The organism is Postechiella marina (assembly GCF_039538365.1).
Taxonomy (GTDB): Bacteria; Bacteroidota; Bacteroidia; order Flavobacteriales; family Flavobacteriaceae; genus Postechiella; species Postechiella marina.
This window is the reverse complement of the sequence record NZ_BAABCA010000008.1, coordinates 14,169-55,101: the sequence shown is the minus strand read 5'-3', so window position 1 is coordinate 55,101 and position 40,933 is coordinate 14,169. Positions and strand designations below refer to the sequence as shown.

Genomic DNA, 40,933 nt, shown 5'->3' with positions numbered 1-40,933 from the left:
ACTGGTTTGTATGCTTTCTTATCTATTACCATTTTAGCGATTGAAAAAACAATTTTCGCTAAAATAGTAATTAACCAAGTTTAGGTCGCTGGTTTGTATGCTTTCTTATCTATTACCATTTTAGCGATTGAAAAAACAATTTTCGCTAAAATAGTAATTAACCAAGTTTAGGTCGCTGGTTTGTATGCTTTCTTATCTATTACCATTTTAGCGATAATTTCTCTTAAAATTTCAGAGGTACCTCCACCTATTGGCCCTAGCCTACTATCGCGTAAAAGCCTTGCCATTGGATAATCTTCCATGTAACCATAACCGCCTAAAAATTGTAAACATTCGTAAATAACCTCATCTGCCATTTTTGTAGATTTTAGCTTAGATATGGTTGCTTCTTTTACAACATACTCTTTATTATTTAGCCTATTTGCAACAGTATAATTGTATTGTTTGCAAATTTCCATGTCTGCATATAAATCAACAAATTTATGCCTTAATGCTTGATATTTGTTTAACTGATTGCCAAATGCGGTTCTTTCGGACATATAGTTCAATGCATAGTTTAAAGCAAATTCTGCTCTTGCATGGGCATTAATACCCATTACTAAACGCTCTAATGCAAAATGCTGCATAATATACGCAAAGCCTTGGTTTTCTTCTCCTAAAATATTTGTTATTGGAATTTTAACATTGTCGAATGCTATCTCTGCAGTATCTGATGCTCTCCAGCCTAATTTATTTAATTTTGTTGCTGTAATTCCTGCTGTATCTCTATCTACTACAAAAATACTCATACCTTTATTACCTAATTCTGGTTTTGTTTTAGCTGCTACAACTAGGTAATCGCTATAAACACCGTTTGTAATAAATGTTTTAGAACCATTAAGCAAATAATGGTCTTCTTTTTTAACAGCTGTGGTAAGCATTCCTGCAACATCGCTACCTCCAGAAGGCTCTGAGATACACAAACAACCTATTTTTTCGCCAGCTATACTTGGTACTAAATAATTTTGTTTTATAGTTTCGTCTCCTTCTGCGTTAAGATGCGTCATAGCTAAATATACGTGCGCCCAAATTGCAGCTGCAAAACCTCCCGAATTTATTTTTTGCAATTCTTCTTGTAAAATAACGGTGTAGAAGAGGTCTAAATTTAAACCTCCGTAGGCTTCTGGATAATTGATACCCAAAAAACCCATGTCTCCAAACTTTTTCCAGATAAATTTATCTATTGTTCCTGTTTCCTCCCACTTATCTATGTGAGGCACCACTTCTTTTTGTAAAAAATCTGCTAAGCTTTCTCTAAAGAGATTATGTTCTTCTGTGAAGTACATATTATTCATACCGTTAGTTTTTATTCTAATGACAAATATAATTTAATTATATCGAATTTATTTAACGGAAAGTCTTTAACTTTTATTAATTCATCTAAAGATTTAAACCCTTCTCTTAGCTGCCTATATTCTACTATATAATATGCCACATCATAATCTATATATTTCACAGTTACTAACTCGTCTACAGAGGCTGTATTTAATTTTACTTTATTTATTTTACGTGGTGTTTTTACTGTAAAATCTTTTAAAATATATTCTATTGTTTCTGGTGTTAAGCCATAAATGTCTTGCAATTGCACATCTGCTATAAAACCACCTTTGTGTTTTTCTCTATAATTTATAATCCTTTTTGAAAAAGTTTCACCAATACCATATACTTTTTGAAGTTGTTTGGCTGTTGCTTTATTTAAATCTTGTTTTTGCGAAAATGTTTTAGGCTTATTCCTGTAATTTGAAACAGGCTTAACAGGTTTTGGATGCGTAACCCATTCTGGGAATTTAAAAAAAGGGCTTATTTTTTTTAATAATGAATCTGATATTTGAGTAACTTCTTGAAATTGCTTTGAAGAATTAATCCATTTGTCTTGTTTTCTAAAAGCGTGAAGTCTATCTATTTCTTTATTACTCATACCTAAAGATTCGCCTTTAAAATCTGTAATATAATTTGGATTAAAAGGATATATTTTAGGTTCGTTATTTTTAAGTTTTACTAACCTTAACGAATCTATTTCTTTAGTATATTTTTCAAGTTCTGCTTTATTTACAATTATTGATTCTGAAGAGAAATCGATAAAAAAGTATACACCTTGTAAAATAATTATAATAAGTACTAATAAAAAAATCCCATTTCGCTGTTCTTTAGAAAACGTGAAATGGGATTTCATAATATAAGTGTTTAAATTTTATTTACTTTTTTGAACTCCAATGGCTTTTAAGTATTTTGATAACTCTTCTTTTACCTTTGGAAATAGAATGAAACACCCTATTATGTTTGGCACTGCCATGGCGAATATCATTGCGTCTGAAAAATCTGTTACAGCTCCTAAACTTACTGCAGACCCAATTACGATGAATATACAAAATAAAATTTTATATGAATAGTCTGAAGCTTTAGATCGTCCAAATAAAAACATCCAAGATTGAAGTCCGTAATAAGACCAAGATAACATTGTTGACAATGCAAATAAAACCACTGCTAATGTTAAAACATAAGGAAACCACGGTAAAACAGATGCAAAAGCTTTAGATGTTGCTAAAACACCATCTGGTGCTTTTACTCCATACTCCATAATGCTTCCGTCTCCGTTTGTAATTATAATAACTAAGGCTGTCATGGTACAAACTACAACTGTATCTATAAACGGTTCTAGTAATGCCACTAACCCTTCTGATGCTGGATAATTAGTTTTTACTGCAGAGTGTGCTATAGCTGCAGAACCTACACCTGCCTCGTTAGAGAAAGCTGCTCTTTGAAAACCAATAATTAAAACACCTAAAACACCCCCAGTTATACCTTTAGCATTAAAAGCTCCATCAAATATTTGCCCAAAAGCATCGCCTATTAAACTAAAGTGAGATACTAAAATAACAATGGCTGCTAAAAAATAAATACCTACCATAAAAGGCACAACCTTTTCTGTTATGCTTCCTATTCTTTTAATGCCTCCAATAATTACAACTCCTACTGTTATAGCCATTACTATTCCAAATACAACACCTGCTGCTGTAGAGTTTGCTCCTATCATGGTATTAAATTGTTGTGCTGCTTGGTTAGCTTGAAACATATTACCACCTCCAAAAGAACCACCTATACACATTACTGCAAAAATTACTGCTAGTACTTTGCCTAAAGTACCTTTACCAACATCTGCAAGTCCCTTTTTTAAATAATACATTGGACCTCCAAATACAGTACCATCTTCGCCAATATCTCTATATTTTACACCTAAAGTACACTCTACAAACTTAGAAGACATACCTAGCAATCCTGCTAAAATCATCCAAAATGTAGCTCCTGGTCCTCCTAACGAAATAGCAATTGCTACACCTGCAATATTACCTAAACCAACAGTGCCTGATAAGGCTGCTGTTAAAGCTTGAAAATGAGACACCTCACCCTCTTGCCCTTCTACAGCAATAGTATCTACTATATCGCCATCTACTACATTTACCATAGATTTAGGCTCTACTTCATGATGATCTACATCGTCATACTTACCTCTAACAATATTTATAGATACTGGAAATCTTCTAACATTTACTAATTTAAATAATATACTAAATGTTAAACCTGCTAACAACAGCATAATTATAACTATTGGCATGCCTAAATTTTCAGAAAATTTTATGGGATAAAAAACAAAAGAGCCCCAAGCATCGGATATGGGTTTAAAAGCATCATTAAATTTTTCATCCATTCCTTTTTCTACCACTTCTTGTGCAAAAGTTAAAAATGGAACTATTAATGCAAGTGCTGAGAGAAGATATTTCTTCATATAAATCATAAAATTTTTTTGTGTTTATTGAAAGATTCTTATTAGAATATGGCAAGATGCTAAAAAAAAATGGTTTTTTAAAGAGAAAGCTGTTAAAATAGCAAGACAGTTAGTGTATATCGTACTCAGAATTTAGAGCTTCTATTTGCTCTGGTCTTCCTAAAACAATAATTTTAGAATTTGTAGCAAGTTCTAATTCTGCTTCTGGATTTACAATATATTCGCCTTTTTCGTCTTTATAACCAATAACGGTACATCCTGTTTTTTTACGTAAATCTAAATCTTTAATTGTTTTAATAGCGTTGTTGCTATGCAACTTCTCTACAGCGACCTCTTCTATATTAATATTAGATTTACCAACTATAGAAAGATTATCGATAAACTCCATTAAACCAGGTACCACTACTAAAGATGCCATGTGGTCGCCTCCAATATTATCTGGAAGTATAACATTATTAGCTCCTGCAAATTTTAATTTATCGTAAGACGATTCGTGAGATGCTCTACTTATTATATTTATATCTTTATTTAATTGTCTTGTAGATAGCACCACAAATAAATTATCGGCATCACTTGGTAAAGCCGAAATAAAACTTGACGCTCTTTCTATACCTGCTTGTATTAAAATAGCATCTTCGTTTGCATTACCAATTACGTATGGTACATGATCTAATTGCAAACGCTCTTCCATCTCTTTGTCTTTTTCTATAACAACAAACAGTTTATTATGGGCTGATAATTTTTTTACCGTTTGCTTACCATTTCGCCCGTAACCACAAACAACAACATGATTATTAAAACTATCAATTTTTTTTTGCATCCTTTTATGTTTTAATTCTTCAATATGATCTTTACTTAAAATATACTCTGTAATAACAGATAGCGCATAACCTACAATTACAACGCTAGCTAAAATTAAAAAAATAGTAAATATTTTTGATTGATCATCTAACGGAACAACCTCTCCAAAACCTACGGTTGTCATGGTAATAACCGTCATATATAGCGCATCTATCCACGAATATCCAGAAATCATCATATATCCAGATACGCCTATTAGCAAAATTATTACTAACAGTAAAATAGCTGTGTATATTTTCGTTCTAAAAAATTTTACAACTGGATTCATATTTACACGTATTAAAGCTTCATGTTAAAACACTCCTGTTTAGCTAATTATTTAAAAGCCTATTATTTTATAAATCGAATACAGACGAGCGTTTTGTATAAATTAAATCTTTAATTCGCATCCAAAAAGCTAAAAACAAATAAAGCGCAAAACCAAAACCAACCGTTACAAAAGTTACATACATAAAAGATGTTCTTACAACTTTTGCTCGTATTCCAAACCTATCGGCAATACGCTGACAAACGTAGTAACCGTGCTTCTGGAAATAAAGTAATGGTTTGTAAAAAATGTTCATGCTGCAATTTACTGCTAAGTTTTTTTGTTTAAAAATTTATTTATTTAAAAGTTTGCTTCCTATAGCGCACTGTAAGCATTTGTTTTTAGAACAATATTCGTTTTTTAACTGAATTAAACCTTGCGAATCTAAAGCAGAAAACGAGACTTTTTTTAAAGAGTTAAACTTATTAACAATATTATTTTTTTCTGATTTTAATTCACTTATTAATTTGATAATGCTATCATCTATCTGCTTACCTTGATACTTGGCATAACTAAACTTTAAAGGGATAATGGTATTAATTAACAGAAGATCTATAAACGGTTTAGCGACTATCTTTTTACGCGATTTAGACACTTTATTAAATGTATAATGGGTTTCCCAAAAAGCAGAAGTAGATACTGCAAACAAATTATAAAAATCTGACAGCGTATTGGTATCTATAACTTTTGAAAATATATTTTGCTCACTACAATACAACCGGGCTAATTGAGACAACCTAATAGTGGGGAAATTTGGAGGTCGCAACCTAAAAAACTGAATTGGAGACACGCCTTCTTTTTGCAATTTAAACTTTTGCTGCAAAAACGTATATTCTTTAAGCAACTCTTTAACATAAGCCTCTTCTACTTCTTTATCTAACAAATTAGATTGACCAAAAAACAAAGCCTCCAACTGCATTTGTTTGCTTTGCAGTTTTCTAACTACAGAAAAATTTGCAGATTTAGCAATACTTAAAAAAGCATCGCCATTAACTCTAGAACCAAAACTTTTGGCTAACATTTTAAATAATACAGCTTCCCAATCGTTTTTAGATTCTAATAATAAGGCATTAATATCGAAAGCCTTTCGTTCTAATCGTTCAAAATACAAACGTTCAAGCCAGTTTTTAATCGTAAAATCGTCAATATTAATAAAATCGCTTTCACAATTAACCCAAGTTCCTGGTTTAGAAAACAAATTATGATAATTAGCGAGAGCTTTTTTTTCTACAAAATATTTTAACTCTAATGTTGGTATTACTACGTTATCTTTTCTAAAAACATCTGTGTCGTGCTCCCAAACTACGTGTAAAATAACGTTATCGTAAGCCGCATCATTTTCGTGATTATGCACATACCAATCAGATGAATTAATATGAATCTCAACATTTCCTGCCCAAAGCTGATCGCCTATTTTTAATTTTGAATTAAAAAAATCTGGTCCAGAGTTTAAATTGTGTTGCCCTACTGACAGAATAGAGATAGACTCTTGGTTTGATGTTTTTATATTAAGAATATCAAACTTTTTATATTGCCACAAATAGTGTAAAAAATCTTCTTGCATGCTTCTAAAATATGAAAAGCTTCAAGATATAGCAACTTAGACCATTTGTTTTGTTACGAAGAACATTTAATATTTTAACTTAAGCGTTCTTATTATATTTTTGTTTTAAACACTACATAACTATAAACTAAATTATTATGAAAAAATTAGCATTATTATTTTTCGCTTTATTACTTACAATCTCTGTTAGTGCTCAACAAAAAAAGAATTTTGCTGGCGCTACTGCTGCTGCTGGATTAACTAAGCAAGAAACAGTTGAAGCAACAGCTATTAACAAAGAAAAAACAACCCAAATAAAAGCTATTAGAAAACAACAATTAGCTAAAGACGTAGAAAAAGAAAAGATAAAAGAAGTAAAAAAAGCTGCTTCAAATAAGATTAAAAAAATAGTAGGAAAAGAAAAATTTAAAGCTATGAATGCTTATTGGAAGAAAAAATAAACAACAATACATTTAAATTACATTTTAAAGAGAACTTAATTATAAGTTCTCTTTTTTTTATATACTAAAATAAGTTTTAAGTTTATAACTTTAAATAAAATTTAGTTATGCAAGAACTCACACTTACTACACCTGCCCTTTTATTCTCTGCTATATCTCTAATTATGCTAGCCTATACCAACCGGTTTTTAGCCTACGCTGCTGTAGTAAGAAATTTGCACGACAAGTATTCTAAAAACAAAAAAACAGTTTTAATTAAACAAATAAAAAATATTAAACAACGCCTTTACCTTACACGTACCATGCAAATATTTGGTATTTCTAGCTTATTACTTTGCGTTTTAACTATGTTTTTAATTTATATTAAACAGCATACAATTGCTACATGGACTTTTGGTTTGGCGTTACTCCTTTTAATTATATCGCTTTCACTTTTAATTGTAGAAATTCAGATATCTGTAAAAGCATTAGAACATCATATTAGCGATATAGAAGGTAACGAGTAGCTCCATTTTTTATTTACATCCTAGGCATGGGTTTAAATATACATAACAAATGTTTTAATTTTAGCTTAAGACCTATTCACTTCAATTAAATTTTATAAATTTAAACGTGTAAAAATTAAAGCACAAACATTACAATCAACCAACTAAACCACTACCAATGACATTTTTAAAAGCCTTTTTTGTCTTTTCTATTTTAACGTTTTCTATTTCAAATCAAGCGCAACAGGACATTAAACCTACAGAAGTAAAACAAATAATGAAACGTGTTGCCGATTGGCAAATAGAACATTTTAAAGATACTTACAGTAACAGAAAAAAACCGCATCACCCTTTAGATTGGACCAACGGTGCTCTTTATGTTGGCATGGCAAAATGGGCAAAAATGTCTGATAACAATACATATTACAACTGGCTTAAAAAAATTGGCGAAGACAACCAATGGAAATTATACCGCAGACCATACCATGCAGACGACCATACTGTAGGGCAACTATATTTTGAACTGTATAAAAAATATGGTGATAAAAACATGATTAAGCCTACTCAAAAAGCTTTCGATTATATTATTTATCACCCTTCTCAATCTAAATTAAACTGGAAAACGCCTTATCATCAAGATAGATGGAATTGGTGCGATGCCCTTTTTATGGCTCCTCCTGTTTTAGCTAATCTTTATAAAACCACTGGCGATAAAAAGTATTTAAATTTTTTAATGCAAGAATATAAGACTACTACAAATTTTTTATTTGATAAAAAAGAGAACTTATACTATAGAGACGAAAGCTATATGGGCAAATTAGATAATGGCACCAAAATATTTTGGTCTAGAGGAAACGGATGGGTATTTGCTGGACTTACTAATATTATGAATGCGCTTAACCCCAATACAAAAGAATACAAATACTTTTTAAAAATTTATAAAAAAATGGCTAAAAAGCTTATTGAAATACAAACAAAAGAAGGCCATTGGGCTATGAGTTTGTTAGGTCAAGAATTTTACCCTACACCAGAAACTAGCGGATCGTCTTTTTACACCTATGGTTTAGCCTGGGGAATAAACAATAATATTCTTGACAAAAAAACTTATGGCAATGCGGTTAAAAAAGGATGGAACGCCTTGACAGGTTATGTAACAAAAGATGGTATGTTAGGTTATGTGCAACCTATTGGTGCAGCTCCCGGAAAAGCATGGCCAGATAAAACAGAGGTTTATGGTACTGGAGCTTTTTTAAGCGCTGGTTCTGAGGTTTACAAACTATACAAAGGAAAGTAACATGAATACCTCCAAAATTATATTATTACTTATGTCTCTTAGTTTTTTTGCTTTTAAAACTCTAAAAACTAACCCTGCTGTACTATTTTTAAATGCACTTAATAACGAACAAAAAAGTAAAGCCTTACTCGACTTTAACGACCCTTTAAAAGATAAATGGCATTATTTACCACACAGTATGTTTGTTAGAGAGGGTATTTCTATAAAAGAACTACAACATGAGCAAAAACAACTCTTATTTAATTTATTACAAACATCGTTAAGTAAATCTGGTTACAATAAAACACGTAAAATAATAGATTTAGAAAATGTTTTAGCTAAAATTTCTGGAGACCCAGTTTATAGAGATTCCGAAAAATATTATGCTACTTTTTACGGTAATCCTGCTACAGATAAAATTTGGAGTTGGTCTTTTGAAGGCCACCATATATCTTTAAACTTTACAATATCTGGTAAAAAAACATCTTTTTCTCCTCGTTTTTTTGGTTCTAATCCTGCTACAATAACCACCGGAAAAAGAAAAGGAGAACGTACACTTTACAAAGAAGACGACCTTGCATTAAAACTTATAAACACCTTTTCTAAAGATCAAAAACAACAAGCTTCTCTTAAAAACAGAACTTTTAAAGATATTTACACCAAAAACAAATCAAAAGTTAAAGCTTTAAAAACTACCGGTATTTCTTTTAAAGACTTAAATAAAGAGCAACAAAAAGAATTACTGCAATTAATTACTGTACATATAGCATATATGCCTGAAGAAAAAGCAGCAAATAAATTAAACAAAATAAAAGAAGAAGGTTTAGATGCAATTCATTTTTCTTGGTCTGGCGCCTACCAAGTTAATAAACCCCATTATTATAGAATTCAAGGAAAATCTTTTGTAGCAGAATTCGATAACCTACAAAATAATGCCAAACATATACATGTAGTTTGGCGAGATTTTAATGGCGACTTTGGCAGAGATTTAATAAGAGAACATTACGAAAAAGTACCGCATTAAAATATGACTTTCAATAAATTAACAACTATTATACTGTTGCTTAACACCTTTAATATATATGCACAAAACAGAGGTGAAATTGTAGACAAAAATTCTAAAATAGAGCGCATAAAAACCGGGTTTGCTTTTACAGAAGGTCCTGCAGTTGCTAAAGATGGACGTGTCTATTTTACAGACCAACCCAATGACAAAATTTACATTTGGGACGAAAACAAAGGTGTTTCTCTATATTTAGAAGGCACAGGCAGATCTAACGGAATGTATTTTAATGCCAAAAATCAACTGGTTACTTGTGCAGACGAGAAAAACCAACTAGGCTATTTTAACAAGAATAAACAGCTAGTCGTTTTGCATCAAAACTATAATGGCAAACACTTAAATGCTCCAAACGATTTATGGATTACTCCAAAAGGAGGCATTTATTTTACAGATCCATATTATCACAGAAAGTGGTGGACAAAAAACCATAAAGAAATCCAAGACACTCGTGGTGTTTACTTTTTAAATACTAACGGAAAAATTTTTAGGGTTATAAACGATTTTAAAACTCCAAACGGAATAATAGGAACACCAAATGGAAAAACACTTTATGTTGCCGATATTCAAGATAAAAAAATATGGAAATACGATATACAAAAAGATGGAACTTTAACAAACAAAACATTTTTTGCTCCACATGGTAGTGATGGTATGACTATTGATAATAAAGGTAATGTATATTTAACATCTGAAAAAGTTTGGGTTTACAATAAAAAAGGACTATTAATTAAAGAAATTAAATGCCCTGAAAAACCTGCTAACATTTGTTTTGGTGGTAAAAAAAGAAAGACCCTTTTTATAACAGCACGAAAATCTATTTATACTCTAAAAATGAAAGTTAAAGGTGTAGATTAAATATACATTTAATTTTATATTTGAATTATGCGAAAACTCATCCTACTAATAACCTTTATTCCTATATTTTGTAGTGCTCAAGCCAATAAATTTATCAGGCAAGGCCTAAGAGCGTCTACTCCCCAAGAAAAAATAGCCTTATTTAACCAAGCTATTTTAATAGACTCAAAAAATCTTGACGCTCATTTTTATCGTGGTCTTGAAAAATTTAATCTAGAAGATTACAACGCAGCCATACTAGACTTTACTAAAGTTATTTTCTATAAACCCGATGCCGATTCTTACTACAATAGAGCAAATGCTAAATTTAATTTGGAAGATTATAAAGGTGCTTTGGACGATTACACCAAAGCCACAGAAATAGACCCAGAACTTATTGATGCTTACTACAATTTAGGACGCACAAAATTTTATTTAGAAGACTATCAAGGCGCTATAACAGACCTAACTAGAGTGCTTAAATTTTTTCCTAGTGATGCTAGCGCCTATACTTTAAGAGCGCAATGTTATATGGCACTTAAAAATTACAAAGAGGCCTTTAAAAATTTTAGATACAGCATTTTAATTAACAAAAACGACAATGCCTATTATAAAAGAGGAATTGCTTTATTAGATGTAAAATATTTTAAAGAGTCAAAGTCTGATTTTTTAAAAGTAATTAAGCTTAACAAAAATAATATTCCTGCTTATTTTTATTTAGCTGCTTCACATTTATTTTTAGGTGAATATGCACCAGCAATTTCAACATTTAATGTTTCTATTGCTAATGATTCTTTAGATTTTGATGCACATTTAGGCTTAGCTATATCCTATTTAAAATCTAACAATTTAGAACAAGCAAAAAAGCATTTTCTAAAAGCAAAAAATATTTTACTAATAACAAATTCTGTTAAAATTGAAGACTTTAAAAATTCTTACTGGTATCAAAATCATTATTTTTATTTTAATCAAGTTTGTTCAGAATTAATTAAGCTGTAATAATCGTAACATATTCTTTTTAAACTACCCACGATACTTCATAGGTAAATGCACTACTTTTTTGGTATCATAAAAATCTTCTTCGTAAAAATCTTTTAAATCGTAAATAGTTGTGGTTTTATAATCTTTAAGCTCTTCGGTTAAATCACCTCCTTTTAAATATATAATACCATTTTTTAATTCATGTTTTTGTTCTTTGGCTATTTTACCTTTAACCCAATGTACAAAGGTTGGCATAGCAGCAACCGCTCTACTAATTATAAAATCGTAAGTATCGTTAATAGCCTCTACCCTACTGTGGGTGGTTTTTACGTTAGTTAAACCTAGCCCAGTAACAACCTCATTTACAACCTTGAGTTTTTTTGCAATACTGTCTACCAAATGGAATGAACACTCTGGATACATAATAGCTAAAGGTATACCAGGAAAACCGCCACCTGTTCCAACATCCATTAATTTACTCCCATCTTTAAACTCAATAACCTTTGCTATTGCCAAAGAATGTACAACATGGCGCAAATAAAGCTCATCTATATCTTTACGCGACACCACATTTATTTTTAAATTCCAATCTTGGTAAAGTGCTTCTAGCTTTTCAAACTTATCAATTTGATCTTGGGTAAGGTTTGGAAAGTATTTTAATATTAGTTCCATAGGTTGTTAAATTTTCAACAAAAATATACTTTTTGCACACATATTTTTACAAAAAAACGTTATTACTTGAATTGGTTTATTCCTATCTTTGCCTCAGGTATGATCAATAATTTATTTTTTAATCATATTAAATTTAATAGCATGACTAAACAAACACTCTCATTTTCCAGAACCGATTCTGCAAAGTTTTTTAAAACACTAAATAAACGTGTTAATAATTACTTTAAAGAAAATAATATAAAGCGCACTGGAAACTGGAAATTATACTTCAAAGCAATTGTTATGTTTGCTTTATTAATTGTACCAGCAGTTTTAATTTTAACTATTAACTTACCTGGTTGGGCACAAGCTTTACTTATGGTTGTTGTTGGTATTGGTATGGCTGGTGTTGGCATGAATGTAATGCACGATGCAAACCATGGCTCTTTTTCCAGTAAAAAATGGGTAAACAAACTAATGGGAAGCAGCATTTATATTTTAGCTGGCAACGATTACAACTGGAAAGTACAACACAACGTTTTACACCACACGTATACTAATATTCAAGGACATGATGAGGATATTGATGCAGGAAGAATTATTCGTTTTTCTAAGCATACCAAATGGATGCGTATTCATAAATATCAAAAATATTATGCCTTCTTTTTATACGGTTTATTAACTGCAAACTGGGCAATTACTACAGATTTTAAGCAAACTTACGTTTACCTTAAAAGAAAATTAGCATACGGTAAATTACCGCACCCAGCAACACAATGGACTAAGTTAATTATTGGTAAAATAGTTTACTATTCTGTTTGGGTGGTTTTACCTCTTGCTTTAGGTTTTGCTTGGTGGCAAGTTTTAATAGGCTTTTTAATTATGCACTATACAGCGGGTATTATTTTAAGTGTTATTTTTCAGTTAGCCCATGTTATGCCTAATACAGAAATGCCTTTACCAGATGCTAAAGGAAACATGAAAAATACTTGGGCTATCCATCAACTATTTACAACCTCTAACTTTTCGCCTAAAAGTTGGTTAGCCGAGTTTTATACTGGTGGATTAAACAGACAAGTAGAGCACCATTTATTTGCAAATATTAGTCACGTACACTACAGTAAAATAGCAAAAATAGTTAAAGAAACAGCAAAAGAGTTTAGCCTACCATATAACGAATATAATACGTTTTGGGGAGCTGTTAGCGAGCACTACAACCAATTAAAGGTGCTAGGTAAAAAACCTAGTTTAGCCTAAATTTAAATTTACATTTATAAACAATTATATACAATGCAATTACTATCTGATAGAATTTTAAACATGGCAACGTCTGCAACGTTAGCAATGGCTGCTAAAGCTAGAGAGCTTAGAGGCGAAGGAAAAGATATTATTGGTTTAAGTCTTGGAGAACCAGACTTTAATACTCCCGATTTTATTAAAGATGCAGCGATACAAGCAGTAAACGACAATTACAACTCGTACTCTCCTGTTGATGGTTATGCCGATTTAAAAGAAGCTATTATTACCAAGTTTAAACGCGACAATAATTTAACGTATACACCTGCTCAAATAGTAGTATCTACTGGAGCTAAACAAGCACTTGCTAACATTGCTGGTGTTATGCTTAATAAAGGTGACGAGGTTATTTTACCATGTCCTTACTGGGTAAGTTATTCAGATATTGTAAAGTTAAATGACGGTACTCCTGTAGAAGTTAAAACATCTATTGATACCGATTTTAAAATGACGCCCGATCAACTTGAAGCAGCTATTACTCCAAACACAAAAATGATGTGGTTTAGCTCGCCTTGTAACCCAAGCGGATCTGTTTATACTAAAGAAGAGTTAAGAGGTTTAGCTGATGTATTAGCAAAACACCCTAATATTTATGTGGTTTCTGATGAAATTTACGAACACATAAACTACGGACAAGGTCATGCAAGTATTGCTGAGTTTGACGATATGTATGACAGAACTATTACTGTAAATGGTGTATCTAAAGCCTTTGCAATGACGGGATGGCGTATTGGTTTTATTGGTGGACCAGAAAAAATTGCTAGAGCTTGTAATAAATTACAAGGACAAATGACAAGTGGAGCCAACTGTATTGCACAACGTGCAGTAATTACAGCTTTAAACGCAGACCCTTCTTCTGTAAAATATATGATTGATGAATTTAAAATTCGTCGTGATTTAATTTTGGATTTATTAGGAGATATTGAAGGTTTTAAATCTAACACACCTGATGGCGCTTTTTACGTATTTCCAGATGTTACGCATTTCTTTGGAAAAACATTAAAAGGAAAAACAATAAATAATGCTACAGATTTTTCTTTATACTTATTAGAAGAGGCTCTTGTTGCAACCGTAACTGGTGAAGCTTTTGGAAACCCTAACTGTATTAGAATTTCTTATGCTGCATCTCAAGAACAAATTATTGAAGCTATTAAACGTATTAAAGAAGCTGTAAGCTAACACAATACTCTTTAAACATTATATTAAAAACCTGTCTTGTTTTTTACAAGACAGGTTTTTTTATATTTTAAAATTAACTTTGTAAAAAAACATATTTAACTTCGTCTAACAACACATAAAATAGACTAAAGCCCCCTTTTTTAAATGGACTTAAACACAATCTACATTAAAAATATGGTTTGCCCACGCTGTATAGAGGTGGTAAATAATATTAGTAACGAATTAAATATAGATATAAAAGATATTAAATTGGGTAAACTAGAAAGTTATTCTGAAATAAACGAAGATTTAAAATTAAAACTTGGCGTACTTTTAAAACAAAGAGGTTTTGAAATACTAGAAGACAACAATAAACAAATTGTAGAGCAAATTAAATCTTTAATTATAACACAAATCCATCATTCTAAAGCATCTTTATCTACAAATTTTTCAGAGTACATAGCTACAACACTTCACCATAAATATACTTCACTTAGCAGGCTTTTTTCGTCTTTAGAAGGCACAACTATAGAGCGCTATATCCTTAAACAAAAAGTAGAACATGTAAAAGAACTTCTGTTTTACAAAGAATATACATTGTCTGAAATAGCATATCAAATGAATTATAGCAGTGTAGCACATCTTTCTTCTCAGTTTAAAAAAGAAACAGGTATGTCTCCGTCACAATTCAAAAAAATAAAAGAGCCAAAACACAAACCTCTAGATTCGATTTAACACCTATTTTACAGCGCTTCAAAATTCTATAACTTATAGACCTAATTATGTAATAGAAAACACAAATTACAGTCATACTTTTGTAGTACAAATTAAAGTACATTATGAAAAACCAATATAAAATAGCTGGTATGACGTGCGCCTCTTGTGCCATGAGCATAGAGTCTTACATTAAAGAACAAGACGGTATTTATAATGTTGCTGTAAACTACCCAAATCAATCTATTGCACTAGATTATGATACTAGTAAAGTGTCTATTAAAACCATAGAAGAAAAAATTAAACAAATAGGATATACTCTTGTTATAGGCGAACATAAAACATCTCAAAATACATTTGAAAAACTAGAGAAAAAGAAGTTAGAGTTACTTAAAAAAAAGCTAATTATTGCTATTGTTTTTTCTACACCTATTTTTATTATGGCTATGTTTTTGCCAGAAAAAATAGCATACAAAAATTGGGTAATGCTGCTGCTAGCTCTACCTGTATTGTTTTATAGTGGTGCCGAGTTTTTTATTATAGCTTTAAAAAAGCTTAAACATTTTTCTACCAATATGGATACCCTTGTAGCGCTAAGTACAGGAATTGCCTTTTTATTTAGCCTATTTAACACTTTAAATCCGCAGTACTTTATTAATAAAGGTCTTGTACCTCATGTGTATTACGAATCGGCAGTTATAATAATAACTCTAATTCTGTTGGGTCGCTTTTTTGAAGAAAAGGCAAAGAGCAAAACCTCATCGGCAATAAAAAAATTAATAGGACTAAAGCCTAAAAAAGTAACCGCCATAAGAAACGGAGCAGAACAAATTATAGCCTTTGATGCTATTATGGAAAGTGAGCTTATTATATTAAAGCCAGGAGATAGAATACCTGTTGATGGCAAGGTAAAAAAAGGACATTCTTTTATTGATGAAAGCATGATTACTGGCGAACCTATGCCTGTAGAAAAAACTAAAGGCAGCAAGGTGTTTTCTGGAACAATAAACCAAAAAGGCTCTCTAAAAATAATAGCTCATAAAATAGGAAATAACACCCTCCTATCTCAAATTATTAAATTAGTAGAACAAGCACAATCTAGCAAACCCGCAATACAAAAAATGGCAGATAAAATTGCTGGAATTTTTGTTCCTATTGTTATTGGTATAGCTATAATAACTTTCGCATTATGGTATTTTTTAAGCCCCAATATAACCTATGCTCTGCTTACTCCCATTACGGTTTTAATAATTGCTTGCCCATGTGCTTTAGGCTTAGCAACACCAACCGCACTAATGGTAGGTATTGGTAAAGGCGCGCAACAAGGCATATTAATAAAAGATGCTCAAGCTTTAGAAACAGCCTATAAAATAGACACTTTAATTTTAGATAAAACAGGAACTATTACCGAAGGAAAACCGCAAGTAACAGATGTATTTTGGGGTAAAAACACAAATTCTCTTCAGTTAAAAAAAATTATTTTAGCTATAGAATCGCAATCAGAACACCCAGTTGCAGAAGCAATTGCTAAACATTTAAAAAACAAAAACATTGATAAAATTGCGGTAGAATCATTTCAAAGTAGCATAGGCTTAGGCGCACAAGCCCAATATAAAAACATTACTTATAGAATTGGTAACAAAAATCTTATACTTCAAAATAATATTATCATTCCTAAAACGATGTCTACAAAAGCCAACAATTTAAAAACAGAAGCAAAAACAGTTGTTTATGTAAGCGATAAAACCCATGTTGTTGGCATTATAGCAGTTGCAGATAAGATAAAAGAAAGCTCCTTATTTGCCATTCAAAAATTACAGCAAATAGGTATAGAGATACACATGCTTACAGGAGACAATGCCCATACAGCAAAAGCTATTGCAAATAATATTGGTATAAAACATTTTAAAGCCAATGTTATGCCAGACAGTAAAGGTGCTTATGTAAAACAATTACAAGATCAAGGTAAAATAGTTGCTATGGCAGGCGACGGTATAAACGATTCGAATGCTCTTGCACAAGCACATGTAGGCATTGCCATGGCTAGCGGAACAGATATTGCTATGGAAAGTGCAGGAATAACCTTGATGCATTCCAATTTAAAACAAATAGTTAATGCCATTAAACTATCTAAAGTCACCATGAAAACTATAAAACAAAATCTATTTTGGGCATTTATTTACAATCTTATCGCTATTCCTATTGCTGCAGGTTTATTATACCCCATAAATGGATTTTTATTAAACCCCATGATCGCAGGTGCTGCTATGTCTATGAGTTCCATATCTGTTTTAGCTAATAGTTTAAGATTAAAAAACACAATAATTAATTAAAATATAAAAGTTATGATAACAGTTAAATATAAAACAAACCTGCATTGCAATAGTTGCATAAAAACAATTACACCAGCATTAAATAAAATGGATAATGTTGATTTTTGGAAAGTAGATCTTAATCATCAAAATAAAATTTTAGAGGTTAATTTAGATGATGACAATAAAACAGATATTATTCCTACTATTGAAGGTCTAGGTTTTAAAATTGAAGAACTTTAATAGTTATTTAATAATATAAACATAAGCTAGAGTAAAAACTAGAGCTAATACAAAAAGCCATACCATTTGCCTAATATGTATCTTTTTGTTTTCTCTTATAGTTTTAACTTTTATAGCCTCTAACATTTCTGGAGTTGCACTTGGAAAATCTTGCATTTTTACACCAGCATAAAAACCAGACAAGCCTATACGTTCTTTCCTTTTTAATTTTAAATTATTATTATTTTTTAGTGATGCTGCCATAGCCAGCATTGCGCCTTCTCCTCCCATAATTTCTGTTTTTTTTTAATAAACACTCAACATTTTTCAAATGTTAAGAGATAAAAATTGATAACTTGTTAAAACATGCTTTACAAACTCAATTATTAAATAAATAAAAGGTTGATTTGAGATAAACGTCAAAATTATTAGTTAACAATCCAATTAAAAGCTACTTACTTTACATATGTGTAGCATATTATATAAAAATGTTACACTAATTTTAAAGACCAAACATTTTCCATATAGACCATTATTTTAACATTCTGCTATCTAATTTTGTGATTTAAAAACAACAATAAAATGTTAAAAAATATTATTAATACAGATCAAGCAAAAACAACAATAATTATTCGTGTAATGGTTGGTATGGTTTTCTTGTCTGAAGGTTTACAAAAATTTCTTTTTCCTGCCATTCGTGGTACAGGCAGATTTACCAAAATAGGTTTGCCTAATCCTATCTTTTTAGGAGATCTTGTTGGAACCTTCGAAATACTTTGCGGTATTTTAATTTTACTAGGCATATTAACAAGGTTAGCTAGTAGCGTTACTCTTGTTATAATGATAACTGCACTTGTAACAACCAAATTAAAAATTTTTATAAATGATGGTTTTTGGGTAATGGTGCATGGTGCACGAACAGATTATGCCATGCTCCTTGGTAGCATATTTCTTATTATTAAAGGAGGAGGTTATTGGTCTGTAGACAGGACTCTGTCTAAACCCTAATAGCACTTTTAATTTGTCTACCTATAAATTTAGCATAAAATGCTTTTTAAATAAAATACATTTCATATTTCAATTCACATCTTTTTTAAGCTTGATTTTGTAAAATTTTTCAACTAAATTCGTTTTGCGTAGGATAAAAAATATTCAATATATTTTCTATCTATAATTAGCATTTTAGGTTATTACAAACATTCTTAAACTATTAAAAGATGGGAAAATATTCTGCCTCAAAAAACTTTAATCATGGTTATCCTACACCTGGACCACAGTCTCCAACAAGTCAAGATGTAATGGATCATGTTTTTTTTGCTTCTAAAACTGAATGGAAAGACATTCGAGAAAATCAAGAATTCGATTTTATTGTAATAGGTACTGGTTTTTGTAGCCTAGCTTTTATAGACAAGACATTAGAAAATAATCCGCATGCAAAAATTTTGGTACTTGAAAGAGGTCCATTTTTTTTACCAGAACATTTTCAGAATTTACCACTTCCTTACCGAGATACTTTAGGTGGTATGAGCGAAACCTTCCCGTGGTCTTTAACAAAAGAAACAAACGATGGAGAATTTATTAAATGGCAAGCAGGTATGGTTCCCTTTTTTGGCGGTCGATCTACATTATGGAGCGGTTGGTGCCCAAGACCAACAAGACAGGAAATGATAAACTGGCCAAAAAGCCTAATTGATACTGCCGAAAAATACTTTACGAGTGCAGAAAAGCTATTAAATGTTGTTAATGCAGATGAGATTGAATCTACAAACCAAAAGAAGCCCATTTACGGAACATTGCAAAAAGAGCTTCAAGATTTACTAATTAAAAACACAAAAAAGGTTTCTGGCTTAACAAGAGTTATTCCTGCTCCTTTAGCTGTAAAAGAGCCTATGATTGGCGACATAGATTTTGCTAAATTTTCAACTCCTGGTAAATTATTAGAATTATTAGATAAACAACTAGAATTATCGAGAACGTTTCAAGACGGTCAAGACCATATAAATTGCGATTCTAAAAAACTAAAAAAAGGCAATAAATTACAAATGGTTACCAATTGTAATGTCGAAAAAATTATAAATGAAAAGGGGCATGCTATTGCATTAAAAACCTCTAGAGGTATTGTTAATATTGGTAATGCTAAAGTAATTTTGGCTATGGGAACATTGCCTCCTACTACATTGTTACATAATTCTTTTTCTGAGTTAAAAACTATTGGCAAAAGATTCACATCCCATTTTATTAGCTCTATTTATGCTAGAGTACCTATGGAAGATTATAAATTTTCTAAGGAGTTAGCCGAGTTAGAATTAGGTGCTTTTTATGTAGCTGGGGTTGATAAGGAAAGGGACCATAAAGGACAATTTCATATTCAGTTAACCGCATTATCTGATAAAAACCCAGAAAAAAACACTAAAACAGCTTTAATGAATATGCCCGATGTTGTTGCAACTGCAAGTAGCGATCAACTAAAAAGCTCTGAAGATTATATTGTTTTTGTTTGTGCGTCTCTTGGTGAAATAGATTTTAATAATTCTAAAAACTATTTTGTTAAAAATGAAGACGAAGATATTACAGCTAACTCTACATTACAGGTTATTGCCAACGAAAATGACAACAAAGTTTGGGATGCTATGGATGCATCTACTTTTGAAACGCTAGAACACATACTTTCGCCAAAAGGTAAACAAGCTGTTGAATATTGGGATGCTAATACAAACTCGTGGTCTAAGAAACGTCCAAAGAAAGAAAACAGAAGAGCTCCTTTATTAGTGCATGAAGCATCTACATTATGTATTACTAACGATGATGCTGGTGTTGTTAATTTAGACTATCGTCCAAAAGGCGTTAACAATGTATATGTTACAGGCGCAGGTTTGTGGCCTACAGGAGCATCGTGGAATCCTACACTTACCATGGTTGCTTTAAGCCAGCATTTGGCAGATAATTTATCTAAAAAAGCTAATATTTTACCAAGTAAAAAAAATACTTTAACTTAAAAAAAGGCTTAACAAACTAGTGCATTAGCGATTGATACGGTATCCTTTTTAAAAGATGGAAACCTATAACTTTGGTAAGTACTAAATTTAACAAACATTTGTTTTTATTGTACTTATACGCGACCTTTTAAAAAGATTTAGTGGAAAGCGCGACCTTTAGGTAATGCCAAAAAATTTAATTTTAAATTATCTATTTCGCCAAAAGAATGGTGTAAATAAAACGAGTACAGTAAAAAGTTCCAAACGTCCAATTAACATAAGGAAACTACACCACCACTTACCAATGGCAGGCAGTGCTGCGTAATTATTTACAGGTCCAAATTCGCCCAAAGCAGGACCTACGTTACCTAAACTAGATGCTGCCAAACCTACAGAAGATTCAAAATCGATATCCATCATAGAAAAGCCCAAAGAGCCAATAATAAAAGAGAGCATATATAGAATAAAAAAGGCCAAAACATTAAATACAATATCGCCAGAAACCGCTTTTTTATTATACCTAACAGGTAAAATAGCATTAGGATGCAAGGCTCGTTTAAACTCTATAAATCCGTTTTTAATAAGTAATAAATGGCGCACTACTTTTACACCTCCAGAGGTACTCCCCGCAGAGCCACCAAGAAACATGAGACCGAAAAAGAAAACAGCCAAAAAGGGGGTCCATAATGTATAATCTGCGGTTACAAAACCTGTTGTAGTAATAATGGCTAAAACTTGAAATAAAGAATGCCTAAAAGCACTTTCGGCTTTACCCCAAACCATAGGGTGTTCTATGCTAGACACACTTAAATCGGCCCTAAAGTAAATTATTAATGCTGCTATTATTGTAAAAATAGCTACAAACCTAAAGTAAAGTTTAAACTCTTCGTCTCCTAATATTTTTTGCACTTTACCTTTAAAAGCAAAGTAACTTAAAACAAAGTTTGCTCCTGCTAAAAACATAAAAACAATAATAATGTATTGTATTACGGGCTCATTATTCCAATAAGCAACACTAGCATTTTTGGTAGAAAAACCACCGGTAGACAAGGTACATAGTGAGTGGTTTATAGCATCGAAAAAAGACATACCTGCAACTTGTAACAAAATAGTTTCGGCTGCAGTGTAGCCAAAATAAATAAGCCACAAACGTTTTGCTGTATCTGTAATTCTGGGGTGTAATTTATCTGCACTTGGTCCTGGCGCCTCGGCTGCAAAAAGCTGCATGCCACCAATACCTAAAAGCGGTAAAATAGCAATGGCTAGCACGATAATACCCATACCACCAATCCAGTGTGTTAAGCTTCGCCAGAATAAAACACCTTTTGGCACAGCTTCTATATCGTTTAAAATAGATGCGCCTGTGGTTGTAAATCCAGACATGGTTTCGAAAAAAGCACTCGAAAAATCTGGTATTGCTCCAGTTATCATATATGGCATGGTACCAGAAAGCGCCATAATAACCCACCCAAAACTTACAACAATGTAACCTTCGCGTTTATTCATTTCTTTTTTATGGCGTCGTGTAAAAAACATAGATACTACACCAATAATTAGTGTAACAAAACCTGCTATAAACAATTGTGTTGCCACACCATCTTTATAAAAATAACTTACTAAAGACGATAATAGAATAAAGCCTCCGTTAAAAAGAATAAGCAATCCTAAAAAGTGAAAAATTATTTTATAATTCAGTTTTAACTTCATCTGTAAATCTTAAAGAAATAATTTTTCTACACCTTTTATAGAACGTAGTAAACTGCAAACAACAACGCGGTCGCCTTCTTGAATTCTAAAACTACCAAGCGCTATTAATCCTACGCCTTCTCTAATTACACCTCCAATAATGGCAGACCTTGGAAAATCTATATGTCTTATTCTTTTATTACAAACTACCGATGTTGCTTTAACTTCAAACTCTAATAACTCTGCATTCATGTTACTAAGTTTAGTCATGGCAACCACCTCGCCTTTACGTATATATCTAAAAATATTATTGGCAGCTAGTAATTTTTTATTTATTAAAGTATCTATGCCAATAGAATGTGAAAGCTCGAAATAGTCCATATTTTCCACTAAAGCTATAGATTTTTTAACCCCTTTAGATTTTGCAACTAAACAAGACATTATATTGGTTTCAGAGTTATCGCCAACTGCAATAAAAGCATCCATATCGCAAATGTTTTCTTCGTCTAGAATATTAACATTTCTACCATCGCTATTAATAACAAGCACATCTGGCAGCTCGTCTGCAATATCGAAAGCACGTTCTTTATTTTTTTCTAAAAGTTTAATATTATAACCTTTATTGCTCAAATATTTAGCCGATTTATAACCTATTTGGCTCCCTCCAAGTATCATAACATTTTTAATATCTTGATTGGCTTTACCAGACAGTTTACAAAGCTCTCCACCTCCACCTTCCGATGTTATAAACACAACACTGTCGCCTTCTTTAAATTCGGTATCGCCTCTTGGTATTAACGTATATTGTGTGCCAGCGCGCTGTATAGCAATGGGTACAAAGTGTATTTCTGGAAAAATCTGTGCTGCTTCTTTAACCGTTTTACCTACAAAAGAGGCCTTTTTAGATAAGGTTAAACGCGCCATTGTTAATGCGCCATCTTCAAACTCGTAGTTATCTTCAAAAGACGATTGTTTAAGCGACAATTCAATTTCAGATGCTGCCAAAGCCTCTGGCGAAATTAACTCATCTATACCAAATTTAGTAAAACCAACCTCGTCTTTATGGTTTATAAACTCGGTATTACTAATTCTAGCAATAGTACGCTTAGAGCCCAATTGCTTTGCCAATACACACACGGTAATATTTGTAGTTTCAGACGCTGTAACTGCAATTAACAAATCATTATTATTAACACGCGCCTCTTTTAAGATAGCAATAGATGTTGCATCTCCCTTAATAACTTTAATATCTAGCTGAGTATCTGCATAAGCTAAGCTATCCTTATTGGTGTCTATTAACGTAATCTCTTGAGACTCGTAAGACAATAATTTGGCTAAGTGAAATCCTACCTCACCAGCTCCAGCAATAATTATTTTCATTATTTAATCATCATAAAAAGTAGAGCAAAGATAACTATAAAATAGATATTACAATACGCAGTAGGCAACTCAAATACTAACATTAAAAATTAACACCATAAATTGGGCGTGCCCTACGCTACTCTTTCAAGGTAAAAAACCTTGTAAAAGTAGCTACGGTCGTGCTTTACGCTACAAGTCCTCGCTTCGTGCCTACGCTGTGGGCTTTTCACTACAATCCCTCACGCGGTGCATTACTGTTAAAGTCTGTTTTATCAGTGAACAGAAGACATCAAACCATGTTTTGATTTTAAAAAAATCATTTACCTAGTCAAAATAAATTATGTAATTTCGCAAAAAAACATTGAAGATTTGTCAAAAGTAAAACCATACAAAGACAGCGATTTAGGTAAAAAAGAACAAGTTACCCAAATGTTTGATACTATTTCTGGCGATTACGACGGTTTAAACCGTGTAATCTCTTTTGGAATAGATATTAAATGGCGAAAAAAAGTTGTTAAAATTGTAAAAGAGAAACAACCTGAATCTATTTTAGATATCGCTACAGGTACAGGCGATTTAGCCATTAACCTAGCCGAAACTAATGCCTCTAAAATTGTAGGACTAGACATTAGTAGCGGTATGCTAGAAATTGGTAAAGAAAAAATAAACCGTAAAGGCCTAAACTCTAAAATAGAAATGGTTTTAGGAGACTCTGAAAACATGCCTTTTAACGATAATACCTTCGATGCCATAACCGTATCGTTTGGTATTCGTAATTTCGAAACTCTAGAAAACGGTTTAAAAGAAATATTACGTGTATTAAAACCTGGTGGTTCTTTTGTTATTTTAGAAACCTCTATGCCAGATAAAGCGCCTTATAAACAAGGTTATAATTTTTACACTAAAAACATTCTTCCACTTATTGGCAGAACGTTTTCTAAAGATAAAACAGCTTATAAATATTTATGCGAATCGGCATCTGTTTTTCCTTACGGAGAAGCTTTGAACAATATTTTACGAAAAACGGGGTTTATTAATGTTGAAGATTTTCCGCAAACATTTGGTGTAGCCACCATTTATGTGTCATCAAAATAATAAAATGAAAAACCTACTTGTTTTAATAGCCTTTATTTTTGCTGTACAAACAGCAGAAGCCCAACTATTTAAAAAAGAAAAAATTACCTACGATGCCAACCAAGGTCGAGGTACAACAGATTATAAGTTTTTAAGATGGGGCTATTTTTTAGGTTTTAGTAATTACGATTTCAATTTTGACTATTACGAAGATTTGCGCGATGTTTACGTAGAGCGTAGTCCTGGTTTTAACGTAGGGTTAATTGGTAATTTACGTGTAAATAGTTTTATAGATCTGCGCTTAGAGCCAGGTTTAATGATTACTACAAGAAATTTACACTACAGCCAATCTTATTTTGAAGGCCTAACAGATGTAAAACAAAGAGATTTATTAAGAGAAGTTAAATCTACTTACATTCACATTCCTTTATTAGTTAAACTATCTACAAAACGTATAAATAATTTTAAACCTTTTATTGTTGGTGGTATTTCTACCGCTTTAAACCTATCTAGTAACGAAGATAACCCAGAAGACAATAGTAATGGCCAGTTTAGAATGGTAAAAAACTCATTGTTTTACGAGCTTGGTTTTGGTATAGATTTTTACTTATACAATTTTAAATTTACACCTTCTATTCGTGGTCTATTTGGTCTAGGCGACGAGCTAGTTAGAGACGAAGACCCTAATAGCCCTTGGACTAGCAACATAAAAAGCATGCAAACTCGTGGTGTGTTTATTAATTTTACGTTTCAGTAGTTATTGGTTACTTGCTACTAGCAGTTGGTTTTAAAATAAAAAAAAGCACTACCCTCTTTTAAACTCACTTAGTAAAATAGCTGTGGCTGTGGCAACATTTAAACTTTCTGTTTCTTGTAAGTCTCCAAAACGCGGTATTGATATTTTATTACTCACCAAACCTTCTACTGTTTTAGATACGCCATTGGCCTCGTTACCCATTACCAAAATACCTTTTTTAGGCATTTGCTTTGTATATACATTTTCTCCTTCCATAAAAGCCCCAAAAACTGGTAAACTGGTTGTTTTTAAATAATCTACTAAATTTACGTAGCTTATATTTACTCTTGTTATAGAACCCATTGTAGCTTGTATTACTTTAGGATTAAAACAATCTACAGTAGCTTTGCTACACACCAAGTCTTTAATACCAAACCAATCGCATAATCGTATAATGGTACCTAAATTTCCCGGATCTCTAATATCATCAAGAGCTACTATTAATTCGTTGTTATGTATAGGCTTAGCATTCGGAATTTTAAACACCGCTAAAGCTTTATTAGGCGTTGTTAAAAAACTAATACGTTTTAAATCGGTTTCCTTAATTAAAACTTCGTCTTTGGCATCAATATTGAAGGTTTCTGTGGTGTATAACGCATCAAGTATCAAGTCCGATTTTAACAACTCTTTTATTGTTTTTATACCTTCAACAACAAAAAGTTTATGCTCTAATCTATACTTTTTTTGCTTTAAACTTGTTATTAATTTTATTTGATTCTTAGATATCATTTAAGCTAAAATTAATGCTTTAAAATTAGATTATAAAGAAAATGAAAAAATAATTGCTGTAGTTATATTAGCTATAATTATTTAAATGTTTTTTCACATTAAATATTAGTATTTTTGACCTCAAAATATATTATCACATTAAATAAAGTTAGTATTTAAACAAAAAACTTGAATTAATTATAATTTCATTTGAAACAACAACATCTTAAAATACTGCTTTTCGCTTTCACTATCTGGAATTTAACAGCTTGCGATAGTACAAAACGTCTTACTGAAGGCGAATACTTATTAGATAAAAATACGGTTTTAATTAATGATGAAAAAGACAACTCTGAAACAATAAACAGCCTTATACATCAAAAGCCAAATAAAAAAATACTTAATACACCACTAGGCTTACACATTTATAATACCGCCAGACCCAACAAAGATTCCCTTTTTGAGGTTTGGTTAAATAAAAAGCCAAAACGTAGAGAAAGACTAGAGCGAAAACTATCTAAAAAACAACTTTTAAAAGTTAAAGAGTCTTCTATAGATTTTAATAATTGGTTAAAAAAAACAGGAGAAGCTCCTGTAATTGTAGACGAGCAAAAAACTAAAAAAACTGTAAAACGATTACAAGACTATCATATAAACAATGGTTGGTTTAACGCAAAATCGTCTTATACCATAGATAGAAAAGATAATAAAAGAGCTTACATTACATACAAAACAGAAACAGGCACGCCTTTTATTATAGACTCTATATCTTCTAGCATAGCAACACCTATTGTAGATTCGTTATACCAAACCTTTAAAAACAAATCGTTTATAAAACCTAACGAGCAATATAAAACTACAAATTTCGAATTAGAGCGTAAGCGTATTACTAACGAGCTACGTAACCTTGGTGTTTATCACTTTAAACAGGATTATGTAAGTGTAGAAATAGATACCATTGGTACGAATAAAAAAGTAAATGTCGACTTTAAAATATCGAATAAAACGGTAAGGTATCAAGACTCTATTGGAAGAGAACCTTTTAAAATTTACAAAATAAAGAAAGTTAATGTTTTTACAGACAACTCTTATGCTAACGAAGGGAAACCGTATTTAGACTCTATTGCTTACAAGGGTTACACCCTTTACAGTTATAATAAAATGCGCTATAGACCTAAAGCGCTTACCGATGCTATTTTTGTTAACCCTAACACTATTTATAAAGATATAGATAGAACTTTAACATACAGACATATTAGTGAATTAAGAACATTTAAATACCCTAATATTGAAAACATAGAACATGCAGACTCTACCCTAACTACTAATATTTACTTAACACCTTTAAAAAAGTTTAGCTTAGGCTTTGATGCCGAAGCATCGCAAAGCAACATTCAGTCTGTAGGTTTTTCGTTAAACCCTAGTTTACAAATTCGAAATATTTTTAAAGGTGCCGAGACTCTAGAAATCTCTGCATTTGGATCTATAGGTGCTTCAAAGGATAACAAAAACGAACGCGAGCAATTTTTTGATATTAACGAATTAGGTATAGATTTTAATCTAACTATTCCGCGCCTATTTTCTCCATTTAACACCAATAAAATAATACCAAAATACATGTCGCCTAGCACTAGAATTAGCATATCTGCTTCTAGTCAAAAAAACATAGGTCTAGATAAGCAAACCTTTTCGGGTACTTTTAATTACAATTGGAGACCAAATAGTAAAGTAACTAATAAACTAGATTTATTTAACGCACAATACGTACGTAACTTAAACCCTAATAATTACTTTGGAGTTTATAGTACATCGTATAATACATTAAACGGTATTGCAGAATCTTTAAACTACAATGGTGATAATAATCTAGATTATCCTATACAAACAGATGCTTTTATTACGGATGTACTTAGTGGAAATACATCATTATCGTCTAACGATGAAGATTACCAAACGGTTTCTGCAATTAACGAGCGTAAAAACCGATTAACAGAAGACAACTTAATATTATCTTCTAGTTTTAGTTTTACAAAAGATAAACGCACAAATTTATTTGATGAAAACTTCTCTATTTTTCGTTTTAAAGTAGAAGCAGCAGGTAATTTATTGTCCAATGCTTCAAATCTTTTAGGTTTAAAAAAAGATAGTAACGACCGTTACGAACTTTTTAATGTTGCATACTCGCAGTATATAAAAACAGAGTTAGACTATGTTAAACATTGGGATTTAGGAAAAAAAAACGTATTTGCTATGCGTAGCTATTTTGGTATAGCAATACCCTACGGTAACTCTTCAAATATACCATTTTCTAAAAGTTTTTTTGCAGGTGGAGCTAACGACAATAGAGCCTGGACTGCATATAGTTTGGGACCAGGAAGCTCTGAAACAACTAACGAGTTTAACGAAGCTAACTTAAAAATAGCCTTAAGCTTAGAACAACGTTTTAATATATTCGAAGATTTATATGGTGCTATTTTTGTGGACACTGGTAACATTTGGAATGCTCTAGACGATGTTGAAGATGACAAAGCGACTTTTACCAATTTTAATTCTTTAAAAGATATAGCCATAGGTTCTGGATTTGGTTTACGCTACGACTTTAGCTTTTTTATCTTCCGACTTGATGTTGGATTTAAAACCTACGATCCTTTTTATCAAGACAAAAATCGTTGGTTTAACGATTACAATTTTGGCCATGCTGTGTATAATATAGGTATTAACTATCCTTTTTAATTCTCAAAAAAAATAAAAATAACACTATAACGTTTTCGCTTATTTTAGAGTTTTCTGCACGCCAAATCAGTTATATATAATTAAAAATTGATTACTTTTGATGGATTGAAAATATTAATTAATCTAAAAAATAAAAATGGGACATAACATAAAACCAGGTGTAGCTACAGGTAAAGAAGTTCAAGAAATATTTAACCACGCAAAAGCAAATGGTTATGCTTTACCAGCAGTAAACGTTATTGGATCTGATACTATTAATGGTGTTTTAGAAACTGCAAAGTCTTTAAACGCTCCAGTTATAATTCAATTTTCTAATGGAGGCGCTCAATTTAACGCAGGAAAAGGTTTAAGTAACGAGAACCAACAATCTGCTATTGCAGGTGCTATTGCAGGTGCAAAACACGTACACACTATGGCAGAGGCTTACGGTGTTCCAGTAATTTTACACACAGACCACTGTGCTAAAAAATTATTACCTTGGATAGACGGTTTATTAGATGCTTCTGAAAAACATTTTGCTGAAACAGGAAAATCTCTTTTCAGTTCTCATATGATTGATCTTTCTGAAGAACCAATAGAAGAAAATATTGAAGTTTGTAAAACTTATTTAGAAAGAATGTCTAAAATGGGTATGACTTTAGAAATAGAATTAGGTATTACAGGTGGTGAAGAAGATGGTGTCGATAATACAGATGTAGACGATTCTAAACTATACACTCAACCAGAAGAAGTCGCTTACGCCTACGAAGAATTAAGTAAAGTTAGCGATCAATTTACTATTGCTGCAGCTTTTGGAAACGTACACGGTGTTTACAAACCAGGAAATGTAAAGTTAACTCCAAAAATCTTAAAAAATTCTCAAGAATTTATTACAAAAAAATACGGTGTTGAAGAAAACCATATCGATTTTGTATTCCACGGTGGATCTGGATCTACAGTAGAAGAAATTAGAGAAGGAATTAGCTACGGTGTAATAAAAATGAATATTGACACAGATTTACAATATGCATTCATGACTGGTATTCGTGATTACATGGGAGCTAAATCTGAGTATTTAAAAGCTCAAATTGGTAACCCAGATGGTGCAGATGTACCTAACAAAAAACACTACGATCCAAGAGTATGGTTACGTGCTGGAGAAGTTACATTTGTAGAGCGTTTAAAGAAAGCTTTTGAAGACTTAAACAACGTAAACACATTATAGAATAACGTATTTTATTACAAAAACACATAAAAGATCTTGCTATATAGCAAGATCTTTTTAGTTTAAAACATACCAACACGCCATATTACAAGGCACTTTCAAGAGTTTTATTAATAAAATTACTTTGGTGTTACCCCAAAATTAAAAAAAGGGTTAATTTTGTAGCTAGGAATAAAGTTTATCCTAATCAAAGCAAAAGGTTTTATTACTTTTAAATAAGGTAATATAACACCCCTAACAAAAAATACGTTTTACGATATAAAATCTTAAAACGAAAACCAATCCTTAAACAATTAAACAAAAAGGATTATAAAACGTAAACACTATGTCTTGGTTTAAAAGAAAAGATAAAGGAATACAAACAACAACACAAGAAAAAAAAGACACTCCAAAAGGTCTTTGGTACAAATCGCCAACTGGTAAAATAGTTGACACAAAAGAATTAGAACAAAATTTTTATGTAAGCCCAGAAGATGGTTACCATGTTCGTATTGGCAGTAAAGAATACTTCGAAATTCTTTTTGATGATAATACATTTAAAGAACTAGATGCCAATTTAGAATCTAAAGATCCTTTAAAATTCGAGGACACAAAAAAATACCCAGAACGATTAAAAGCTGCGCAAGCAAAAACAAATTTAAAAGATGCTGTAAAAACAGCTGTTGGTAAATCTAAAGGAAAAGATTTAGTAATTGCTTGTATGGATTTTGCCTTTATTGGCGGATCTATGGGAAGTGTTGTTGGTGAGAAAATTGCACGTGCTGCAGATTACTCATTAAAAAATAATATTCCATTAATGGTAATTTCGAAATCTGGAGGAGCTAGAATGATGGAAGCTGCATTATCTTTAATGCAATTAGCAAAAACATCTGTGAAACTAGCACAGTTAGCAGATGCTAGCATTCCATATATATCTTTATGTACAGATCCAACAACAGGAGGAACTACCGCTTCTTTTGCCATGCTAGGCGATATTAATATTAGTGAGCCTGGAGCCTTAATAGGTTTTGCAGGACCTCGTATTGTAAGAGATACTACAGGAAAAGAATTACCTGAAGGTTTTCAAACTTCAGAGTTTTTATTAGAACATGGTTTTTTAGATTTTATAACCCAAAGAAGAGAATTAAAAAATAAGGTTAATCAATATATCGATTTAATTACAAATCAACCTTTAAGAGCATAAAAAAAAGCGAGCCAAATGGCTCGCTTTTTTTTATACACATTTCTTTAAAAACACAGAAAAAGTAGTTCCTTGATCTACTTTACTGGTAACAGATACTTTACCGCCTAAATACTCTATATGATTTTTGGTTATAAATAAGCCAACTCCTCTAGCGTCTTCATACTTATGGAATGTTTTATACATTTTAAAAATTTCGCTTCCAAACTGCTCTAAATCTATCCCTATACCGTTATCTTTAATATGTAGAACAACAAAATCATCTTCTACCTCACTATAAAGATTTATTATAGGCTGTCTTTTGTTTGACCTATATTTTATAGCATTTGTCAGAAAGTTTAAAATAATACTATCTAAATAAGCAGGAATTGCCCATAAAAAATGATCTTTATTAACTTCGTTTATTATAGAACAATTGCTATGCTTTGCTAAACCACTAACATTATATATAGCCTGAGATGCATAAGCATATAAATTTAGAGACTTAACGTCTTCTACTTTTAAAGACTTTATTTTTGAAATTTCTGTTAAATGATTTACCGTTTCATTTAAGTTTGCGACAGACTCTTTTAAATAACCAAAATTTTCGCTTTTCTCTAAATCACAATCTTCATTTTCTTCTGCTATAAACCCCATTAAGGTTGTTAAGTTAGAAGAGTGTGTTCGTAAATTATGGGTTATAATATCTGCAAAATCACTTAGTTTACTGTTTTGCTCTTTAGTTACATTTAGCATAACTTCGAGTTCTTCTCTATCCTTTTTTTGCTGAGATATATCTCTTATTTGAGAAATAAAATATTTAGGATTTCCAGTAGAATCTCTAATAAGAGAAACAGATAATAATGCCCAGATTACAGTACCATTTTTATGAAAATAACGTTTTTCAATTTCGTAATTCGAAATTTCGTCACGCAATAAGGCATGCATCAAATTTAAATCTTTAGATAAATCGTCTCTATGAGTAATATCTTGAAATGTCTTTTTATAAAGCTCCTCTTTAGAATAGCCTAATTGAGATACTATGCTGTCGTTAATTCTAATCCATTCACCCTTAGTGCTTATTATGGCTATTCCTCCAACTGCATAATTAAAAATATTTTCGAATAATTCTTCATTTAAAAGCCCTACTGTATTCCCCATCTCTCTCATTTTATTTTATAAAAATAATTCCTTTTTTAAAAATAAAAAAGCAAACAACATCATTAAAAAAACAATTTCTCATAAAATATATTAATACCAATTTTTAATTTAAATAGCTGTTTTTAAGAACACAGAAAACGTAGTTCCTCCGTCTACTTTACTAATAACTTCTACTTTACCACCTAAAGACTCTATATGGTTTTTTGTTATAAACAAGCCTATACCCAAGGCATCTTTATTGGCATGAAAAGTTTTATACATTTTAAAAAGATTGTCTTTATTTTTTTCTAAATCTATTCCTAAACCATTGTCTACTATTTCTAAAACTGTAAAATTACCTTGCAACCTAGAATTTAATATAATTTGTGGAGCTCTTTTTTCTGACCTATATTTTATAGCATTGGTTAAAAAGTTTAAAATTATACTATCTAAATATGCTGGAAGTCCCTTTACAAGTAAATCATCTTCTACATTATTTATTATTGTGGTATTGGTATTTTTAGCAATTGCTGCGACATTATAAATGGCTTTTTCAATGTATGCACATAAATTTAATAGATGTAATTTAGTTTCTTCTACAACTTTTATTTTAGATACCTGTGTTAGGTGAAAAACTGTTTCTTCTAAATTCTCTATCGCTTTTGCTAAAAGAATAAAATTTTCATTATTACTTAACCAACTAAACTCTTCTTCTAGAAAGCCTTTTATGGTTGACAAATTTCCAGAATGCGATCTTAAATTATGAGTAATTATATCGGCAAATGAAATGAGTCTTTCATTCTGCTCCCTTATAACTCCAAGCATTAATTTTAATTTATCTTGATTTAATTTTCTACTTGTTATATCTGAAAATTGCCATATTAATTGACTGGGTTTTGCATCTTTACTTAATATTAGTGATGCAGATATTAACACCCAAACAATAGATCCGTCTTTATGAAAATAACGTTGCCTAACTCTATACCTATCTATTTTACCTTGAATTAAACGGTTATATTTTGTGGCATGTACGCCTAAATCGTCTCTAAATACTATGTTTTCAATTTTCATGTTATACAATTCATGTTTTGTATAACCTAATAAATTGCATATGCTATTGTTAACTTTTATCCAATCGCCATCTAACGATAAAATAACTATACCATTATACGTATTATTAAATATTTTCTCAAACGAATCATATGTATTAGAGAAATTATTTTGAGAATAAGAATCTTTCATGCATTACCAAATTACAAATCATAAACAGTTCACAAACTATAAATATATGCTCTTAGGGAATAAAAAGGCTTAGCAAAAGTTAAACAAAAAATACCTTATAATCAAAAAAAACTAAATTAATCTTAAAAAGTGATATTAAGAAAGCTACTATAAAATATTATTTAGCTTTTCTTTATATCACTTTTTTTACTTTTAAAAACCGTTAACAGTTCTTAATTCCTTCCTGGCTTCTTATCTATTTTATGTAAAGGAGCCACACTTGGATCGGTTGCTTTAACATCGTTTGCGCCACTTACTATAATAAACTTAGATCTACGATTACGTTGATGTTCTTCTTCTGTACAATTATTTGTATTGGCATCATCACAATTATTTAACAACTGATCTTCCCCGTAACCTATAGCACTTACAATACGCTCTTTTCTAATGCCTCGAGAATACAAGTAGAACCTTGTAAATTTCGCTCTTTTATCTGACAACGACCTGTTATACTCTTTTGAACCACGACTATCTGTATGAGACTCTATTTTAATAATCATTTCTGGGTGATTCCCCATAACTGTAACTATTTTCTCTAGTTCGTATTGCGCATCTTCTCGAACAATATACTTATCAAAATCGAAGAAAATAGGATTAATTACAATCTCGTCTCCAACTATTAATGGTTGTAAAACTAAATCCGTTTTATTTTCTTTATCGCGTTCTAAATCTGTAATAACGTTTTCTTTATCAGAAACATAATCTAACTTAGAACCAACAATAGTGTATTGGCTATCGCATGGCACATCAACAAAGCTATACTTGCCATCTATATCGCTAAGCATTTCTTTTAAAACCTTTCCATTTTTATCTATTAACTTAACTGTTGCTTCTGGTAATATTTGCTTAGTATAACTATCTGTAACTACACCAATTATACTTTGAATACATGGCAACTCACGTTCTGCTGCCTTAAAACTATAAACATCGTCGTCTCCTTTACCTCCTGCTCTATTTGAAGAGAAATAACCACTATTCTTGCCTTTTAAAGTAAATGCAAAATCGTCCATATTACTATTAATAGGATCTCCTAAATTGTAAACTTTATTCTCTTCTTTATCATTAGAATTTAATGATGTTTTATAAACATCTAAAAGTCCTAAACCAAAACGTCCATTAGACGAAAAATACATGGTATTATCTTCGTTTATATAAGGGAACATTTCCATCCCTTCCGTATTAATAACTTCACCCAAGTTTTTAGGCTCACCGTATAAGTTATTTTTTACATCTAAAGCTACTTTAAAAATATCTGTTCCTCCAATAGTTCCTGGCATATCCGAAACGAAATACAATTCTTTTTCATCAAGACTTAAAGTAGGATGACCTACAGAATATTCGTTACTATTAAAGGGTAATTCTTTTTCATTTTTCCATTTACCATCTTCAAAATCTACTCTATAAAGTTTTAAGTTAGTCGTTCTATCTTTTGCTTTTCTTAATCTTCTATTTAAGTAATTATCTCTTGTAAAAAACATTGTTTTACCATCTTTAGTAATTGCTAAGGTGGCTTCGTGGTATTTAGAATTTACATCTCCTTTTACGATATTTAATTCTTCTACTTGATTTTCATCTTTAATATTTCCTGTGTAAACATTTAAAAAAGGTTGTTTATTCCACTTATATATTTTTTTTCCATGACCAGAAGTTGGTTGTGTAGAAAACACATAAAGTAAACTATCTTTTACAAAACCATTAAAATCTGAATAGCTAGTATTAATAGCTAAATTTGTAATATTATCGTAAATAAACTCTTTACTTTTATCTTCGATTAAACCAGAAATTACATATTTAGCTCTTACATCGTCTTTTTCTAAAGAGGCGTATTGTGCAAACATTTCTTTTGCCGAGTCTAATTCTCCAACAGCTTTTAATGTTAAACCATATTTGTAATAGTATTCACTATCTACAACAACTTTATACTTATTAAAAAGTAATGTATACCATTTATTAGCTTCTACAACATTAAAGTTGTTATAATATGAATCTGCTAAACGTTGTAAAACTACTTGCGACGAATCTCCTTTTTTAACTATGTTACTGTATAATTCTGCAGATTTAACATAAGCATATTCTTTAAAATAGCGCTCTGCCACAACTTTACTTTGCCCAAACATACCGGAAAAAGTAAAACATACACATATAGCTAATAGTATTTTAATTTTATTCATAATATATTTTTTTAGAAGAATCTTGGAGATTTAATTTTTCCTGGTTGTAAGATGTTGAATCTTAACATAATTTCGTGCGATCCGCTTGTAAATTCATTTAATGGACTTCTTGCATAATCGTAAGCATAACCAATAAATAACTCTGGAGAGATTTGGAAACCAGCTAAGGCACTTACCGAAGTACTCCATCTGTAAGCCAAACCGAGAGTAAGTTTTTCTTTAAGTAAAAAATTAGCAGATAAATCTATGGCTAATGGCGCTCCAGTAACAGCTTTTGCCATAAAAGCAGGTTTAAACTTTAAATCATCGTTTAAGTTAAATATTAAACCACCTATTAAAAAGAAATGCAAACGCTCACTAACAACAGCTTGTTCTAGCTCATCATAATGTTCTGTATTTAAAATATTAGGAACCGATAAGCCTACATACCATTTGGTATTGTGGTGTAAATAAAGTCCACCTCCAAAAGTTGGTAAAAGTTTTGAGTCTATATTAACTAAATTAGGGTCGTTTTGCTGCTGTGCACTTGCTTTAGTAAAATCGACATCTAAAAACCTCACACCACCTTTTAGACCAAAAGATAAATTGGTTTCGTATCCTACGGGAATGGTATAAGAAAAGTTTCCGTCGAAATAAACTTCATTAGATGGACCTAACTCGTCTTGAAGAACATTAACACCTATACCAACACGTTCTCCTAATTGAGACTCTACACCCAACGTCATTGTTTTTGGAGCGCCATCTATTCCAACCCATTGCGTTCGGTACAACCCAGTTACTGTAAAATCGCCTCCGGTACCTGCATAACCAGGATTAACCGTCATTGTATTATACATATATTGTGTGTAATGTGGATCTTGTTGAGCTCCAACCTCTCCTACTATTAAGTAGAAGAAGCTAAATAGAACTATGCATTTTAACATGTTATATTGTATTTCCATTTTTTATCTTTTATTTTTTTTATCTAACTGCTTTAATTAGTTTATATAAATCCATCCTACTCTTGGCTCATCACCTTGACCTAAATCTAACACATAGTAATAAGTTCCTGCTGGTACTTTGTCTTCGTCGTTAATGGTTCTTGGTCCGTTTGAAATTCCATCCCAAGTATTATTATAACCATCGGCAGAGTAAACTAAATAACCCCATCTGTTATAAATCTCTAAGGTATTTTTTGGATAATTCTCAATACAATCTATAGTAAAGAAGTCATTAATTCCATCTACATTATGAGGTGTAAATGATGTAAATACTTCAATACATGTTGTAGATAGTACAACACCTAAAGTTACTTCATCTTCATTGTTACTATCATCTAAATCTACCTGATCTAAACTTAATACTGATGCTACATTGGTGTAATCTGTAGCATTTAGCACTTTAACAGTTACCTCTAAAAGTTCTACATCGTTAAACGCTAAGGCGTCTATGGTCCACAATCCTGAATCTTCATTATAAACTCCAGATGTTGTTATGTGTGAAATGTACTCATATCCGCTAGGCAACATCTCTTCTATTAAGATATTAGTTGCCTCTTGAGGACCTTTATTCTCTGCCGAGATTGTAAAGGTTATTTCATCGTTTACAAGGGCTGATTCTACACTAGCTTCTTTTGTAATAGCTATATCTGCTACCGGCTCTAAAGTATTAGTATCAGAACAACTTGTACATGTTGGGTCTGGATCAATGGTGTCACTTATTACAGTTACTGTGTTTGTTAAATCTCCTGTAAACTCAAATGGCACGCTTAAAGTTACTGTGTAAGTTACAGTGTCACCATTTACTAATATGGCTATTGTATCGTCTAAATCACCTGTTCCGCTTGCGCCATTATCGCCAACCCATGTAACATCAACAATTCCTGATGGCATTGGATCGCTTACTATAACATTAACAGCATCACTCGGCCCATTATTTGTTACTGTAATTGTGTATACAACATCTGTTCCTGGTAAATATTTATCAAACCCATCGTCTTTAACAGTTACAATATCTGCCATTGGACTTGGTATAAACGTTACTGTTGGTCCATCTGCTTCCCCATCTCCCTCTACATCAGTAGTATCCGTATCATTTGGATCATCTGAAATATCACTTACAGGATTTCCTGATGGATCTACACCATTAGCTGTTGCTGTATTCTCTATACTTCCTGCTGCAATATCTGCTTCAGTAATTTCATATTCAAAAGTGTAAACACCTACTTGACCTGGTATTAATAATGGAGATACTATTGGAGCATCTGTTACACCTAACATATTATCTGTAACCGTTATACCTTCTACAGTAACATTTCCTGTATTAACAACAGTAAATGTATATGTAATTATTTCTCCTGCTTTTACAACGCCATCATCTCCTATATCTAGATCTGCAGTTTTTAACAACTCTATTTGAGGACTTGTTAATGGTGTTACTGTACAATCTGGACATGTTGCATCGTATAATGTATGCGAAGGATCTAAAGGTGTTGGATCTTCAGAATCATCAAATACTGGCCCTTCTGATGTTGTTCCATTTGCTGTTGCTGTATTATAAACAGCATCTGCATCAATATCTGTTTGCGTGATAGAATAATCAAATGTTACTGTACCTGTCTCGCCTGGAGCTAAATCTATTGGGTCTATCGCTAATCCTGCAACGCCTATTCTAGCATCGTCTATTGTAATACCGGTTACGTCTATGTTACCAATATTCTCAACAGTGAATGTATAAGTAATAATCTCTCCTACTTCAACAACTCCGTCTGAATCCCCATCAATATAAGCACCATCCTTAGTCAATTCTAACAATTGACTTGGCAATGCTGTTATTGTTGGTCCATCTGCTTCTCCGTCACCTTCTGTATCTGTTGTATCTGCATCATTTGGATCATCAGAAATATCAGTAACAGGGTCTCCATAAGGGTCTACTCCGTTTGCTGTTGCTGTATTTTCTATTCTTCCTGCTGCAATATCTGCTGCTGTTATTGTGTAATCAAAAGTTACAACTCCAGTTTCCGTAGGATCTAAAGTTCCAGAGATTACTGGTAAGTCTGTTACGCCTAACATAACATCAGTTACCGTAATATTACTCACTGTTACATCCCCTGTATTTTCAACAGTAAATGTGTAGGTAATAATATCACCTTCATTAATGTGATTATCTATTCCAGCATCTACACTAGCAGTTTTTAATAGTTCAATCATTGGATTAACAATAGGATTTACTGTAATATAAACTGTTGCTTGATCGCATACCGTTGGCGTTCCATCATCACATACTTCGTACACAAAACTATCTGTTCCTGTAAAGCCCGGATATGGTGTGTAAGTAAATGTTCCGTCAGGATTTAATACTAACGTACCGTTATCTACATCATCAACAGGTGTACTTGTTATTGTTTGCGTGTTACCTTCTGGATCTGTATCATTATCTAATAAATTTCCTGTGATATCTGCGTTTGGATTCCCGTTATAGGCATCATCATTTGCATAAGTATCATTATCTGCATCTGCAGGATCTACTGTTACAGTTACCGTGGCTGTATCACAAGCTTGTGGACTTCCACTATCGCATACTTCATAAGTAAAGACATCTTCTCCTTCAAATCCTGCATTTGGTGTATATGTAATTGTTCCATCTGCATTCTCTACAACTGTTCCGTTAGTTGGTGTACTTACAGATCCTGGTGTTACCGTAAAAGTATCGCCTTCTGGATCTAAATCATTTGCTAACACAACAACATCTACCGGGCTACCTGACTCTGTTGTAGCTGTATCATTGTTTGCTACAACTTCATTAACATCTGCATTTGGATCTTCAAACACATCTATAGTTACTGTAGCTGTATCACAAGCTTGTGGCGTGCCATCATCACATACAGTATATGTAAACGTATCTGTTCCTATAAAACCAGTTGGTGGTGTGTAAATATAATCTCCATTTGGACTCATAGTTACTGTACCTCCTGATGTACTTAATGGATCATAACTTGATACTGTTTGTGTATCGCCTTCAGCATCTTCATCATTCGTTATTACATTTCCATTTACTGCAACATCTACAAATGTATTATTAACATCATTAATAGCATCAGTCGTTACAATAACATATGTAATCGTTACCGTAGCATCGTTAGATACATTGCCATCGTTATCTTCTACATTATAACTAATCACGGTTGGATCGTTTGTAAACGTTGCTAACGGTGTGAATGTTATCGCTCCTGTAGTTTCATCTACACTCCATGAGCCTTCGTTTGGTACTGCGAAACTTGTCACATCGCCATTGGCATCCGTTACAATACTTGTTGCATTTGTTGGTGCTACTAAACTTACCGTAGTAGGATCGATAGTACCGTCTGAATCGGCATCTACTCCTCCGCCATTTGCTATTAATGGATCGATGGTTACTGCTCCGGCTACATTACCTAAACTCGAATCATCTTCTGCTACTGGGGCTTCAATAACGTAATCTACCGTTACTGTTGCGGTATCTGTTAATCCCGTTTGAGTCTCCGTTAAAACATAATCGATTGGCGTTGGATCGTCTGTGAAATTTGATCCAAATCCGCCTGAGGTCGTTTCTGGAGTGAACGTTAAATCATCCGTTGTTGGATCGTAAGTCCATGTCCCTTCGCCTGGTACTACTAATGTTAATGGATCGCCATCACCGTCTG

General features: G+C 31.8%; 34 protein-coding genes. 18 read left to right on the top strand and 16 right to left on the bottom strand.

The annotated features are described in order from the left end of the window. Positions 1 to 167: 167 nt before the first annotated feature. From ABD715_RS16735 to ABD715_RS16710, 6 genes are all read right to left on the bottom strand, one after another. Positions 168 to 1,334 (bottom strand): acyl-CoA dehydrogenase family protein, encoded by a 1,167-nt coding sequence (locus ABD715_RS16735; protein ID WP_344789495.1) that lies wholly within the window; start codon positions 1,332 to 1,334, stop codon positions 168 to 170. Between the two features lie 11 nt (positions 1,335 to 1,345). After that, on the bottom strand, positions 1,346 to 2,212 hold the full coding sequence (locus ABD715_RS16730) for a ComEA family DNA-binding protein (protein ID WP_344789494.1): 867 nt from the start codon (positions 2,210 to 2,212) through the stop codon (positions 1,346 to 1,348). Between the two features lie 18 nt (positions 2,213 to 2,230). After that, positions 2,231 to 3,823 carry an alanine/glycine:cation symporter family protein gene (locus ABD715_RS16725; protein ID WP_344789493.1) on the bottom strand — a complete coding sequence of 531 codons (1,593 nt, stop codon included), beginning with the start codon at positions 3,821 to 3,823 and terminating at the stop codon, positions 2,231 to 2,233. Positions 3,824 to 3,932: 109 nt separating this feature from the next. Further along, positions 3,933 to 4,952, bottom strand: a complete 1,020-nt coding sequence (locus ABD715_RS16720) for a potassium channel family protein (protein ID WP_344789492.1) — start codon at positions 4,950 to 4,952, stop codon at positions 3,933 to 3,935. Positions 4,953 to 5,019: 67 nt separating this feature from the next. Further along, on the bottom strand, positions 5,020 to 5,247 hold the full coding sequence (locus ABD715_RS16715; RefSeq protein ID WP_344789491.1) for a PspC domain-containing protein: 228 nt from the start codon (positions 5,245 to 5,247) through the stop codon (positions 5,020 to 5,022). A 36-nt stretch (positions 5,248 to 5,283) separates the two neighbouring features. Further along, complete coding sequence (locus tag ABD715_RS16710; protein ID WP_344789490.1) at positions 5,284 to 6,555, bottom strand: DUF2851 family protein; 1,272 nt, start codon at positions 6,553 to 6,555, stop codon at positions 5,284 to 5,286. Positions 6,556 to 6,692: 137 nt separating this feature from the next. On the opposite strand from ABD715_RS16710, the gene ABD715_RS16705 reads away from it, so the two are divergent. From ABD715_RS16705 to ABD715_RS16680, 6 genes are all read left to right on the top strand, one after another. After that, positions 6,693 to 6,995 carry a hypothetical protein gene (locus tag ABD715_RS16705; protein ID WP_344789489.1) on the top strand — a complete coding sequence of 101 codons (303 nt, stop codon included), beginning with the start codon at positions 6,693 to 6,695 and terminating at the stop codon, positions 6,993 to 6,995. A 107-nt stretch (positions 6,996 to 7,102) separates the two neighbouring features. Further along, positions 7,103 to 7,501, top strand: a complete 399-nt coding sequence (locus tag ABD715_RS16700) for a DUF2721 domain-containing protein (RefSeq protein WP_344789488.1) — start codon at positions 7,103 to 7,105, stop codon at positions 7,499 to 7,501. Positions 7,502 to 7,658: 157 nt separating this feature from the next. Beyond that, positions 7,659 to 8,774, top strand: coding sequence for a glycoside hydrolase family 88/105 protein (locus tag ABD715_RS16695; RefSeq protein ID WP_344789487.1), 1,116 nt, complete (start codon positions 7,659 to 7,661; stop codon positions 8,772 to 8,774). A 1-nt stretch (position 8,775) separates the two neighbouring features. Further along, positions 8,776 to 9,777, top strand: a complete 1,002-nt coding sequence (locus ABD715_RS16690) for a DUF3500 domain-containing protein (protein WP_344789486.1) — start codon at positions 8,776 to 8,778, stop codon at positions 9,775 to 9,777. 3 nt (positions 9,778 to 9,780) lie between these two features. Next, on the top strand, positions 9,781 to 10,671 hold the full coding sequence (locus ABD715_RS16685) for an SMP-30/gluconolactonase/LRE family protein (protein ID WP_344789485.1): 891 nt from the start codon (positions 9,781 to 9,783) through the stop codon (positions 10,669 to 10,671). A gap of 27 nt (positions 10,672 to 10,698) precedes the next feature. Further along, positions 10,699 to 11,649: a tetratricopeptide repeat protein gene (locus tag ABD715_RS16680; RefSeq protein ID WP_344789484.1), complete on the top strand. Its 951-nt coding sequence runs from the start codon at positions 10,699 to 10,701 to the stop codon at positions 11,647 to 11,649. Positions 11,650 to 11,673: 24 nt separating this feature from the next. Here the strand turns inward: ABD715_RS16680 and rsmG are convergent, their stop codons facing one another. Next, on the bottom strand, positions 11,674 to 12,303 hold the full coding sequence (rsmG, locus tag ABD715_RS16675; RefSeq protein ID WP_344789483.1) for a 16S rRNA (guanine(527)-N(7))-methyltransferase RsmG: 630 nt from the start codon (positions 12,301 to 12,303) through the stop codon (positions 11,674 to 11,676). Between the two features lie 141 nt (positions 12,304 to 12,444). On the opposite strand from rsmG, the gene ABD715_RS16670 reads away from it, so the two are divergent. The 5 genes from ABD715_RS16670 (at position 12,445) to ABD715_RS16650 (ending at position 18,005) form a co-directional block, all read left to right on the top strand. Then, complete coding sequence (locus ABD715_RS16670; RefSeq protein WP_344789482.1) at positions 12,445 to 13,539, top strand: fatty acid desaturase family protein; 1,095 nt, start codon at positions 12,445 to 12,447, stop codon at positions 13,537 to 13,539. A 33-nt stretch (positions 13,540 to 13,572) separates the two neighbouring features. Further along, positions 13,573 to 14,757 carry a pyridoxal phosphate-dependent aminotransferase gene (locus ABD715_RS16665; RefSeq protein WP_344789481.1) on the top strand — a complete coding sequence of 395 codons (1,185 nt, stop codon included), beginning with the start codon at positions 13,573 to 13,575 and terminating at the stop codon, positions 14,755 to 14,757. 144 nt (positions 14,758 to 14,901) lie between these two features. Then, positions 14,902 to 15,471, top strand: coding sequence for a helix-turn-helix domain-containing protein (locus ABD715_RS16660; RefSeq protein WP_344789480.1), 570 nt, complete (start codon positions 14,902 to 14,904; stop codon positions 15,469 to 15,471). Positions 15,472 to 15,575: 104 nt separating this feature from the next. Then, on the top strand, positions 15,576 to 17,783 hold the full coding sequence (locus ABD715_RS16655; protein WP_344789479.1) for a heavy metal translocating P-type ATPase: 2,208 nt from the start codon (positions 15,576 to 15,578) through the stop codon (positions 17,781 to 17,783). Between the two features lie 12 nt (positions 17,784 to 17,795). Beyond that, on the top strand, positions 17,796 to 18,005 hold the full coding sequence (locus tag ABD715_RS16650; RefSeq protein WP_344789478.1) for a heavy-metal-associated domain-containing protein: 210 nt from the start codon (positions 17,796 to 17,798) through the stop codon (positions 18,003 to 18,005). A gap of 3 nt (positions 18,006 to 18,008) precedes the next feature. Here ABD715_RS16650 and ABD715_RS16645 read toward each other — a convergent pair whose 3' ends face one another. Next, on the bottom strand, positions 18,009 to 18,275 hold the full coding sequence (locus ABD715_RS16645) for a hypothetical protein (protein WP_344789477.1): 267 nt from the start codon (positions 18,273 to 18,275) through the stop codon (positions 18,009 to 18,011). Positions 18,276 to 18,566: 291 nt separating this feature from the next. Here ABD715_RS16645 and ABD715_RS16640 point away from each other — a divergent pair, with 291 nt between their 5' ends. Both ABD715_RS16640 and ABD715_RS16635 read left to right on the top strand, forming a co-directional pair. Further along, positions 18,567 to 18,992: a DoxX family protein gene (locus tag ABD715_RS16640; protein ID WP_344789476.1), complete on the top strand. Its 426-nt coding sequence runs from the start codon at positions 18,567 to 18,569 to the stop codon at positions 18,990 to 18,992. Positions 18,993 to 19,201: 209 nt separating this feature from the next. After that, positions 19,202 to 20,980 carry a GMC oxidoreductase gene (locus ABD715_RS16635; protein WP_344789475.1) on the top strand — a complete coding sequence of 593 codons (1,779 nt, stop codon included), beginning with the start codon at positions 19,202 to 19,204 and terminating at the stop codon, positions 20,978 to 20,980. A 186-nt stretch (positions 20,981 to 21,166) separates the two neighbouring features. On the opposite strand, the gene ABD715_RS16630 is transcribed toward ABD715_RS16635, so the two are convergent. Together ABD715_RS16630 and trkA are read right to left on the bottom strand one after the other, a co-directional pair. Further along, positions 21,167 to 22,666 (bottom strand): TrkH family potassium uptake protein, encoded by a 1,500-nt coding sequence (locus tag ABD715_RS16630; protein WP_344789474.1) that lies wholly within the window; start codon positions 22,664 to 22,666, stop codon positions 21,167 to 21,169. 9 nt (positions 22,667 to 22,675) lie between these two features. Continuing rightward, positions 22,676 to 24,025 (bottom strand): Trk system potassium transporter TrkA, encoded by a 1,350-nt coding sequence (gene trkA / locus ABD715_RS16625; protein WP_344789473.1) that lies wholly within the window; start codon positions 24,023 to 24,025, stop codon positions 22,676 to 22,678. Between the two features lie 351 nt (positions 24,026 to 24,376). On the opposite strand from trkA, the gene ubiE reads away from it, so the two are divergent. Together ubiE and porT are read left to right on the top strand one after the other, a co-directional pair. Then, a complete protein-coding gene (ubiE, locus tag ABD715_RS16620; RefSeq protein ID WP_344789472.1) occupies positions 24,377 to 25,102 on the top strand; it encodes a bifunctional demethylmenaquinone methyltransferase/2-methoxy-6-polyprenyl-1,4-benzoquinol methylase UbiE in 726 nt (241 codons plus the stop codon). Positions 25,103 to 25,106: 4 nt separating this feature from the next. After that, a complete protein-coding gene (porT, locus tag ABD715_RS16615; protein ID WP_344789471.1) occupies positions 25,107 to 25,838 on the top strand; it encodes a type IX secretion/gliding motility protein PorT/SprT in 732 nt (243 codons plus the stop codon). Between the two features lie 48 nt (positions 25,839 to 25,886). Here the strand turns inward: porT and ABD715_RS16610 are convergent, their stop codons facing one another. Beyond that, entirely contained in the window at positions 25,887 to 26,606 is a 720-nt protein-coding gene (locus ABD715_RS16610) for a TrmH family RNA methyltransferase (RefSeq protein WP_344789470.1), read from the bottom strand. 189 nt (positions 26,607 to 26,795) lie between these two features. Between ABD715_RS16610 and tamL the strand changes: the two genes are divergently transcribed. The 3 genes from tamL to accD all read left to right on the top strand — a co-directional run bounded on the left by tamL (position 26,796) and on the right by accD (position 31,705). Beyond that, complete coding sequence (tamL, locus tag ABD715_RS16605) at positions 26,796 to 29,318, top strand: translocation and assembly module lipoprotein TamL (RefSeq protein WP_344789469.1); 2,523 nt, start codon at positions 26,796 to 26,798, stop codon at positions 29,316 to 29,318. Between the two features lie 136 nt (positions 29,319 to 29,454). Then, the gene (gene fbaA, locus ABD715_RS16600; RefSeq protein WP_344789468.1) at positions 29,455 to 30,522 is read left to right on the top strand and encodes a class II fructose-bisphosphate aldolase; all 1,068 of its coding nucleotides are present in this window, start codon (positions 29,455 to 29,457) and stop codon (positions 30,520 to 30,522) included. Between the two features lie 325 nt (positions 30,523 to 30,847). Further along, entirely contained in the window at positions 30,848 to 31,705 is an 858-nt protein-coding gene (gene accD, locus ABD715_RS16595; protein WP_344789467.1) for an acetyl-CoA carboxylase, carboxyltransferase subunit beta, read from the top strand. Between the two features lie 30 nt (positions 31,706 to 31,735). Here the strand turns inward: accD and ABD715_RS16590 are convergent, their stop codons facing one another. From ABD715_RS16590 to ABD715_RS16570, 5 genes are all read right to left on the bottom strand, one after another. Next, entirely contained in the window at positions 31,736 to 32,842 is a 1,107-nt protein-coding gene (locus tag ABD715_RS16590; RefSeq protein WP_344789466.1) for a sensor histidine kinase, read from the bottom strand. Positions 32,843 to 32,950: 108 nt separating this feature from the next. Then, complete coding sequence (locus ABD715_RS16585; RefSeq protein WP_344789465.1) at positions 32,951 to 34,063, bottom strand: PAS domain S-box protein; 1,113 nt, start codon at positions 34,061 to 34,063, stop codon at positions 32,951 to 32,953. A 212-nt stretch (positions 34,064 to 34,275) separates the two neighbouring features. Next, positions 34,276 to 36,273 carry an OmpA family protein gene (locus ABD715_RS16580; protein WP_344789464.1) on the bottom strand — a complete coding sequence of 666 codons (1,998 nt, stop codon included), beginning with the start codon at positions 36,271 to 36,273 and terminating at the stop codon, positions 34,276 to 34,278. Positions 36,274 to 36,284: 11 nt separating this feature from the next. Then, positions 36,285 to 37,214: a PorP/SprF family type IX secretion system membrane protein gene (locus ABD715_RS16575; protein WP_344789463.1), complete on the bottom strand. Its 930-nt coding sequence runs from the start codon at positions 37,212 to 37,214 to the stop codon at positions 36,285 to 36,287. Between the two features lie 36 nt (positions 37,215 to 37,250). Next, the coding region (locus ABD715_RS16570) for a DUF7507 domain-containing protein (protein WP_344789462.1) at positions 37,251 to 40,933 on the bottom strand (3,683 nt) is incomplete at its 5' end.

Excerpts from the sequence above, each read along its gene's own strand:
- ABD715_RS16735 (WP_344789495.1), bottom strand. The coding sequence starts at position 1,334 with ATGAATAATATGTACTTCACAGAAGAACATAATCTCTTTAGAGAAAGC.
- ABD715_RS16730 (WP_344789494.1), bottom strand. The coding sequence starts at position 2,212 with ATGAAATCCCATTTCACGTTTTCTAAAGAACAGCGAAATGGGATTTTT.
- ABD715_RS16725 (WP_344789493.1), bottom strand. The coding sequence starts at position 3,823 with ATGAAGAAATATCTTCTCTCAGCACTTGCATTAATAGTTCCATTTTTA.
- ABD715_RS16720 (WP_344789492.1), bottom strand. The coding sequence starts at position 4,952 with ATGAATCCAGTTGTAAAATTTTTTAGAACGAAAATATACACAGCTATT.
- ABD715_RS16715 (WP_344789491.1), bottom strand. The coding sequence starts at position 5,247 with ATGAACATTTTTTACAAACCATTACTTTATTTCCAGAAGCACGGTTAC.
- ABD715_RS16710 (WP_344789490.1), bottom strand. The coding sequence starts at position 6,555 with ATGCAAGAAGATTTTTTACACTATTTGTGGCAATATAAAAAGTTTGAT.
- ABD715_RS16705 (WP_344789489.1), top strand. The coding sequence starts at position 6,693 with ATGAAAAAATTAGCATTATTATTTTTCGCTTTATTACTTACAATCTCT.
- ABD715_RS16700 (WP_344789488.1), top strand. The coding sequence starts at position 7,103 with ATGCAAGAACTCACACTTACTACACCTGCCCTTTTATTCTCTGCTATA.
- ABD715_RS16695 (WP_344789487.1), top strand. The coding sequence starts at position 7,659 with ATGACATTTTTAAAAGCCTTTTTTGTCTTTTCTATTTTAACGTTTTCT.
- ABD715_RS16690 (WP_344789486.1), top strand. The coding sequence starts at position 8,776 with ATGAATACCTCCAAAATTATATTATTACTTATGTCTCTTAGTTTTTTT.
- ABD715_RS16685 (WP_344789485.1), top strand. The coding sequence starts at position 9,781 with ATGACTTTCAATAAATTAACAACTATTATACTGTTGCTTAACACCTTT.
- ABD715_RS16680 (WP_344789484.1), top strand. The coding sequence starts at position 10,699 with ATGCGAAAACTCATCCTACTAATAACCTTTATTCCTATATTTTGTAGT.
- rsmG (WP_344789483.1), bottom strand. The coding sequence starts at position 12,303 with ATGGAACTAATATTAAAATACTTTCCAAACCTTACCCAAGATCAAATT.
- ABD715_RS16670 (WP_344789482.1), top strand. The coding sequence starts at position 12,445 with ATGACTAAACAAACACTCTCATTTTCCAGAACCGATTCTGCAAAGTTT.
- ABD715_RS16665 (WP_344789481.1), top strand. The coding sequence starts at position 13,573 with ATGCAATTACTATCTGATAGAATTTTAAACATGGCAACGTCTGCAACG.
- ABD715_RS16660 (WP_344789480.1), top strand. The coding sequence starts at position 14,902 with ATGGACTTAAACACAATCTACATTAAAAATATGGTTTGCCCACGCTGT.
- ABD715_RS16655 (WP_344789479.1), top strand. The coding sequence starts at position 15,576 with ATGAAAAACCAATATAAAATAGCTGGTATGACGTGCGCCTCTTGTGCC.
- ABD715_RS16650 (WP_344789478.1), top strand. The coding sequence starts at position 17,796 with ATGATAACAGTTAAATATAAAACAAACCTGCATTGCAATAGTTGCATA.
- ABD715_RS16645 (WP_344789477.1), bottom strand. The coding sequence starts at position 18,275 with ATGGGAGGAGAAGGCGCAATGCTGGCTATGGCAGCATCACTAAAAAAT.
- ABD715_RS16640 (WP_344789476.1), top strand. The coding sequence starts at position 18,567 with ATGTTAAAAAATATTATTAATACAGATCAAGCAAAAACAACAATAATT.
- ABD715_RS16635 (WP_344789475.1), top strand. The coding sequence starts at position 19,202 with ATGGGAAAATATTCTGCCTCAAAAAACTTTAATCATGGTTATCCTACA.
- ABD715_RS16630 (WP_344789474.1), bottom strand. The coding sequence starts at position 22,666 with ATGAAGTTAAAACTGAATTATAAAATAATTTTTCACTTTTTAGGATTG.
- trkA (WP_344789473.1), bottom strand. The coding sequence starts at position 24,025 with ATGAAAATAATTATTGCTGGAGCTGGTGAGGTAGGATTTCACTTAGCC.
- porT (WP_344789471.1), top strand. The coding sequence starts at position 25,107 with ATGAAAAACCTACTTGTTTTAATAGCCTTTATTTTTGCTGTACAAACA.
- ABD715_RS16610 (WP_344789470.1), bottom strand. The coding sequence starts at position 26,606 with ATGATATCTAAGAATCAAATAAAATTAATAACAAGTTTAAAGCAAAAA.
- fbaA (WP_344789468.1), top strand. The coding sequence starts at position 29,455 with ATGGGACATAACATAAAACCAGGTGTAGCTACAGGTAAAGAAGTTCAA.
- accD (WP_344789467.1), top strand. The coding sequence starts at position 30,848 with ATGTCTTGGTTTAAAAGAAAAGATAAAGGAATACAAACAACAACACAA.
- ABD715_RS16590 (WP_344789466.1), bottom strand. The coding sequence starts at position 32,842 with ATGGGGAATACAGTAGGGCTTTTAAATGAAGAATTATTCGAAAATATT.
- ABD715_RS16585 (WP_344789465.1), bottom strand. The coding sequence starts at position 34,063 with ATGAAAGATTCTTATTCTCAAAATAATTTCTCTAATACATATGATTCG.
- ABD715_RS16580 (WP_344789464.1), bottom strand. The coding sequence starts at position 36,273 with ATGAATAAAATTAAAATACTATTAGCTATATGTGTATGTTTTACTTTT.
- ABD715_RS16575 (WP_344789463.1), bottom strand. The coding sequence starts at position 37,214 with ATGGAAATACAATATAACATGTTAAAATGCATAGTTCTATTTAGCTTC.